Source organism: Kitasatospora sp. NPDC059803, from assembly GCF_042732255.1.
Classification (GTDB): Bacteria; Actinomycetota; Actinomycetes; order Streptomycetales; family Streptomycetaceae; genus Kitasatospora.
The window spans coordinates 1-42,360 of sequence record NZ_JBHWIJ010000043.1 but is presented as its reverse complement, the minus strand read 5'-3'; the positions used below and the strand labels follow the sequence as shown (position 1 = coordinate 42,360).

40 protein-coding genes and 1 pseudogene are annotated in these 42,360 nt (G+C 72.5%); 23 read left to right on the top strand and 18 right to left on the bottom strand.

From position 1 onward, the window contains the following. Window positions 1-468: 468 nt before the first annotated feature. The 4 genes from ACFV6I_RS10315 to ACFV6I_RS10300 form a co-directional block, all read right to left on the bottom strand. Window positions 469-1,113: a restriction endonuclease gene (locus ACFV6I_RS10315; protein ID WP_380424341.1), complete on the bottom strand. Its 645-nt coding sequence runs from the start codon at window positions 1,111-1,113 to the stop codon at window positions 469-471. 200 nt (window positions 1,114-1,313) lie between these two features. After that, the gene (locus ACFV6I_RS10310; RefSeq protein ID WP_380424343.1) at window positions 1,314-1,718 is read right to left on the bottom strand and encodes an arsenate reductase ArsC; all 405 of its coding nucleotides are present in this window, start codon (window positions 1,716-1,718) and stop codon (window positions 1,314-1,316) included. A gap of 4 nt (window positions 1,719-1,722) precedes the next feature. After that, window positions 1,723-2,727, bottom strand: coding sequence for an ACR3 family arsenite efflux transporter (arsB, locus tag ACFV6I_RS10305; RefSeq protein WP_380424339.1), 1,005 nt, complete (start codon window positions 2,725-2,727; stop codon window positions 1,723-1,725). A 155-nt stretch (window positions 2,728-2,882) separates the two neighbouring features. Continuing rightward, window positions 2,883-3,281 carry an ArsR/SmtB family transcription factor gene (locus ACFV6I_RS10300; protein WP_380424337.1) on the bottom strand — a complete coding sequence of 133 codons (399 nt, stop codon included), beginning with the start codon at window positions 3,279-3,281 and terminating at the stop codon, window positions 2,883-2,885. Window positions 3,282-3,347: 66 nt separating this feature from the next. Between ACFV6I_RS10300 and ACFV6I_RS10295 the strand changes: the two are divergent. After that, window positions 3,348-3,455: pseudogene (locus ACFV6I_RS10295) on the top strand (glyoxalase/bleomycin resistance/dioxygenase family protein); the annotation flags it as partial. Window positions 3,456-3,513: 58 nt separating this feature from the next. Here ACFV6I_RS10295 and ACFV6I_RS10290 read toward each other — a convergent pair. Continuing rightward, complete coding sequence (locus ACFV6I_RS10290) at window positions 3,514-4,773, bottom strand: MFS transporter (protein ID WP_380424335.1); 1,260 nt, start codon at window positions 4,771-4,773, stop codon at window positions 3,514-3,516. A gap of 77 nt (window positions 4,774-4,850) precedes the next feature. On the opposite strand from ACFV6I_RS10290, the gene ACFV6I_RS10285 reads away from it, so the two are divergent. From ACFV6I_RS10285 to ACFV6I_RS10275, 3 genes are all read left to right on the top strand, one after another. Then, window positions 4,851-5,213, top strand: a complete 363-nt coding sequence (locus ACFV6I_RS10285) for a MerR family transcriptional regulator (RefSeq protein ID WP_363584314.1) — start codon at window positions 4,851-4,853, stop codon at window positions 5,211-5,213. A gap of 109 nt (window positions 5,214-5,322) precedes the next feature. After that, window positions 5,323-6,129 carry an alpha/beta fold hydrolase gene (locus tag ACFV6I_RS10280; protein ID WP_380424333.1) on the top strand — a complete coding sequence of 269 codons (807 nt, stop codon included), beginning with the start codon at window positions 5,323-5,325 and terminating at the stop codon, window positions 6,127-6,129. Window positions 6,130-6,533: 404 nt separating this feature from the next. Continuing rightward, on the top strand, window positions 6,534-6,986 hold the full coding sequence (locus tag ACFV6I_RS10275; protein WP_380424332.1) for a hypothetical protein: 453 nt from the start codon (window positions 6,534-6,536) through the stop codon (window positions 6,984-6,986). 390 nt (window positions 6,987-7,376) lie between these two features. Here ACFV6I_RS10275 and ACFV6I_RS10270 read toward each other — a convergent pair whose 3' ends face one another. Next, window positions 7,377-8,726: an LGFP repeat-containing protein gene (locus ACFV6I_RS10270; RefSeq protein ID WP_380424330.1), complete on the bottom strand. Its 1,350-nt coding sequence runs from the start codon at window positions 8,724-8,726 to the stop codon at window positions 7,377-7,379. A gap of 176 nt (window positions 8,727-8,902) precedes the next feature. Here ACFV6I_RS10270 and ACFV6I_RS10265 point away from each other — a divergent pair, with 176 nt between their 5' ends. From ACFV6I_RS10265 to ACFV6I_RS10255, 3 genes are all read left to right on the top strand, one after another. Further along, window positions 8,903-9,325 (top strand): hypothetical protein, encoded by a 423-nt coding sequence (locus ACFV6I_RS10265; protein ID WP_380424328.1) that lies wholly within the window; start codon window positions 8,903-8,905, stop codon window positions 9,323-9,325. A gap of 48 nt (window positions 9,326-9,373) precedes the next feature. Next, window positions 9,374-9,808: a hypothetical protein gene (locus ACFV6I_RS10260; protein WP_380424326.1), complete on the top strand. Its 435-nt coding sequence runs from the start codon at window positions 9,374-9,376 to the stop codon at window positions 9,806-9,808. 330 nt (window positions 9,809-10,138) lie between these two features. Further along, complete coding sequence (locus tag ACFV6I_RS10255; protein ID WP_380424324.1) at window positions 10,139-11,122, top strand: alpha/beta fold hydrolase; 984 nt, start codon at window positions 10,139-10,141, stop codon at window positions 11,120-11,122. A gap of 91 nt (window positions 11,123-11,213) precedes the next feature. Here the strand turns inward: ACFV6I_RS10255 and ACFV6I_RS10250 are convergent, their stop codons facing one another. Both ACFV6I_RS10250 and ACFV6I_RS10245 read right to left on the bottom strand, forming a co-directional pair. After that, the gene (locus ACFV6I_RS10250; RefSeq protein ID WP_380424322.1) at window positions 11,214-11,960 is read right to left on the bottom strand and encodes an SDR family NAD(P)-dependent oxidoreductase; all 747 of its coding nucleotides are present in this window, start codon (window positions 11,958-11,960) and stop codon (window positions 11,214-11,216) included. Window positions 11,961-12,077: 117 nt separating this feature from the next. Next, on the bottom strand, window positions 12,078-12,383 hold the full coding sequence (locus ACFV6I_RS10245) for a GNAT family N-acetyltransferase (protein ID WP_380370862.1): 306 nt from the start codon (window positions 12,381-12,383) through the stop codon (window positions 12,078-12,080). 201 nt (window positions 12,384-12,584) lie between these two features. Between ACFV6I_RS10245 and ACFV6I_RS10240 the strand changes: the two genes are divergently transcribed. Continuing rightward, window positions 12,585-13,355, top strand: a complete 771-nt coding sequence (locus ACFV6I_RS10240; protein ID WP_380424320.1) for a maleylpyruvate isomerase N-terminal domain-containing protein — start codon at window positions 12,585-12,587, stop codon at window positions 13,353-13,355. A gap of 15 nt (window positions 13,356-13,370) precedes the next feature. Here ACFV6I_RS10240 and ACFV6I_RS10235 read toward each other — a convergent pair whose 3' ends face one another. Then, window positions 13,371-14,447 carry a mechanosensitive ion channel family protein gene (locus ACFV6I_RS10235; protein ID WP_380424318.1) on the bottom strand — a complete coding sequence of 359 codons (1,077 nt, stop codon included), beginning with the start codon at window positions 14,445-14,447 and terminating at the stop codon, window positions 13,371-13,373. Window positions 14,448-14,745: 298 nt separating this feature from the next. Here ACFV6I_RS10235 and ACFV6I_RS10230 point away from each other — a divergent pair, with 298 nt between their 5' ends. Both ACFV6I_RS10230 and ACFV6I_RS10225 read left to right on the top strand, forming a co-directional pair. Next, entirely contained in the window at window positions 14,746-15,198 is a 453-nt protein-coding gene (locus tag ACFV6I_RS10230) for an SRPBCC family protein (protein WP_063352504.1), read from the top strand. 129 nt (window positions 15,199-15,327) lie between these two features. Then, entirely contained in the window at window positions 15,328-15,696 is a 369-nt protein-coding gene (locus tag ACFV6I_RS10225; protein ID WP_380424316.1) for a PRC-barrel domain containing protein, read from the top strand. Between the two features lie 340 nt (window positions 15,697-16,036). Here ACFV6I_RS10225 and ACFV6I_RS10220 read toward each other — a convergent pair whose 3' ends face one another. Beyond that, window positions 16,037-16,510, bottom strand: a complete 474-nt coding sequence (locus ACFV6I_RS10220) for a nucleoside deaminase (protein WP_063352502.1) — start codon at window positions 16,508-16,510, stop codon at window positions 16,037-16,039. 182 nt (window positions 16,511-16,692) lie between these two features. Beyond that, entirely contained in the window at window positions 16,693-17,091 is a 399-nt protein-coding gene (locus tag ACFV6I_RS10215) for a VOC family protein (RefSeq protein WP_380424314.1), read from the bottom strand. A gap of 96 nt (window positions 17,092-17,187) precedes the next feature. Here ACFV6I_RS10215 and ACFV6I_RS10210 point away from each other — a divergent pair, with 96 nt between their 5' ends. Continuing rightward, a complete protein-coding gene (locus tag ACFV6I_RS10210; RefSeq protein ID WP_380424312.1) occupies window positions 17,188-18,276 on the top strand; it encodes a helix-turn-helix transcriptional regulator in 1,089 nt (362 codons plus the stop codon). 128 nt (window positions 18,277-18,404) lie between these two features. Further along, a complete protein-coding gene (locus ACFV6I_RS10205; RefSeq protein ID WP_380424310.1) occupies window positions 18,405-19,319 on the top strand; it encodes an NAD(P)H-binding protein in 915 nt (304 codons plus the stop codon). A 27-nt stretch (window positions 19,320-19,346) separates the two neighbouring features. Here the strand turns inward: ACFV6I_RS10205 and ACFV6I_RS10200 are convergent, their stop codons facing one another. Next, complete coding sequence (locus tag ACFV6I_RS10200; protein ID WP_380424308.1) at window positions 19,347-20,333, bottom strand: LuxR C-terminal-related transcriptional regulator; 987 nt, start codon at window positions 20,331-20,333, stop codon at window positions 19,347-19,349. Between the two features lie 293 nt (window positions 20,334-20,626). Between ACFV6I_RS10200 and ACFV6I_RS10195 the strand changes: the two genes are divergently transcribed. Genes ACFV6I_RS10195 through ACFV6I_RS10185 form a run of 3 tightly spaced genes read left to right on the top strand, consistent with a single transcriptional unit; the run spans window position 20,627 to window position 23,180 of the window. Beyond that, a complete protein-coding gene (locus tag ACFV6I_RS10195) occupies window positions 20,627-20,884 on the top strand; it encodes a hypothetical protein (RefSeq protein WP_380338485.1) in 258 nt (85 codons plus the stop codon). Between the two features lie 5 nt (window positions 20,885-20,889). Then, window positions 20,890-21,165, top strand: a complete 276-nt coding sequence (locus ACFV6I_RS10190) for a hypothetical protein (RefSeq protein ID WP_363377010.1) — start codon at window positions 20,890-20,892, stop codon at window positions 21,163-21,165. 35 nt (window positions 21,166-21,200) lie between these two features. Continuing rightward, a complete protein-coding gene (locus tag ACFV6I_RS10185) occupies window positions 21,201-23,180 on the top strand; it encodes a hypothetical protein (RefSeq protein ID WP_380424306.1) in 1,980 nt (659 codons plus the stop codon). Between the two features lie 223 nt (window positions 23,181-23,403). Here ACFV6I_RS10185 and ACFV6I_RS10180 read toward each other — a convergent pair whose 3' ends face one another. Next, window positions 23,404-23,577: a CsbD family protein gene (locus tag ACFV6I_RS10180; protein ID WP_063352486.1), complete on the bottom strand. Its 174-nt coding sequence runs from the start codon at window positions 23,575-23,577 to the stop codon at window positions 23,404-23,406. 140 nt (window positions 23,578-23,717) lie between these two features. Next, on the bottom strand, window positions 23,718-24,557 hold the full coding sequence (locus tag ACFV6I_RS10175; protein ID WP_380424304.1) for an SDR family oxidoreductase: 840 nt from the start codon (window positions 24,555-24,557) through the stop codon (window positions 23,718-23,720). A 110-nt stretch (window positions 24,558-24,667) separates the two neighbouring features. On the opposite strand from ACFV6I_RS10175, the gene ACFV6I_RS10170 reads away from it, so the two are divergent. After that, on the top strand, window positions 24,668-25,039 hold the full coding sequence (locus ACFV6I_RS10170) for a winged helix-turn-helix transcriptional regulator (protein ID WP_380424302.1): 372 nt from the start codon (window positions 24,668-24,670) through the stop codon (window positions 25,037-25,039). 179 nt (window positions 25,040-25,218) lie between these two features. Beyond that, window positions 25,219-26,757, top strand: coding sequence for a bifunctional phosphatase PAP2/diacylglycerol kinase family protein (locus ACFV6I_RS10165; protein ID WP_380424300.1), 1,539 nt, complete (start codon window positions 25,219-25,221; stop codon window positions 26,755-26,757). A 12-nt stretch (window positions 26,758-26,769) separates the two neighbouring features. On the opposite strand, the gene ACFV6I_RS10160 is transcribed toward ACFV6I_RS10165, so the two are convergent. The 3 genes from ACFV6I_RS10160 to ACFV6I_RS10150 all read right to left on the bottom strand — a co-directional run bounded on the left by ACFV6I_RS10160 (window position 26,770) and on the right by ACFV6I_RS10150 (window position 33,973). Beyond that, window positions 26,770-27,786: a YihY/virulence factor BrkB family protein gene (locus ACFV6I_RS10160; protein ID WP_380338472.1), complete on the bottom strand. Its 1,017-nt coding sequence runs from the start codon at window positions 27,784-27,786 to the stop codon at window positions 26,770-26,772. A gap of 112 nt (window positions 27,787-27,898) precedes the next feature. Next, on the bottom strand, window positions 27,899-30,508 hold the full coding sequence (locus ACFV6I_RS10155) for a SpoIIE family protein phosphatase (RefSeq protein WP_380424298.1): 2,610 nt from the start codon (window positions 30,506-30,508) through the stop codon (window positions 27,899-27,901). Between the two features lie 12 nt (window positions 30,509-30,520). Continuing rightward, on the bottom strand, window positions 30,521-33,973 hold the full coding sequence (locus ACFV6I_RS10150; RefSeq protein WP_380424296.1) for a HAMP domain-containing protein: 3,453 nt from the start codon (window positions 33,971-33,973) through the stop codon (window positions 30,521-30,523). Between the two features lie 348 nt (window positions 33,974-34,321). Between ACFV6I_RS10150 and ACFV6I_RS10145 the strand changes: the two genes are divergently transcribed. The 5 genes from ACFV6I_RS10145 (at window position 34,322) to ACFV6I_RS10125 (ending at window position 38,686) form a co-directional block, all read left to right on the top strand. Then, a complete protein-coding gene (locus ACFV6I_RS10145) occupies window positions 34,322-35,266 on the top strand; it encodes an RNA polymerase sigma factor SigF (RefSeq protein WP_380424294.1) in 945 nt (314 codons plus the stop codon). A 93-nt stretch (window positions 35,267-35,359) separates the two neighbouring features. Further along, complete coding sequence (locus ACFV6I_RS10140; RefSeq protein WP_380424292.1) at window positions 35,360-35,776, top strand: STAS domain-containing protein; 417 nt, start codon at window positions 35,360-35,362, stop codon at window positions 35,774-35,776. 145 nt (window positions 35,777-35,921) lie between these two features. Continuing rightward, window positions 35,922-36,401, top strand: coding sequence for an ATP-binding protein (locus ACFV6I_RS10135; RefSeq protein ID WP_380370818.1), 480 nt, complete (start codon window positions 35,922-35,924; stop codon window positions 36,399-36,401). Window positions 36,402-36,620: 219 nt separating this feature from the next. Then, complete coding sequence (gene ctaD / locus ACFV6I_RS10130) at window positions 36,621-38,300, top strand: cytochrome c oxidase subunit I (protein WP_380424290.1); 1,680 nt, start codon at window positions 36,621-36,623, stop codon at window positions 38,298-38,300. Further along, window positions 38,297-38,686, top strand: coding sequence for a cytochrome c oxidase subunit 4 (locus tag ACFV6I_RS10125; protein WP_380338451.1), 390 nt, complete (start codon window positions 38,297-38,299; stop codon window positions 38,684-38,686). Before ctaD ends, ACFV6I_RS10125 begins: the two co-directional genes overlap by 4 nt. A 45-nt stretch (window positions 38,687-38,731) precedes the next feature. Here the strand turns inward: ACFV6I_RS10125 and ACFV6I_RS10120 are convergent, their stop codons facing one another. After that, the gene (locus tag ACFV6I_RS10120) at window positions 38,732-40,354 is read right to left on the bottom strand and encodes a cytochrome bc complex cytochrome b subunit (RefSeq protein ID WP_380424288.1); all 1,623 of its coding nucleotides are present in this window, start codon (window positions 40,352-40,354) and stop codon (window positions 38,732-38,734) included. 322 nt (window positions 40,355-40,676) lie between these two features. Here ACFV6I_RS10120 and ACFV6I_RS10115 point away from each other — a divergent pair, with 322 nt between their 5' ends. After that, window positions 40,677-42,266, top strand: coding sequence for a threonine/serine exporter family protein (locus ACFV6I_RS10115; protein ID WP_380424286.1), 1,590 nt, complete (start codon window positions 40,677-40,679; stop codon window positions 42,264-42,266). Window positions 42,267-42,360 lie beyond the last annotated feature (94 nt).

The window sequence follows — 42,360 nt, the reverse complement described above, 5'->3', positions numbered from 1 at the left end:
GCGAGCAGACCGCGAGCGGTGTAGGACAGCCGCCGGTACTGCAGCATGGTGTTGGGCAGCACGGTGAAATCGCGCACGTGGGCGCTACGATGGACACGCATCGGGAGGTCTGTCTCCTGTTGCCGGACCCCGGAGCGTTGGCGCGCTGCCGGGGTCACCTATTTGTGGTTAGGGCACGGAACGTAGCACGCACACCGATCGAAGGTCGACACGGTCGGCGAGCGCTCACGTTCACACGTCAGTCGGTCAAGAACGGCCTCTCCCTGATCGTTGATGGTCAGTCAGATTCCCTGAAGCTGCCGACAGAAAGCGATGGCCTGCACCGCCTGGTGCAGGCCATCGGCCATCGCCCACATGCACAATCCCGGCCCGAACCGCATGAACCAACAGGTCAGAGCACACACCGATCTGCCCTCCGGCCTTCTGCAACAAGCTTCAGGGCCGGTGCGGGCCCGGGGGTTCGGGCGGTCAGGCCCAGGGGGGTTTGCCGGTTCCCTCGGCCCACAGGGCCAGGGCCCGGCGGTCGATGGCGTGGATGCCGACGTTCGCGCAGAACGCGGCGGCGGCCTTGGTGAACGAGCTGGTCGTCACCACGGCCGCCAGGTCGCAGCGGTGGACGTCGCGGTAGGTACCGTTGACCTTTTGGACGTCCTGGGAGCCGACGGAGGTCCGTGGCCCGTACCGCTTGGCCTGGATGAGGAGCCGCTGTCCGGACGGGGTGGTGGCCAGGACGTCCGCCGCGAGGTCGCCGGCCCCGCCGACCACCGTCACCTTCGTGCACCCGTCCCGCCTGCACAGGTCCGCCAGCGCGTGCTCGAACGCCTTCGGACTCATGGTCAGGAACGGGCCGATGTGCCGCAGCTGCGCCGTGCGCGCAGCCAGCTCCCGCCGCCGGGCCAGTTGCCGCAGGCGCAGCACGACGGCGCACACCACCAGGCCGACGGCCAGCAGCGCGGCGACCAGGAGCAGGTGGTGGGCCAGCCACGTCAGCACGAACGACACCACGACGACCGCGACCAGCGCCGCGATGCCCAGCGTCAGCGCGTTGTCCCGGGCCTGTTGTGCGCGGCGGGCGGCAGTGGACCGGCGTCGTCGTACGGGCCTACGGGCCACGGCGTTCCCCCCTCGGACCATGGTGTGGACGCGAGCGTAGAAGCAGTCGCCGCCCGGCCGCCGACGGTCCCGGCGAATTCGGACGGCTGCGGGCCCGAGTTGTCCGGATCTCGGTGGCCGGTGGCCGGTGGCTGGCGGCCGAACGCCCGGTGTCGGGGTGCGCCCGGCGTGTAGGGCTGCCCCGGGCTACCGATGGGCTCTCACGCGCGAGGCTGGATGGCGAGGTCGGTGAGCAGGCCGCGGATCCGGGTCTCGATCTGGTCGCGGATCGGGCGGACGGCATTCACACCCTGGCCGGCCGGGTCGTCCAACTTCCAGTCGAGGTAGCGCTTGCCGGGGAAGTACGGGCAGGCGTCGCCGCAGCCCATGGTGATCACCACGTCGGAGGCCTGCACGGCCTCGGCGGTGAGGACCTTCGGCACCTCGGCGGAGAGGTCGATGCCGACCTCGGCCATGGCCTCGACCACGGCGGGGTTCACGGTGTCGGCGGGGGCGGAGCCGGCGGAGCGGACCTCGACCCGGCTGCCTCCGAGGTGGGTGAGGAAGGCGGCGGCCATCTTGGAGCGTCCGGCGTTGTGGACGCAGACGAAGAGCACGGACGGCATGGGCTCAGGCACGGGCGGAACCTCCGGGAGTGGCGGGCTGCGGGAAGAGGCGGCGGGCGGCGAGGGCGACGTGGACGAGGCCGATGAGGACGGGCACCTCGATGAGGGGGCCGACGACTCCGGCGAGGGCCTGGCCGCTGGTGGCGCCGAAGGTGGCGATGGCGACGGCGATGGCCAGTTCGAAGTTGTTGCCCGCGGCGGTGAACGCGAGTGTGGTGGCCCGCGGGTGGTCCAGGCCCACCGCGCGGCCGAGGAACAGGGAGCCGGTCCACATGAGCGCGAAGTAGACCAGCAGGGGCAGCGCGATCCGGGCGACGTCCCACGGCCGGGAGGTGACGGCCTCGCCCTGGAGGGCGAACAGGATGACGATCGTGAACAGCAGTCCGTACAGGGCGAAGGGGCCGATGCGCGGGAGGAGCGTGCCCTCGTACCAGGTGCGGCCCTTGGCCTTCTCGCCCAGGCGGCGGGTGAGGTAGCCGGCGGCGAGGGGGATGCCGAGGAAGATCAGCACGCTGTGGGCGATCTCCCACACCGACACGTCGAGGGCGGTCTGTTCCAGGCCGAGCCAGCCGGGCAGGACGGACAGGTAGAACCAGCCCAGCGCACCGAAGGTGACGACCTGGAAGACGGAGTTGAGGGCGACGAGGACGGCGGCGGCCTCCCGGTCGCCGCAGGCCAGATCGTTCCAGATGATCACCATGGCGATGCAGCGGGCGAGGCCGACGATGATCAGCCCGGTGCGGTACTCCGGCAGGTCGGGCAGGAGGAGCCAGGCGAGGGCGAACATCAGCGCCGGGCCGACGATCCAGTTCAGCAGCAGGGAGGGGACGAGGAGGCGGCGGTCGCGGGTGACGGTGTCGAGACGGTCGTAGCGGACCTTGGCGAGCACCGGGTACATCATCACCAGCAGGCCGAGCGCGATCGGCAGCGAGACGCCGGAGACGGTCACCTTCGCCAGTGCGCCCCCGAGGCCGGGCACCAGGCGGCCCAGTCCGATGCCGAGGCCCATCGCGGCCAGGATCCACAGCGCGAGGTAGCGGTCCGTGAACGACAGCCGGGCCGCGACTGGAGCGTTTGGCCTGGTTGGCCTGGTTGGCCTGGTTGGCCTGGTTGGTGCGGTTGGCGGGGTTGGCGTGTTCGGCGTGTTCGGCGCGTTTTGGGTGCTCACGAGGCGGTCCCGGCGGGTGCGGGCAGGGGCTCGGCCGCCGGGCGGGTCAGGATGCCGGCGAGGCGGTCGGTCATCTCGGGGACCAGCCGGTAGTACACCCAGGTGCCCCGGCGCTCGCAGTCGATCAGCCCGGCCTGCCGCAACAGCTTCAGGTGGTGGGAGATCGTCGGCTGGGACAGGTCGAAGGCCGGGGTCAGGTCACACACGCACACCTCGCCCCCGGCCCGGGAGGCGATCATCGACAGCAGCCGCAGCCGCACCGGATCGCCCAACGCCTTGAACACCCGTGCTAGTTCCACGGCCTGGTCCTCGTCCAGTGGGGCGGTCAGCAGCCCGGGGCAGCATCCGTCCGCGTCGTCGTCCTGGCCGAGCACTCGAAGTTCCTGATTCGACATACGTCTATGTTGACGAACTTCGATCCAGGGCGCAAGGTTGCATCGGCAGATATCAATCCAGCCTGTGAGGACACCCGCATCGACCATCTCGGCGTCGAAGTCGCCACCACCGACCAGGTCACTGCGGCCACCGCCCGCCTCGCGGACGCCGGCCTCGCCACCAACCAGCAGCACTCCCGTCACCACGGCCTCGGGGATTGCCGCAGCAGAGCCGAGCGGACGGCCGGACCGTTCAGCCGGTGGGGCGGCTGGTGGGGTGGCCGGTGGGGCGGGGGAAGCCGTGGCGGTGGGCGGCGGCGGTGACGGTCAGGGCGGCGGCGAGCAGGGCCAGGGCGGACCAGGGCAGCGTGCTCGGGCCGCCGTGGTCGAGGAGGATGCCGCCGGTGAGCGCGGCGCCGGCGATGCCGAGGTTCCAGCAGGTGACGAGCAGGGACTGGGCGATGTCCCCGGCCGGGCCGGCCGCGTCGGCCACCGCCGTCTGCAGGAGGGTGGCGGCGCCGCCGAAGGCGAGACCCCAGACCGCGGCGCTGCCGTAGACGGGCCAGGAGGTGCCGGTGAGCAGGGCGGCGGCGACGGTCAGGGCCGCGGCGGAGAGCAGGGCGCAGGCGGCGATCGTCAGGGTGCGCAGGTGGCGGTCGATCAGCGCCCCGGTACCGAGGATGCTCACCAGGGAGGACAGTCCGAGGACGAGCAGGACGGTGTCGGTCCGGCCGCCGAGCCCCAGGGGTGCGAGGAGCGCCGCGACGTACGTGTAGAGCAGGTTGTGGGCGAGGACGAAGGCCGCCGTGACGGTGAGGACGGCCGCCACCCCCGGGATTCGCAGCACCTGCCGGACGGGGGTGCGGGCGTGGCCGGGCCGCCCCGGGACGGCCGGGAGCGCGACGAGCATCCAGGCGGTGAGTGCCACGGCGACGGCGCTCATCAGTCCGAAGGTGGTGCGCCAGCCCACCAGCGCCGCGACCAGGGTGCCGGCGGGCACGCCCACCGACAGGGCGACCGTCGAGCCGCCCATGGCGACGGCCATCGCCCTCCCGCGCTGCTCCGGCGCGACGATGCTGCGGGCGTACCCGGCCAGCAGGGCCCAGAGCAGGCCTGCGACCAGGCCCGCGGCGAAGCGCGCCGCCATGGTGAGGGGATAGTTCGTCGAGACCGCGGTGACGGCGTTGGCCGCGGCGAAGCCGCCGACGGACAGCAGCAGCAGGCGCTTGCGCGGCCAGCCGGCGGTAGCGGCGGTCAGCGGTATGGCGGCCGCGATGGAACCGGCCGCGTAGAGCGTGACGGACTGCCCGGCGCCGGACTGGCTGACGCCGAGGTCCGCACTCATCGCGGGCAGCACGCCGGCGGGCAGGGCCTCGGTCATGATGGTGACGAATCCGGCGGTGCTCAGGGCCAGCAGGCTGGGCCAGGGAAGCCGGATGGCGGGCCGGTTCGGGGGCTGGGGAAGCCGGGTGGCGGGCGGGTTCGAGGGGCTGGGGGAGTGAAGTTCGGGCATGGGCCCGATCGTCTATCCTTGACATTCATGTCAAGGTCCAGCCCGGAACGGCACCGGTCGGGCGTGAGGGTGGTCACATGCGTATCGGCGAACTCGCCCGGCTGACGGACACTCCTCCGCGCCTGCTGCGCTACTACGAGCAGCAGGGTCTGATCACCGCGCACCGCGAGGCGAACGGCTACCGCGCCTACGACGACTACCTCGTCGACCGGGTCCTGCAAATCCGCGGACTCCTGGACGCCGGACTGCCCACGCGGATCATCAGGCAGATCCTGCCCTGCCTGGACAGCCCGCGGACGATCCACTTCGCCGACGCCACACCGGAGATGATCGGCACCCTGGAGTCCGAGACGGAGCGGATGACCCGTCGGATCCAGTGCCTGACCCGTAACCGCGATGCCATCCGGGAGTACCTCACCGAGGTCAAGAGCCGGGCCTGAGGCGTGAGCCCGAGGTGTGCGTCTGAGGTGTGTGCCCGAGGTGTGAGCCGACGTCGGGATGCCTGTCGGCTTGACCTTGCCATTGGTGTGATGGTTGGACCCTTCCGTCATGACCGACTCCGCCATCCGGCACCTCGAATTCGGCGACGGCACACCGCTCGTCATGATCCACGGCTACACCGTCGACCACCGGGTCCTGCTCCCCGTCGAACCCGCCTTCGCCGACCGCCCCGGGTGGCGGCGGCTCTACCTCGACCTCCCCGGCCACGGCACCAGCCCCCGGCTGCCGGGGACGACGTCGGCGGCAGCCCTGGCCGACGCCGTCTTCGACTGGATCCACACCGAACTGGGTGAGCAGCCCTTCGCCGTGCTCGGGCAGTCGTTCGGCGGACAGCTGGCCCGGGCGGTGACGGCGAGGTTCGGGGCGCAGGTCCTGGGATCGGCGCTGCTCGTACCGGTCGTGCACTGGGGCCCCGACCGGGCCCTGCCCGGCGTGACCGTGGCCGAGCGCGACGACGAGCTCCTCGACCGGCTCCCGCCCGCCGACCGCGAGCTCTTCGGCCTCGTCATGGCCCGTCACACCACGCGCAACTGGAAGCTCTTCGAACAGTACGTCCGGCCGGGATGGCGCGCGCACGACCCGGCGGCCGCCGCCGAACTAGAAGCCGACTTCCTGCTGCCGCACTGGCCCGAACACCGCGCGCCCGCCCACCACGGTCGGCACCTGCTGGTCACCACCCGGCAGGACGCCCTGGTGGGCTGGCGCGACCAACTCGCCCTGCTCGACCACTACCCCCGGATGGCGGCGACGGTGCTCGACGGCGTCGGCCACAACCCGCAGGTCGAGTGCGCCGAGACCGTCCAGGGCCTCATCGGCGCCTGGCTCGACGAACTGCCCCGACCCGCCCGCCAGTGAAGGGGGCGGCGCTGTGGTCGCACCGGACCGTCCGCCCGAACGCTGACCTCGTCGCCAGCTCGGCCACCACGGTCACCCCTGCGAGTGGGGGCTGGCCGCTCTACGACAACCCCACGGCGGTCGAGGACATCGACGGACCATAGGGTCATCGTGAATCCGGCCCTGCCACCGATGAGTTGGACGGTCGGAGGAGAATGAGTCGCATGACGTGCTTCCTCGCGAAACTCCGTGCTGTACTCACCATGGAGAAGGTCGAAGCCGTGCAGCGCTGAGCGGCCGGCCGGGACGCGCGGTGCCCCATCTTTCCTGCCGGGGAGGGAGGCGTACCGTCGTGCTTCCGCCAGCGTTTCCCGATTGACCAACCCGCTTGGTTCGCCAGGGCCGGCTGTTTCGGAGTGGATCAGATGAGGGTTCTTCGCCGGGTATTCGCCGTGGCCGCCGCCGTGCTGGTGCTGGCTGTGACGGACTTCGTCGTCACTGCCGTCCATGACCGATCCGCGGCCGGGGACCGTCGCGTCCGGGCGCAGGCCGAGGCCGGGGCGGATGCCCATCGGTACGCGGCCGGGCTGGTACCGGCCTTCACCGCCGGTCCGCAGACGGCCATGTCGCTGGAGGCGCTCGCGGCGCGCACCGCGGTGCACGTCGTCACGCTGGCCGGGGACGGGGGCTCCGTTGTGGTGGGTGTGATGGCTGACGTGGTGTACCCGACGGGGTGGGGGGCTTCGGAAGTCGGGAGCGCCTGCCTGCGAGTCGTCCTCGCCCGGGCCGGCGAATCGATCTCCGAACAGGCATCCGACATTCCGTGCTCGGAGCTTCCCCCTGGCGGGTCCCTCACCGAGGCCTTCATCGTGCGCTGACCGAGGCCTGCCGGCCCCCGTCCGGGCAGGCCGGGCTCGGGTGTTGGCAGGGTGGGGCGGTATCGAGGCGCGGTATCGAGGCTGCCTGGTGTCCTGTCGCACCGGACCTTGAGCGGTCTCATCTCACCGTGAGCGCTCATCGGGGTGGCCGAGAACGCGAGAAGGCCCGACCGGTGCGGCGCTTTCCAGGGGGCCTCACTACTCGTGAAGTTCCGGCCAGTGGGACAACATGTCTCACCGGCCGGAACTTCACGAGTACAGGGCCTCCAAGGCGACGAGTCCCTCGCCCGGCCACCTCCGCAGCGCCGGAATCGGCGCCCACTCCGTCAGGCCGTACGTCGTGCCGGTGGACTGAGCGGGAGACCGGACGGACCGGCCCTGCCGCGTTGATCAGTTGCAGGTCATGTTGACGGGTGCGTGGTCCGGGTCGTTCCGGTGGCACAGGTGCTGCGGGGCCTTCAGGTCCGTGATGGACCCCTGCCACACGGCGCCTTGCCACAGAGCCTGCGGGGAACCGGAGTTCTCCAGCAGGCGGGGGTAGCGCAGGACCTCCCAGGACGGGTACTTGTCCTTGTTCGTGTCGACGTCGAAGCCGGTGAAGTTCTTGTTCTTGTCGTCGTAGCGGTGCGGGTAGATGTGGAACGTCGCGTTGATCCGGCCGAGGTCCGCGTACTGCGAGCCCGGGACGTCCACGAACGAGTTGACCGCCGACACGTCCACCCGGATGCCGCCGTCACCGTAGGGCTCCGCCCAGTACTCGTTCTGCGGGGTCCGGTCGTCCTGGACCACCTTGGCGTGCTCCGTGCGCACCAGAGGCTTGGCATTGCGGCACGTCAGGTCCCCGACGCAGGACCGGTCGACGTAGATCCCGACCTGGCCCGTGGCGGTGTCCCAGGCGATGGCCACCTTGGAGCTGGCTTCGGGTTCGGTGCTCCACAGGCGGTGGTTGCCCAGGGCGTGGTTGATCGGGTTGCCGTCGTCGCCGATGTAGCCGCGCACCACGACGATGCCCCGGTCGGGGCCCTTGGGCAGCAGCGTGGCGCTCTCCTTCAGATCGCCCGGGGCCGGGCTGCCCTGGAAGAACTGGGTGTTCGCGCGGGGAATCAGCGGGTTCGCGGTCTCGTTAGGCGACCACCGGATGGGCCCGTGCTCGAACATCTGGGTGACGCCCTCCTGCTGGAGTTCATCGGTGACGGGGTAGCCGTACACCCCGCCTTCCCAGCCCGCCTGTCCCCAGCGCTGGCCGATGAGGCCCCAGACGGGGTGGACGCCGTTGGAGCGCGTGGGATGCCAGTAGAGCGAGCCGCCCTGGAACACCTGGCGCTTCCCGGCGCCGTCAGGGAGGGACAGTTCGTCGCTGGTGGGGTAGCCGAGGGAGCCCTTCTCCCAGCCCATGGCGGCCCACTTGTCGCGGATGAGGCCCCAGATGGCGTGGGCGTCGGTGGAGGGGCTCCAGTAGATCGAGCCGCCGTCGAACTCACTGAACCGGCCCACCCCGTCGGGAGCGGTCTGCTCGTTGTCCTTGGGGCAGCCGAGCGTGGTCCGGTACTCCCGGTACTTTTCCAGGATGCGGCCCTGGACCGTCTTGCCACAGATCTGCTCCGGGTCCTGCCCGGCGGCGGAGGCCGTCGCCGGGAGGAGGGTGGAGCCGGCGAGAAGGGCGGTGAGCAGGAGCGAGATCTTCGCTCCCCGTCGGCGGGTTCGTCCGCGGGGCGTTGAGTGTTCGCTGATGATGTCCACCGAATGATTCTCGCGTGCATGTCAACAGGCGGACAGTGTCCGGCGAGCCAAGGAGTGGGCAGGTCTGCGACAGAAGCACACAGGTAGGCCCGGTCGAGAGGTTCGCCGCGAAGGGGCACCGGTCACTACTGTTCTCGGTGCTCGAATGTCATGTGAATTGGTCGATCAGGTATTCGATGGAGGATCGTGTGACGAGGGGACGGCGCGTCCTGTTCTGCGTGCTGGGTGGGGTTCTCGGTGTTCTCGGCGTGGGCGTGGTCGTGTGGCTGACGTTCCGGCCTTCCTGGCCTGACGTGTCCGACCCGGTCGGACGGTGGAGCGGCGGTACGGCGGTGCTCGAGTTCCTCCCGGACGGACGGATCGGGTCCGCGACGGTGCCGGCCTACGTGTGCGACAGCAGGGAGGCCGATCCGGCGCAGCTGACGGAACTGGAGGGGAGTTGGAAGAAGTCCTACCTCGACGACGCCGGTCAGGGGGTGTATGTGACGGCGACCCGTAAGGACGGGGGAGGCGACTGCAGGATCTGGCTGACGGCCGAGGAGAACGAGAAGGACCTGTGGCTGCTGGCGAGCAAGGGGTTCGTCATGGAGAAGGGCTGAGATGGCCGTGGTGACTTCGAGTGCGACGGCGTGGAGCGAGGGGGAGCAGTGGCTGGTCGATGGAAGTACCTGAAGTCCCGGGAGGGCGCTGTCCTGTTGGCGGGTGTCCTGCTGATCGCGGGTCTGGCGGGGTATCTGAAGGCCAGGTCGGGTGGGCCGGATCCGAAGGACTACGTGGGGCGTTGGGCGTCGCGGGACGAGGTGATCGAACTGCGGGAGGGGGGCCGGCTCGGTGAGGTGCGGCTCGACGGGTACTTCTGCGCGAAGGATCCCGTCGGGCAGGGGGCGGCGTTGGGGGAGTACCAGGGGAGTTGGCGGGCGGGGAGTGTGGACGACGCGGGGTCGGGGGTCTTCGTGGTGCTGCGGGACTACTACTCCGGGGGCGACTGCGAGATCTATCTGCAGGAGGAGCGAACGGGCACGGTGGCCAGCCTGGGCGGCCAGCCGCGGGGGAGCGCGCAGCGGGTCTTCTCCAGGGGGTAGGGGCGTCGGAGAACGGTTGCACCCATGACCGGGTGGTCGTCCACGACGGCCCGGCCGGTTGGGGGCATCGACGAACCGGCGGCGATGTCACGGTAGAACCCCGGACCCTGACAGTGCCCGGGCGGAGAGACCGATCGGAGCATTGTCACGGGCGGGCCGCGGGTCGGTTTGCTGAAATGGCAACAGGCCTCGCCCTCCGCGGTACGCGCGCAGCATGATCGGCACTGCGTCGGCACTGCATCGGCATCACGCCGCCGAACAGCGGGTCGTCGAATGTCGGTTCGCCGAACCGAACTTGGCGTACGCCGGATCGAGATTCCAGGAGGACACATGTCACCGTCGCGGACCACGGGCCCCACTCACCGGCTGGTTCCCTCGCCCGCCGGCCGGATCCACCTGGTGGAGCAGGGCACCGGGCCGCTGGTCCTGCTGCTGCACGGGTTCCCGGAGTCCTGGTACTCCTGGCGCCACCAGTTGCCGGTGCTGGCCGCTGCCGGATACCGCGCGGTCGCCATCGATGTCCGCGGGTACGGGCGCTCCTCCAGGCCCGAGGAGGTGACCGCGTACCGGATGTTCGACCTGGTCGAGGACAACGTCGCGGTGGTCCACGCCCTGGGTGAACGGTCCGCGGTGATCGTCGGCCACGACTGGGGCTCGACCATCGCCGCCAACTCCGCCCTGATCCGACCGGACGTCTTCCGTGCCGTGGGGCTGCTGAGCGTTCCCTACCTCCCGAGGGGCGGCCCGAGGCCCAGCGAGGTCTTCGCGCAACTGGGCGGCGACGAGGAGTTCTACGTCTCCTACTTCCAGGAGCCGGGCCGGGCCGAGGCCGAGATCGAACCGGACGTGCGCGGCTGGCTCGCGGGCTTCTACGCCGCGTTGTCCGCCGACACCATGCCGGCGGCCGGCGCACCCGACCCGCACTTCGTCAGCCGTGGCGGGACACTTCGTGACCGGTTCCCCGCCGGACGGCGGCCCGGCTGGCTCGGCGCGGAGGAACTCGACGTCTACGCCGGAGAGTTCGAGCGAACCGGCATGAGCGGAGCGCTGGGCCGCTACCGGAACATGGACCGGGACTGGGAGGACCTCGCCGACTTCGACGGTGCCCCCGTCACCCAGCCGTCCCTGTTCATCGGCGGAAGCCGGGACGCCTCCACCACCTGGCTGGCCGACGCGATCGCGGCCTACCCCGCGACCCTGCCCGGCCTGCTCTCCAGCCACATCCTCGACGGCTGCGGGCACTGGGTCCAACAGGAACGCCCCACCGAGGTCAACCGGATCCTGACCGACTGGCTCGCGTCCCTCCCCTCCTGAGCCGGGAGCGGGGGAGCAGGGTGCTGCGCGGGCTCGACGGTCGGGTCGAACTCGCGGCCCATCAGCGCCGTGGTGTTCCGGAGCGCCGCGCTCACCAGGCCACGGTTCGGCCGAGGTAGTCGACGTAGTGCAGGCCCGGGCTGCTCCGGAGGGCGTCGAGCGTCCTGACCACGTTCGGGATGCTCTCGTCGATGCCGAGCAGGGCGTCCGAGCCGCCCATGTCGGTGCGCACCCAGCCGGGGGCCATGAGGACCAGGGGCCGGGGTTCGCCGCTGTGCCGGGCCGCGTAGCTGCGCATGAACGTGTTGAGTGCGGCCTTGCTGCCGCGGTACACCTCGTGGCCGCCGCGCTCGTTGTTGGCCACGCTGCCCTGGCCCGAGGACATCACCGCGATCGTGCCCGCTGGCTGGACGAGGTCCTGGAGGGCCTCGATGACGCGCAGCGGGCTCAGCGCGTTGGTGACCATGACGCGGACGAACTCCTCGGTGGAGGTCTGTGCCACCGTGCCCTCGGGCTGGTTCGTGACGCCGGCGTTCACGAAGAGCAGGTCGAACGTCCGGCCGGCCAGGCGACCGCTCAGCGCCGCGACCTGCTCGGGCTCGGTGATGTCGACGGTCTCGATCTCGACCTGCCCGGCGTGGGCGTCGGCATCGGCGAGCTCGTGCAGCCCGGTCCGGCCCGAGCCGCGCACGGTGGCCACGACCTGCCAGCCGGCCCGCGCCCATTCCTGGGCGAGGGCGAGGCCGAGGCCCCGGGACGCGCCGATCAGGAGCACGCGCCTGCCGGGGGCCGGGGCCGGGGACGGCGCGGAGTGGCTTTCCGAGGTGTTCGTCGACATGACAGCGATTGTGCGAGGCATCACTGCGCCCGGCAAGCCGCCTCCCCGGTAGGGAAGTTGGCAATCCGGGGCCGGGTGGCCTCCCGCTTGTCGCCGTGGCGCCGGCCGACGTGCGGCTCAGAGGCCGAAGCGGGCGCGGTGGGAGGCGGGGACCAGGTCGGTGTATTCGGGGTGCTTGGTGATCCAGCTGCGGATGAAGGGGCAGTAGGGGAGTACGGCGAGTGCCTGCTCGCGGGCCGTGTCCAGTGCCGCGCGTGCCAGGCGGCCGGCCAGGCCGCGGCCCTCGAAGCGGGGGTCGATCTCGGTGTGGATGAAGGCGATCTCGTCGCCGGAGCGGTGGTACTCGGCGAAGCCGGCGAGTTCGCCGCCGTCCTGGATCTCGAAGCGCGACTTCTCGGTGTTGTCGGTGACGAGCTGGTCCATGGTTCCTCCGCAAGGTGGGGGACGGCCCTGGAGGGCCGGTGGCGGGGTGGCGCGGCATCGCCACTATAGTTGAAGAATCAACATTTGTCGTCCGGTCGCCGACGAGGGCTCACGGCCCGCCGGTCCGGCCGGTGACCGTCCGGCAGTCGAACTGTCGGGCGGCAGGTTTGCCCGGCGCGGCTGCCGGGATACCCATGGCGCATGATTCCCGCTGCGGTCAGTGACGTCCTGCCGGAACTCGTCCCGTTCGTGCGGGCGGTCCAGGAACGCAGGCCCGACGACGGGACGTGGTGCGAGGCGTGGACGGTGCGGGACGTCCTCGCCCACCAGACCGGCAACGCCGAGGAACTCGCCCGCGTCCTGCGCGCCTTCCACGCGGGCGAGCCCGTGGAGACCCGCGGCTTCGAGCGGGAGGAGCCGTACCGGCGGATGTCCGACGCACAGCTGTGGGAGGCCTTCGCCGCCCGCTGCGCCGAACTGGCCGAGGTCGCCGCGGCCGCGGAGAGCGAGCTGCCCCCGGACACCGAGGTGCGGTGGACCGGCCGGACCGTGACGGTGCCGTTCTTCGCCGAGCACCTGCGCGAGGAGCTGATCCTCCATCGGTGGGACCTCACCGGAGACGACCGTACGGCCCGGGAGGCGCTCGCCGAGCCGTGGATGACGTCGCACAGTGTGCGGCTGGTCGGCCGGCCGCTGCTGGCCCGGGGCGTGGCGGGCCTCGACCTCGGGCCCGGGGGGCGCGTCGAGGCCCGCCTGCGCGTCCCCGGGACGGACGACGTCCTGGTGACCGCGGACGCCGGTGGCGCGTCCATCGCCCTGGCCCCGCCCGAGGGCCCGGCCACCATCGAGAGCGACGCCGCGGTGCGCGTCCTGCTGTTGTGGGGGCGGCGTCCGGCGGACCCGGGCCGCTGGCACAGCACGGTCGGTCCGGAGGAGCTGCGACGGGTGCGTGCTCTGCTGAGCGGCTACTGAGGGGCTACTGGGTGACTACTGAGCGGGTGGCGGGTAGGGGGCGCGCGGGGTGTCCGGCTCGGTCCGGGGCGCCGGGGTGACGGACACCCGGGGGAGCGCCTCGGGGTGGTGTTCGCAGATGTGCGTCACCAGGTGCTCGCGGAGCTGGCAGCGGAGGGAGAACGCGTCGTCGGCGTTGGCGGCGGTCGCCAGGAGCCGGACCACGATGGTGGTGGGCGTGGTGTCGACGACCTGTAGGGCGCTGCCCTGGCCGTCCCAGAGGGGGCTGTCGGCGAGGAACGCGTCGAACTCCTTGCGCAGCAGGGGGACCGGGGCCCGGTGGTCGAGGTGGAGGAAGGCGGTGCCGGTGATCCGGCTGGAGCGGCGCGACCAGTTCTCGAACGGGCGGCCGGCGAAGTAGGACATCGGCATCACCAGGCGGCGCTGGTCCCAGGTGGCGATCACCACCGCGGTGAGGGTGATCTCCTCCACGGTGCCCCACTCGCCGGACACCACGACCACGTCGCCGATCCGGACCAGGTCGCCGAAGGCCAGCTGCACCCCGGCGAAGAGGTTGGCCAGCAGGCTCTGCGCGGCGATGCCCGCGACCACACCGACCAGGCCCGCCGAGGCGAGCAGACTGGTCCCGATGCCGCGTACGGAGGGGAAGGTCATCAGCATCGCGCCCAGGGCGGCGATCGCGATGATCGCCTGGCAGATCCGGCCGAGCAGACCCGCCTGGGTGCGGGCGCGGCCGGCCGAGGAGGGGTCGCGGCGGTGGACGGCGAGGCGGACGGCGCCTTCGACGACGAGCCCGACCGCCCGGGCGCCGAGCCATCCACCGGAGGCGATCGCCAGCAGGACCAGGAGGTGGTGCAGCTGCTCCCGGGTCTCCGGCGAACCACCGACCCACGGCTGGACGGCGAGGGACAGGGAGGTGGCGAGCACGGTGACCAGGGGGCGCCGGCAGCTGCGCAGCATCCCCGGCATGACGCTGCCGGGCCGGTGCGGGGCGAATCTGCGGACCAGCCGTTCGGCGGTCCGGTCCAGGACGTAGGTGGTCAGGGCCACCCCCGTACCTGCCAGGAGCAGACGGAACAGGCTCCACCACACGCTCGCTCTCCTCCCGCGACGGCCGCAGCGCGGCGCTGTGGGCCGGCCTTCCCCGGGCCCGCTTCCCGGACCCCGTTTTCCCGTTCGGCGGGATTCACACCTGCCGGAGGTGAGGTGAGGGTCCGGCAACGGCGATGGGCCGTTCGGGTGAGGGGGATGAGGCGGGGGAGACGGGTGAGGAGGACGGGCCGAGGGTCCGCGTCGAGGGTTCAGGCGGGGTGCATATCGGCCCGGGAACGGGGCAGCCGGGGCTTGAAGGCCCGCCGGCCGGGCGGGCACCGACATGTCAGGAGGAGCGATGCACCGGATCGAGGAGTCCGTCGAGGTGGCGGCGCCGCTCGGCACGGTCTACGAGAGCTGGGTCAGGTGTGAGGAGTTCCCGCAGTTCATGCGGGGTGTGGTCAGGGTCGACCGGTCGGGCCAGGACACCAGCTGGGTGGTCCGGACCGCCGCCGGCCCGCGCGAGTTCAGGGCCGTGACCACGGAGCTGGTGGAGAACGACCGTGTGGCGTGGGACAGCGGCCCTGGCCCGGTGCGGCACCAGGGTGTGGTCACCTTCCACGCCGTGGGCGACGCCGCCACCCGGGTGATGTTCCAGCTGGAGGTCGAACCGCACGGGCTCTGGGAGCACCTCGCGGAGGCGCTCGGCTTCGTCGACCGCCGGGTGATCGACGACCTGACCGACTTCAAGCGCCACGTCGAGGAGGGCGGCGGACCGGTCGAGGCCACGGTCGACGACACAGTGGCATGAACCTCCGGATCGGGGGCAGCCGAAGCGTACCGACAGCCCGATCCGACAGCCCGATCAGGCAGTCAGACCTGACAGCCGGACCTGACAGCCGGACCCGACAGCCAGACCCGACGACGGAAGGAGACGGTCGTGAGTGATCGCGTCAACATCTGGGAGTTCCGGGACACCGCCGGTCACACGGCGGGCACCGACCTCATCGGCTTCCACGTCGAGGCCACCGACGGAGCGATCGGCAAGATCGACAAGCTGTCCGAGGCCGTCGGCGCCCAGCACCTGGTCGTCGACACCGGTCCGTGGATCCTCGGCAGGCGGGTGATCCTGCCCGCCGGCACCGTGATCCGGATCGAGATCGGCGAGCAGAAGGTGTACGTCGACCGGTCCAAGGACGACATCAGGAACGGTCCCGGCCTCGACGACGGCGCGGCCGACGTGTCGGCCGACGTCCGCGACCGCTACGGGCTCTACTACGACCCGTTCTACGGCGGTCGGATCTTCTGACGAAAGGGAGCAGCAGCCATGCCGTACGGTTCCACGCAGCTCCAGCCTCAGCCGCAGTCCCGGTTCCAGCCGCAGTCCCAGTCCGTCGGACCCGTCAGTCCGCCGAAGCCGGCCGACCCGTCCGCCCCGCCCCTGGTGCCGGACCCTCCGCTGCCGCCCGGTGTGCCCGAGCCGCCGCCGGATCCGGTGTTTCCGGGCCCCGCTACGCCGTCACCCGCGCCGCCCGGGCCTGAGCCCGAGCCTGAGCCCGGCGTGCCCCGCCCGCCCGAGCCGCCGGACTGAGCAGCCCTGAGCAGCCCTGAGCAGTCCGACCGAGGAGTCCAAGAGGCGGGCCGGAGCGTTACCCCCAGTACCCCGTGTGCACCGCGGCGGCCTCCTCGAAGAGGTGCGGGCCGGACGCCTCCACGGTGCTGCCGCCGGCGGCGAAGACCTGGCGGCACGGCAGGTCGAGCACCGGTTCCTCCGGGTCCACCCCGGCGATGGCGTTCAGCTCCGCCCCGGCGAGCGCGTAGACGACCTTGCGGATGCCGCTCCAGTAGATCGCCCCGGCGCACATCGCGCACGGTTCGGTACTCGTGTACAGGACGGCGTCGACGAGCTGCGTCGGGGCCAGGGTGCGCGAGGCCTCCCGCACCAGATTGGTCTCCGCGTGGGCGGTGACATCGCGGTCGGTGAGCACCGAGTTCTCGGCCGTGAGCAGGACGTTCCCGGCGGGGTCGGTCAGCAGCGCTCCGAAGGGGTGGTTGCCGTGCGCCCGGGCGTCGGCCGCGATCTCGATGGCCGCGAGCAGGTGCTCGCGGGTGCGGTCGGTCATGACGTGCTCCTCAGGGGATCGGCGGTGGGGCGGGCCCATGGTGTCGCGGTCGTGCGGGGTGGTGGTTCCAGGTTGCCGCACCCGCCCTCCGCCCGCGACCACCCCCGGCGGCGGCCCGGGCCCGCGGGCCGGTGCGGAGCCCGCCGCCGGGACCGGCCCCCACCCGGGCGGCCGGGCTGTCGTCAGTGGGCGAACTTCTCGACGGCCGCCGGTGTGACGGGGGTGAAGAAGTTGACGAGGTTGCCGTCGGGGTCACGGAGCAGGAGCGACCGGTTGCCCCAGGGCATCGTGGTGGGCTCGGTCACGAAGTCGGTGACGAAGCCGGTCAGGTTCCGGTACACGTCGTCCACGTCGGCGACGAGGAATTCGAAGATCACGCTGTTGTTGTCGGCCGGACGGGCGGAGCCGGGCGCGAACAGTGCCACCGTCCGGGTGCTGCCGATCGCGAGGGTCCCGCCGGCGGTCCGCAGTTCGGCGAAGTCCTCGGTGGACCAGTGCGCCTGTACCCCGGTGGCCCGCTCGTAGAAGCCGACGAGGCGTGCGATGTCGCCCGTGATGATCCGGATCGAAACGAAGTCCATGGTGCGCTCTCCTCAGGTCGGTGAAGCCGTTGCACCCCGGACGGTAGAGGAAATAGTGGACAGAATCGGTCCGGTATCAGCGCTAGGCTCGTGGACATGGGCCGACCTACCAGCCGCGTGCTCACCCTCCTGGAACTCCTGCAGTCGGGCGGCATCAGGACAGTGGCCGAACTCGCCGACCGGCTCGGCGTCGACGGGCGCACCGTGCGGCGGTACGTGGACCACCTGGTCGACCTCGACATCCCCGTCGAGGCGGTCCGCGGCCGCTACGGCGGGTACCGGCTCGCCCCCGGGTACCGCCTGCCTCCGCTCATGCTCAACGACGACGAGGCGCTCGCCGTGCTGCTCGGCCTCGTCGTCGGCCGCAGGGCGGGGCTGCTGCCGGCGACCGGGGCGGCGGGCGGGACGGCGACCGGGACCGCGGGCGAGACGGCGGCGACCGCGACCGGAACGGCGGGCGAGACGGCGGCGGCCAAGATCCGCCGGGTACTGCCCGAGCGCCTCGCCCGTCGGCTCGACGCCGTCCTGGAATCCCTCGCCTTCACGGCCGAGCCCGGCGAGGCGGCCACCCCGGAGACGGGCGTCCTGCTCGCCGTCGCCGACGCGGTGCGCCACCGCCGCCCGCTCTCGATCAGGTACACCGCCCGGGACGGCCGGCGGAGCGAACGCACGCTGCACCCGTACGGGATCGTCACCCACGCGGGGCGGTGGTACGTCACGGGCACCGATCCCGAGGTCGATCCCGAGATCGGCCAGGACCGGACCTTCCGGCTCGATCGCATCGCGGACGCGCGGCCCCTGCCGGGCTCGTTCGAGCCGCCCGCCGGGCTTGATCCGGCCCGGCGCGTCCTGTCCGGGCTCGCCAAGGCCGCGTACCGGTACGAGGTGACCCTGCGGATCCACGGGACGGTCGAGCAGATCCGCGCCCGGCTCCCCGCCAGCGTAGCGAGCATCGAGGAGCCCGCACCGGCGCCCAAGGAAGGAACGGATCCGCACACCGAGCGGTGGCTGCACGTCGAACTGCGGGCGGAGCGGCTCGACTGGCTGCCCCCCGTACTGGCCTCGCTCGACCGGCCGTTCGTCATCGAGCGACCGGACGAACTCCGCGGCCTCGTCATCGCGCTCGCCGACCGGCTCGCCGCCTCCGCCCGCCAGGCCTGCGACCCGGACCGGACCGGACGCTGATGCGCCCGACGTGTCCCCACGGACGTCGATGCGCCCGTCCTGGCGTCAAGGACCCGCGGAACCTTCCCGGCGCGGGAGCGTTGGCAGTGCACCGGAGGTCCCGGTCAGGTAGGTAGGAGGCAATCGCCGTGCTCGTAGAACCTGTCCTTGTCACCGGCGCCGGCGGAGGGGTCGGCGGAGTCGGGCGAAGGATCCTGGAGCGGTTGCGGGCGCACAACGTGCCCGTCAGGGCTCTTGTGCACCACGACGACGAGCGGGCCTCGGACCTGAGGACGATGGGCGGCGTGGAGGTGCTGGTCGGTGACCTCACCCGTGGTGCGGACGTGGTCGAGGCGCTGGCCGGCTGCCGCCGGGCCTACTTCGGGATGAGCGTGTCGTCCGCCTACCTGGAGGCCGCGGCGACGGTGGCGGCCGCCGCCCGGGAGAGCGCCGGCCTGGAACTGCTGGTCAGCATCTCGCAGATGACCGTCTCGCAGATGGACCTCACCAGCGACGCCGAGTCCCGGCAGCAGCGGCTGCACTACCTAGCCGAACACGTCCTCGACTGGTCCGGGGCGCCGGTCGTCCACGTCCGGCCCACCGTGTTCATGGAGAATCCGCTCTTCACCGAGGTGGCGGCCGCTTCGATCCGGCGGGACGGCACGATCCGCCTCCCCTTCGGCTCGGCCCGGACCTCACCGGTCGCGGCCGCCGACGTGGCCGAGGTCGTCACCGCACTCCTGCTCGATCCTGCTCCCCGGGCCCGCCGCGTCTACGAGCTGACCGGGGCTCGATCCCGCGACATGACGGCCATCGCGGCCGAGTTCTCGGCCGCCCTGGGCCGCGACGTGACGTACGTCGACGTGCCCTACCAGGAGTGGCTGGAGCACGACCTCAAGAGCCAGGGCCTGCCGGACCACGTGTTCGACCACATCGCCACGATGGCCAGGCTGCACGGCGAGAACCGGTACGACCGGGCGACGGACGACGTCGCCGACCTTCTCGGTCGCCCCCCACGGGGGTTCGACACCGTGATCAAGGACCTGCTCGCCCGGCAGCCGTAGCCGGCCGGGTGCCGGGGGAGCGGTCGCTCAGAGCCAGCCGCGCTGCGCCGCCTTGAGGCCGGCCTCGAAGCGGCTCGACGCGTCGAGGCGTTCCATCAGCCCGGCCATCTGGCGGCGGACGCTGCGTGCCGACAGGCCCAGGCTCCGGCCGGCGGTCTCGTCGGTGAGGCCGGACGCGAGCAGCCGCAGGAGCTCCTGCTCGGTGGCGCTGAGGCCGGTCCCGGTGTCCTTGCGCCGGTCGGCGCCGAGCGGGACGGCGGCCTGCCAGGTCCGCTCGAAGAGGGCGACCAGGGAGGCGACGATCCCGGGCTCGCGCGTGCACAGGGCGCCGAGCCGGGTGTGGGCCGGGTCGATCGGGACCACGGCGACCTGGCGGTCGAAGATGAGCATCCGGGGCGGCAGCGTCGGGCAGGTGCGGACCAGCCCGCTCTCCTCGGTCATCCAGCGGGCGTAGGCGAGCGTCGCCGGATCGTGCCGCACGCTGTCCTGGTAGAGCGTCAGCAGCGCCACCCCGCGCCGCATGGCCGCCTCGTCCAGCGGCCGGGAGGCGTCCAGGCTGGCCCGGGACTGCGCTCCGCCGGGCATCACGGACAGGCACTCCCCGGTGACCTCCTGGGCGAGGATCTCCAGCTTGGCCTGGATCGCGTCCAGGCCCACCAGGCGTTCGGCGGTCTCGGCCGGGGTGTTCGGCCGCAGGTCGGCGTACTCGGCGATCGCCCGGGCGGCCGCGGCCTTGCCGATCTCCAGCTCCTGTTGGCGGCGCAGCAGTTCCTGCTCCTGGCGGTGCAGGATCAGCTCCAGGCCGAGCGCCGGGCTCACCGGCAGCAGAACCCCGGGTGCCTCCCGGGAGGCGCGGAGCAGCTGTAGATCGGCCAGCCGGTCGAGGGCCTCCCGTACGGCGGGCTCGGGCAGGCCCAGCTGGTCGCACAACTCCCTGACGCCGCCCTGCGGATCGGCGAGCATGGCCCGGTACACGGCCTCCGAGACACGGTCCAACCCCAGCATGTCCAGCATGCGCGCAGCCCCCCGGTGCGACGTCGAACGTGCCGTGCCGCCGTGCGACACATCGGGATCATCCCAGCCCGGCTTCGACTCCACAAGCAGCCCTGCCCCGGACGGGGCCCGGCAGGGCGTCGGGTCCTGAAGCGGCCAGGCCGGTTGCTGACGGGGCTCTCGCCTTCCGGGGCGCGGGCGGTGCCAGCAGGATGGTGGTCACCGGGAGAGCGGCGGGGCAACCGCCGCACAGCCTCCCGAACATCTGACTGTCGATCAGATCTCCTGCCACTCAAGCCGCCTGGGGTGCCGCCATGTCCAAGACCGCCCGCCTGCTCGCCACCGCCGTCGCAGCCGTCGCCCTGTCGGGGATCCTGGCGCCCGCGGCCTCCGCCACCGCCGCGACCACGGCGCCGGCGGGCATCGGCTGGGACGGTCCCACCGTCGTCCCCGCGGTCGTGGCCGGCGGGGCCGCGGACGGCATCGGCTGGGACGGCATCGGCTGGGACGGCTCCACCGTCGTGCCGCCGGTTGCGGCCGGCCCGTCCGCCAGCGGCATCGGCTGGGACTGATCGCCGTGCTCGCCGTCCGGGCCACCGTCGTGGACATCAGCGGTGCGCCCACCACGACCGCCGAGGCGCGGATCGTCGAGGACATCCTGTGGGCGCACGCCACCCCGGAGCATGGGCTCGAACACGTCCGCGCCGTACCGGACCGGGACGGCATCGCCCTGGTGCTCTTCGTCCGCGCGGACGGCCCGGCCACCGCGCACGCCCTCGCCGAGAACCTGCTGGCCCGGGCCCTCACCGCAGCAACGGCCGGCCGGTACGCCGCCGCCGTCCACCCGCACTGACCATCGCTCGCCTACCCATGTCCAAGGGGACCCCCATGCCCAGCACGCCCCGTCCCGCCCGTGCCCTGCGCCGCGTCTGCGTGCTCGCCGCGACCGCCGTGGCCGCCGGTCTTCTCACGGCCTCCCCCGCCTCCGCGGACGGCACCTACTACCCGGACGGCAACAAGGCGCCGACCTCCACCGGCACCCTCGGCACCGGTGTCGGGAACAAGCTCACCGGCGCCCAGATGGTCCAGCGCGCCCGGGACTGGGTCGCCCACGGGGTCACCTACAACGAGGGTCAGTCGTTCTCCGACAGCGCGGTCGGCGGCCCGTACCGCACCGACTGCGGCGGCCTCGTCGACATGGCCTGGCAACTCCCCGGCAGCCCGCCGGTCACGTACCCCGCACCCGGTATCGACGACCCGAAGTACAGCACCAAGCTCGGCAGTTGGTCCCAGCTCCAGCCCGGCGACGCCCTCGCCGTCGCCGGCAAGCACATCAACCTGTTCGCAGGCTGGACCAACCAGGCCGCCGGCGACTTCACGTACATCGCCGAGGACAACAGCAGCGTCCCGACCAAGGAGTACTCGGCCAACACCCACTGGTCCTCCATCGATGGTTACCCCACCTCCTCCTTCGAGCTGCTGCGCTCCAAGAACCTCGCTCCCGCCATCCCCGCCGACTTCAACGTCCTGCTGTGGGGCTTCAATTCGGGCCAGACCGTGTCCGGCACGCTGAACCTCACGGCACACCCGACGCAGAGCGGCGTCATCAACTGGCTCGACTACGTGGTCACCGGCCCGAACGGCTACTACAACCGCTTCCGCGCCACCAGCGGCGGCGCCACCAACTACCAAGTTCCCTTCGACACCGCCCCCTTGGCGGCAGGCACGTTCAACATCTCGATGATCGCCAACGAGATCGACGGCCAGGAGCACACCTACCAGGGCGGCGCCTTCACCATCGCGCCGCAGGCCCCGAACGCCCGGGGCACCGCCGACTCGACGGTGCTCACCAGCAACGGCACCATCGCCCTGTACCGGGTCGGTGCGGACGGCAACGTGTACGGCACCAACCAGAACACCCCCGGCGGTCCTTTCGTTCCGTGGGCGCAGCTTTCGACGGGTGGCGGGTTCGTCGGCAAGCCGGCCGCGCTCCAGACACCCAGCGGCCTCATGGTGGTCTACGCCCGGACTGCGGCCGGCACCATTCAGGGCACGAACCAGAGCACGCCGGGTGGTCCGTTCGGGTCGTGGGTCACGGTTGCGGATGCGGGTGATCCGACGGGTGTGGCGAGTGACCCGAGTGTGGTGTTCACTCAGTCCGGCACCATCGCGGTCTATGTGACGTCGGTCAACGGCAATGTCGTCGGTGCCAGTCAGGGCACGCCGGGTGGTCCTTTCTCTCCCTGGCAGCAGCTTTCGACCGGTGGTGGGTTCGTCGGCAAGCCGGCTGCGCTTCAGGTGCCCAACGGCACGATGGTGCTCTACGCCCGTACTACGGGCGGCACCATCCAGGGCAGCAACCAGAACACCCCGGGTGGTCCGTTCGGGTCGTGGGTCACGGCTGCGGATGCGGGTGATCCGACGGGTGTGGCGAGTGACCCGAGTGTGGTGTTCACTCAGTCCGGCACCATCGCGGTCTATGTGACGTCCGTGAACGGCAATGTCGTCGGTGCCAGTCAGGGCACGCCGGGTGGTCCTTTCTCTCCCTGGCAGCAGCTTTCGACGGGTGGTGGGTTCGTCGGCAAGCCGGCTGCGCTTCAGGTGCCCAACGGCACGATGGTGCTCTACGCCCGGACCACCGCCGGCACCATCCAGGGCAGCAACCAGAACACCCCGGGCGGACCGTTCGGATCGTGGGTCACGATCGCGGACGCGGGTGACCCCACAGGTGTGGCCAGCGACCCGAGCGTGGTGTTCAGCCAGTTCAACACCATCGCCATCTATGTGACCTCCGCCAACGGCAACGTCGCCGGCAGCAGCCAGGCCACCCCTGGCGGTCCTTTCTCTCCCTGGGGCCAGATCGGCTGATCACACCCCAGCCGCACACCCGCCGCGTGTGCAGGTCGCCACCGTCAGGCCCGAACCCCGAGAGGGTTCGGGCCGACCGGCGCGTGGCGGCCGGGCGCTCTCGCCGGTCACGCGGGACTGCGGCGTCTCCACGGGTTCCTGGGTCCCTCGGGCCGGGGGCGGGGACCGTTGAGCCGGCCGGGCGGGCGGGGCGGCCGCGCGGGCGCGGCCGCCGTGCGCCGGGTCAGTCCTTTCCGACGTCCTTGATCTTCTCGCCGGCCTGCTTCAGGTCGCTCTTGATCTGTTTGCCCCGGCCCTCGGCCTCGACGACCCGGTCGCCGGTGGCCCGTCCGGCGGCTTCCTTGGCCTTGCCGTGGACCTTCTCGGCCGCGTTGTGCAGCTTGTCCTTGGCACTCATCGGATCACTCCTCTCGGTAGTGGGGGCTCGGTCCGCCCCGGACGGCGTCTGCCCGGGATCGGCGGTTCCACACCCGGAACATCCGGAGTCGGCCGTCGGCCGTGAGCCGGTGTGGTGCGGACGGGGCCGGTTGGGCGGGCTCAGCGGAAGGCGGCGACGTTGCGGGCGGCCCAGGCGGCGAAGGGGCGCGGGGCGGTGCCGAGGACCTGCTGGACGTCCGGGCTGACGCGCAGCTCGGCCGGGTTCGGGGAGCCGAGGATGTCCAGGGTGTCCTGGGCGAGCTCCACCGGCATGCCCTGGGCCATGGCGGCGCCGGCCTCGTCGCGGGTGAGGTCGTGGAACCGTACCGGAGAGCCCAGGGCGGCCGCGATGGCCTGCGCCTGCTGGCGGGGGGTGATCACCTCCGGGCCGGTCAGCTCGTACACGCCGCCGTTGTGCCGGTCCTCCAGCAGGCAGGCCGCCGCGACGTCGGCGATGTCCGCCGGGTCGACGATCGGCACCCCGACGTCGCCGAAGGGCGCGGCGACGACCCGCTGCGCGCGGACGGACTCGGCCCACCACAGGGCGTTGGAGGCGAAGCCGCCCGGCCGCAGGATGCTCCAGTCCACGCCGGACCCCCGCAGGACGTCCTCCAGTTCGCGCATCGCGATCCGCGTCGGGCCGAAGGGCCTGGTCGCCACGCCCTGCGAGGAGAGCAGGACAATCCGGCGGACCCCGCCGGCCACGGCCTGGCCGATGAGGTCGGCCGGGTTGGCCCCGGCGGCGTGCAGGTCGCCGGACAGCAGCAGGAAGAGCGCCTTCGCCCCGGCCAGCGCGGGTTCGAGGCCGGCCGGCCCGGCCAGGTCGGCCGCCCCGTGGCGGACACCGTCCGGCACCGCCGCCGCGTGTCGCGACACCGCCGTCACCTGCTGGCCCGCCTCGGCCAGCGCCCGCGTCAGCGGCCGGCCCACATTGCCGGTAGCCCCGGTCACCACGATCATGGTCAACTCCTCGTTCGACGTCCGCCGTGGCCGCTGTGGCCTCGGTGGTCCTCACGCTAGGAGCCGGGGCTAACCCTTGGTAAGGACATACCTTGACGTAAGCTCAGGACATGGTGGTAGGTGTGCAGCACAGGCAGGGCGAGGCCGGGAAGCGGTATGAGGTGTTTCACACCGACTGCCCCGCGCGGGATGTGGTCGACCACGTGACCAGCAGGTGGGGCATCTGGGTGTTGATCTCCTTGCGGAGCAACGACCTCCGGTTCTACGAGCTGCGCGAGAGCATCCACGGCATCAGCGAGAAGATGCTCGCCCAGACCCTGCGCGCGCTGGTCCAGGACGGCCTGGTCTGGCGGAAGGTCGAGCCGACGACACCGCCCCAGGTCACCTACGGGCTGACCGAGTTCGGTCAGGACCTCGGCGAGCCGCTGGCCGAGCTGTTCAACCGGATCACCCGAGGGCTGCCGCCGCGCGACGCGGGGTAGCGGCGCGGGGTAGCAGCGCGGGGTAGCGGCGCGGGGTAGCGGCGTGGGGTAGCGGCCACACCGAGCCGCCCTGCTGGGGGAGTTCCGGATCCTGTACGCGGCCCCGTCACGGCCGGCCGCCGCGACACACCCCCGGCCTCCTCCCCGGTGTTGTCGCCCGCGCGCCGTAGGTTCGTCGGATGAAGCGACTGAAGACCACACGACTGGACGCCATAGACCGAGCCCTCTTCGACCGCATCGCCGCCGCGCCGCTGCACGGCACCCGCCCCTGGCTGCGGGCGCTGAGCCGGGCCGCCGACCACGGAGTGCTGTGGATGGGAACCGCCGCCGTCCTCGGCGCGGTCGGCGGACGCCGCGGGCGCCGCGCGGCCCTGCGAGGCCTCGGCTCGCTCGCCATCGCCTCGGCCACCGCCAACACCGTCGCCAAGCACGCCACCCGCCGGCCCCGCCCGGTGCTGGACGCCGTCCCGGCCGTGCGTCGGCTGCTGCGCCAGCCCGTCACCACCTCCTTCCCCTCCGGTCACTCCGCGTCCGCGGCCGCCTTCGCCGCCGGTGTGGCGATCGAGTCCCCGCTGCTGGGCGCGGCCGTCGCGCCGGTCGCGGCGGCGGTGGCCCTCTCACGCGTCTACACCGGCGCGCACTACCCGGGCGACGTCCTGGCCGGTGCGGCCCTGGGTACGGCGGCGGCCGCCGCGACCCTGCACTGGTGGCCGCGCTCGTCCGACGTGCCGCCGCCCGCCGCCCCGGCCGCCTGCCCGGCCCCGGCCCTGCCGCAGGGGAGGGGGCTGTCGGTGGTGGTCAACTCGGGCTCCGGCAGCGGCTCTCCGCTCGCTCCCGCCGCCGAGGACGTGGCCGGGACGCTGCGCGCCCTGCTGCCCGAGGCGGACGTCCGGGTGTGCGGGCCGCAGGACGACCTGGCGAAGACATTGACGGAGGCCGCCGACCGGGCCGCCAGGGCCGGCGGCGCGCTCGGGGTGTGCGGCGGCGACGGCAGCGTCAACCTGGCCGCGGCGCTGGCCGTCGAGCGCGCGCTGCCGCTGGCGGTCTTCCCCGGCGGCACCCTCAACCACTTCGCCCTCGACCTCGGTGCCACCACCCACGAGGCCACCGCCGAGGCCGTCCAGGCCGGCACCGCCGTCGGCGTGGACCTGGGCCTGGCCACCGACGACGCCGGCGCCCGGACCTTCGTGAACACCTTCAGCCTCGGCATCTACCCCGAACTCGTCCACCAGCGGGAGAAGTTGGAGAAGCGCATCGGCAAGTGGCCGGCCCTCGCGGTGGCCGTCGCCAAGCTGCTGCCGACCGCCGAACCCGTCACCGTCCACGCCGACGGCCGCCCGCACCGGCTGTGGCTGCTGTTCGCCGGCAACGGGGCGTACGAACCGGCGGGCTTCGCCCCCACCCACCGCGCCGCCCTGGCCGACGGACAGCTCGACGTCCGGGTCGTCGACGGCGGCCGGCCCTTCGCCCGCACCCGCCTGGCCGCCGCCTTCCTGTCCGGCACCCTGGACCGGTCCCGGGTCTACCGGGCCGCCCGGCTGCGCGCCCTGGACCTGGACTCCCTCGGCGACGCCGCCCGCATCGCCGTCGACGGCGAGAGCGTCCCCGCGCGCGGGGCCCTGCGGCTGTCCAAGGCCCCGGCCGGGCTCACCGTGTACCGGCCCGCGACCGCCGCCCCGGCGAGCGAGCTGCACCGTCCGGGCCGGGACGGGCGGTAGCCGCAGGGGGTGTCACCGGGCGCCGGGGGAGGACGGGCCGTGCGGGCCGTCCTCCCCGGCCCCGCCGGGCCGCTCCCCGTCGTGGAAGGAGACCTCGACGTGCTGTTCGGGGCGGCGTTCCTCCTGACGGGCGACGGAGGACAGCACCTTCTCGTCGGCGGCGGTGAGCGGCGGCTGCAGGAGGCTGCGGGGCCACAGCCGACGGGCGAGCACCGCGTTGGCCTCGGCGGCGTACACGGTGATCTGCGCGGCCAGGTAGAGCCAGGAGAGCAGGCCGATCACGGTCGCGAAGAAGCCGTAGACCTGGCCCGCGTGGCGCAGTTCGTGGGTCACCAGGAGCGAACCGAAGGCCTGGAGGACGGTGAACAGCGGCCCGGCGACGACGCAGCCGGGCAGCAGGGCCCGGGTCGGGATCTCGCGCGGGGTGAGCACCCGGAAGCAGGCCAGGCACAGGGCGGTGTTCAGCAGCGCCGAGACCAGCAGGCCCCCGACCCGGGCGGGCACCCCGCCCAGGGCGCTGCCGACCAGCGAGGCGGCCGCCGTACCCAGCACCAGGCCGGCGGCCAGGACCGTGAACAGCAGCAGGCCGCGTGCCAGCCGGGGCCAGTAGCCGGGCCGCTGCACCCCGGGCACGTTCCAGACCTCGGCCATGGCGTGCTGGAGGACCTGCGTGATGCCGAGCGCCCCGTACAGCAGGCCGAGCGCGCCGATGGCCAGCGCCAGGCCGCTGCCCTGGAGGGAGTGGACGTTCTGGCGCAGCTGGTCGCCGATGATCGGGAAGTCGGCGAGCGCCGAGTTCAGCACCGACTGCTGGGCCCCGGGGTGGCCGTGCAGGACGAAGCCGAGGACGGTGCTGAGCAGGAGCAGCAGCGGGATCAGGGCGACGAAGCCGTAGTAGGTGATCAGGGCGGACAGCAGCCCGCCCCGGTCGTCCCCGTACTTGCGCACGACGCCGATGACGACGGCGGGCACCCGGCGGTGCTGCTGGAAGCGGTCCACGGCGCGCAGGGCCCGTTCGATCGGGTTCATGCCTGGGCGTCTGCCCCGGCCCGCGCCCGCGACACCCGCCGGTTCCGCCCCCCGTGGCGGCTCGGCTGCCCCGGTTCGCCGCGGACATGCGCCGGTCGTGGCCGTCCGACCGCTACCGCACCATCACTCCGACCAGGCAGGTGTCGTCGTCGGTGTCGGCGTTGCTGTAGCGCAGCAGGTGGTCCAGGAGCTCTTCGAGGTTGGCCGAGCCGGTGGTCGAGCCGGTGTCCGAGCCGGTGGTCGACCCGGTGCGGGACTCCTCGGCGAGGGCCGTCAGGCTGGTCAGCGACGCCTGGAGGGATTCGTCGCGGCGCTCGATGAGTCCGTCGGTGTACATCACCAGCGTGTCGCCGGCCTCCAGGACGAGCTCGCCCTGCTCGTAGTCGGCGTGGCCGATCGCGCCGAGGAGGATGCCGCCCAGCTGGGGCAGGATGTCCGCCCGCCCGCCACGCAGCAGGACCGGCGGCGGGTGCCCGGCGCGGGCCCACCGCAACCGGCGGGTCGCGGGTTCGTAGAGGCCGCACACCGCGGTGGCCGTGACGTTGTCGGTCAGGTGGTGGGTGACGCTGTTGAGCCAGCTCAGCAGCTGGGCCGGCCCGGCGCCGGTGGCGGCCAGGCCGCGCAGGGCGTTGCGCAGCGCGACCATGCCGGTGGCGGCCTCGATGCCGTGTCCGGAGACGTCGCCCACGCACAGCAGGACGTCTCCCGAGGGCAGGGCGAGGGTGTCGTACCAGTCCCCGCCGACCAGGTGGTCCTTCTCCGCCGGGCGGTAGCGCACGGCGACGCTCAGATCGTGCAGGTCCAGCGGGCCCCGGGTGGGCGGCATGATGGCGTGCTGGAGCTGGAGGGCGAGGCGGCTGCGCTCGGCCGCCTGCTGCTCGCTCTGCGCGAGCTGGTCGCGGGTGGCGGCGAGTGCGACCTCCGTCCAGTGCTGGGCGGAGATGTCCTGGTAGGCGCCGCGGACGGTGCCGAGCCCGCTGCCGGGGTCGTTGCCGAGCCCGCTGCCGGGATCGCGGACGGGCTCCGCGACGACGCGGATGTGGCGGGTGACGCCGTCCGGCCGCTGGAGGCGGAAGGCGGTGGAGGCCGGGCGCTGGTGGTGCAGGAGGGTGCGCAGGAACCGGTCGATGGCGTGGCGGTCGTCCGGGTGGGCGTGGTCGGGGAGCTGGTCGAGGGCCAGGGGCGCGGCGGTGGGCGGCAGCCCGTGCAGTTCGAACACCGTCTCGTTCCAGGCGATCTGCCGGGTCCGCAGGTTCTCCTCGAAACCGCCGATCCGGCCGAGCCGCTGGGCGTGCTGCAGCAGGCGGGCGACGCGCGGGGTGCCGTCGTCGAGGCGCCAGACGACCGCGAGGTGGCTGCCGTGCCGGCTGATGCTCACCTGCGCCCGGGTGGTCAGCGGTACTCCGTCGACCAGGGCGGCGAGGCGCATGTCCTGGGCGCGGAAGGGTTCCCCGGTGGCGAAGACGTGTTCGACCTTGTCGGCCAGGCCGCCCGGTTCGGCCGCCAGCGGGTACGCCTCCAGCAGGCGGGTGCCGGTGAGTACGCCGGTGGGCCGGCCGGCGAAGTCGACGAAGGCCGGGTTGAGGTGGCGGATCACGAACCGGGGTGGGAACTCGTCGCTGTCCGGCGCCGCCCGCAGGATCATGCACGGGTCGAGCAGGCCGTCCGTGAGCTGCCGCAGTTCGCCGAACTGCGCGTCGGCCGGGTCGCAGGCGGCGGGTTCCTGCCCGCTCCAGGACTCCAGCGTGGTGGCGGCCAGCTCGGCGAGCGCCTCGAACTGGCGTTGGAGCGGCTGGGAGCGCTCGGGCAGCGTGTCGGGCCAGCAGATCTCCAGGACGCCGATGAGCCGCCCGCCGACGCCGGCCGGGACGGCGAGCCGGCCGCCGTGGATCTCGTGCTGGCCGATCGAGGGCAGCGAGGCGCCGGCGAGCGTCGGGTAGCCGACCGCCGCGCGCTCGTCCAGGGCACGGCGGGCCGGGGTCGGCACGCCCGGCGGGACGTGGCGCCAGCGGCGTGCCTCCTCCTCGGGGAAACCGGCGCTGCCCGCCAGTGACAGGGAGAGGTCCGGGTGGGCGGCCCAGATGGCGACGGCGACCGCGCCGAGCGGTCGCAGCGCGTGCTCCAGCATGGAACGCGCCGCCGCCGCGGCGTCACCGCTCGCGAGCACGTCCGCCTCGGCACTGCGCAGCCGCACGGCCACCGCTTCGGTGGGGGGAACCGAGGCGTCGGCGACGAACTCGCGGGCGAGGGCGGAGATCTCGTCCGCCGCGGCCTGGTTGACCAGGTCGGCGGCGAGCGCCAGGACCGTCACCCCGGCCTGCTCCGCGAGGCTCTCCAGCTGCCCGGCGGCCTCGGTGGGCCCGCACCGCAGGCGTTCCACCAGCACGCCGACGCCCATCTCGACGACGGCGCGGCCCGCCGCCTGGGCCTGGGCCCGTTCCAGTTCCAGCCTGAGCCGCTCCACCGTGGTGGCGAGCCGGTCGACCGCCGCGGACTCGCCTTCGGCGCGCGCCCGGGCCGCTGCCTGCGCCTCCGCAGCGCGCCGCTGCGCCCCGACCCTCGGCGTGTCGGCGGCCGGACCGGTCGGTGAGGCCGCTGCGGGACGGTCCGTGGCGCGCGGCTCCTGCGGACGGTCCGTGGCGCGCGGCTCCTGCGGATGGTGCACGGCTGTCGGCTCCTGAGCTCTGGACTGTCGGGGTGGGTGCGAGGGGACGCGGGGCATGGGGCAGGGCGACTACCGGGTGAGGTGGTCCCTGATCCTGCCGATCACCTCGTCGGCGTCCACCGGCTTGGTGATGTAGTCGCTGGCTCCCGAGGCCAGGCTCTTCTCCCGGTCGCCGATCATCGCCTTGGCGGTGACCGCGATGATCGGCAGCCCCTCGTGCTCGGGCATGGCGCGGATCGCCGCGGTGGCGGTGTAGCCGTCCATCTCGGGCATCATCACGTCCATCAGGATCACGTCGATCCCGGGGTGCGCGCGGAGGGCTTCGAGCGCGGCGAGCCCGTTCTCGGCCTGGAGGACCCGCATGCCGCGCAGCTCCAGGATGCTGGTGATCGCGAAGAGGTTGCGGTCGTCGTCGTCGACCACCAGCGCGGTGCGGCCGGAGAGCACCGGGTCGCCTCCGCGGCCCCGGGCGGGGTTCCCGTCCGTGCGGCGCGCCGGGGGCAGGACGCGCCCGGGCCCGTCGGCGCTCATGTGGAGGGCGATGCGTTCGCGCAGCTCGTCGAGGCTGGAGATGAGCTCAAGCGGCCGTTCCCCCTCCCGGCGGACGGCGTGCTCGTCGCCGGTGGTGACGCCCCGGCTGTTGTGGGCCAGCACCGGGACGGTGTGCAGGGCCGGGTCGCGTTCCATCTCCGCCAGGAGCGTGGCCGCCGCGCTGTCCGGCAGGTCGAGCTCCAGGACGACGCAGTGGTACGGGGCGGTGGCGAGCGCAGTGGCGGCCTCCGGGGCGCCGACCGTGGTGACTATCTCGACCCGGCGCTGCGCGCCGGCGGAGCGGGCGAGGTCGGCGACGGCGTTCTCCGCCACCAGGGACAGCAGGCCGTTGGGGCGGCCTTCGACCACGAGCAGGCGCCGCGGCCGGCCGGCGGCGGGAGGCGAGGGGGCCCGCTCCGGCGCCTCGGACGGGCCGGTGCCCCCGGCGCCCAGCGCCTTGCGGGCCCCGTCGGCGCCGGTCTCGGCCAGGTCGGGGCGGGTCGCGGGGACGTAGAGGGTGAAGGTGCTGCCCCGGCCCAGGGTGCTCTCCACCGTGATCGCGCCGCCGAGCAGGTAGGCGATCTCGCGGCTGATGGACAGCCCGAGGCCGGTGCCGCCGTACTTGCGGCTGGTGGTGCCGTCGGCCTGCTGGAAGGCGCCGAAGACGCTCTCCACGTGCTGGGGGGCGATGCCGACTCCGGTGTCGCTCACGTGGAAGGCGAGCACCGGGCCGCCGCGCCGGACGGCGTCGGGCAGGTCGGTCTCGTCGGCGGGCTCGATGCGCAGTTCGACCCGGCCCTGCTCGGTGAACTTGACGGCGTTGGACAGCAGATTGCGCAGCACCTGGCGCAACCGGTAGTCGTCGGTGAGGAGTTCGGCGGGGATCTGCTGGACCGTCCGCACCGTGAAGGCGAGGTTCTTCTGGCTGGTCAGCGGGCGGAAGGTGGCTTCGACGTAGTCGAGCAGCGCGCGCAGCGGCACCGCCTCGATGTTGAGGTCCATCTTTCCGGCCTCGACCTTGGACAGGTCGAGGATGTCGTTGATCAACTGGAGCAGGTCGGAGCCCGCGGAGTGGATGATCCCGGCGTACTCGACCTGCTTGGCGGTCAGGTTGCGGGTGGGGTTCTGGGCGAGCAGCTGGGCGAGGATGAGCAGGCTGTTGAGCGGCGTGCGCAGTTCGTGGCTCATGTTGGCCAGGAACTCCGACTTGTACTTCGAGGCGAGGGACAGCTGGTGGGCGCGCTCCTCCAGTTCCTGGCGGGCCTGTTCGATCTCCAGGTTCTTGGTCTCGATGTCGCGGTTCTGTGCCGCCAGCAGGTCGGCCTTCTCCTCCAGCTCGGCGTTGGAGGCCTGTAATTCGTCCCGGCGTGCCTGCAACTCCTGTGAGCGGACCTGGAGTTCGGCGGTGAGCCGCTGGGACTCGCCGAGCAGCTCGTCGGTGCGGGCGTTGGCGATGATGGTGTTGACGTTGACGCCGATGGTCTCCATGAGCTGGTCGAGGAAGTCCAGGTGGACCTGGGTGAACGGCTGGACGGAGGCCAGTTCGATGACGCCGAGGACCTGGTCCTCGACCACGATGGGCAGCACCACCAGGGACAGCGCCCCGGTGCGGCCGAGGCCGGAGGAGGCGGCCAGGTAGTCCGGCGGCAGGGCGTCGACGGTGATGGCGCGCCGGCTGCGCGCGGCCTGGCCGACGAACGACTCGCCGAGGCGGAAGCGGGTGGGGCGCTCGCCGTCGGGGAAGGCGTAGGAGCCGACCAGCTGGAGCACCGTCCCGACGGGGCTGTCCTCGGCGAGGTAGAAGACGCCGCACTGCGCGCCGACGAGGGGGGCGAGTTCGTCCATGACGGACTCGGCGACGACCCCGAGGTCGCGCCGGCCCTGCATCAGGGCCGAGAAGCTGGCGAGGTTGGTCTTGAGCCAGTCCTGCTCCTCGTTGGCGCGGGTGGTCTCGCGCAGCGACCCGACCATGGCGTTGATGTTGTCCTTGAGGTCGGCGACCTCGCCGGAGGCGTCCACGCTGATCGAGCGGGTGAGGTCGCCGGCGGCGACGGCGCTGGTGACCTCGGCGATGGCGCGGACCTGCCGGGTGAGGTTGCCGGCCAGCTCGTTGACGTTCTCGGTGAGGCGCTTCCAGGTGCCGGAGACGCCCTCCACCTCGGCCTGGCCGCCGAGCCGGCCCTCGGTGCCGACCTCCCGGGCGACCCTGGTCACCTCGTCGGCGAAGGAGGACAGCTGGTCGACCATCGTGTTGATGGTCTCCTTCAGTTCCAGGATCTCGCCGCGCGCGGTGACGGTGATCTTCTGCGACAGGTCCCCGCGTGCGACCGCCGTGGCCACCTGGGCGATCGCGCGGACCTGGCCGGTGAGGTTGCCGGCCATGAAGTTCACCGAGTCCGTGAGGTCGCGCCACGTCCCCGAGACGCCCTTCACGTCGGCCTGGCCGCCCAGGATGCCCTCGGTGCCGACCTCCCGCGCCACCCGGGTCACCTCGCCGGCGAACGAGGACAACTGGTCGACCATCGTGTTGACGGTGTTCTTCAGCTCCAGGATCTCGCCCCGGGCATCGACGGTGATCTTCTGCGACAGGTCCCCCTTGGCCACCGCGGTGGCGACCTGGGCGATGTCCCGCACCTGGGTGGTGAGATTGCCCGCCATCGCGTTGACCGAGTCGGTCAGGTCCTCCCAGGTGCCCGACACCCCGGGCACCTGGGCCTGGCCGCCGAGCCGGCCCTCGGTGCCGACCTCCCGGGCGACCCTGGTCACCTCCGAGGTGAACCGCGACAGTTGGTCGACCATGCCGTTGAACACCGTGGCGATCTCGCCCAGCAGCCCGTCCGCGTCGCCCGGCAGCTTGGTGCTGAAATCGCCGTCGCGCACCGCCGTCAACCCGGCCAGCAGCAGCCGCAGTTCCGGCTCGCCCACCTGCGCGGCGCCCGCCCCCTCGTCCGGGCGGTGCTGTGAGTCGCGGGACGTGGTCGGGCCAGCCATCGAACGTCGCCTCCGTGGAACGCCGGGCCGACTGGCCCGAATCCGGTCGTGGGCACCCCGAAGGACGGGCCGGGGGACCTGGCCGTCGTTCCAGGTGTTGTACCGCCTTCGGAGGCTACCCCAGCCCGCACACCGCCGGACAACGGTTGCCCCCCGGCCGTGCGCCCCGCCCGCCGCCCGCCGCCCGTCGCCCGGACGCGCGTCCGCGCCCCGGACAGGCCGCCGCCCACCTCGGAGCCGTTGCGGGCTTCACGAAACCTCCATGGGGGGCGGCTGCATCGATCCGCCGACACGGGGTACCGGGGGGCAGACCGCGCCGACACGAGAGAGCACGAGAGAGGGAGTCCGATGGCCACGACCACTGGGGAACTGCCCGCCTCCGCCCACCCGTCGACGGGAGGTCCGTCCCGCACGGCCGCTCCTGCCGGAGAGCCCCGGGACCTGCCTTCGCCGGAACTCGCCGACGCCGGAGGGCTTCGGGACCTGCTCCCGCCGGAGCTCGCCGACGCCGGTGACCTGCGGGAGATCGCGCCGGCCGACGCGCGCGAGCTCAACAAGGTGCTGCTGCGCCGGCTCCGCACGCTGGAGGAGGGGACGAAGGAGTACTCGTACGTCCGCGCCACCCTGGTCGAGACGAACCTGTCCCTGGTGAGGTTCGCGGTCCGCCGCTTCAACTCGCACCGCGAGCCGCAGGAGGACCTGCTCCAGGTCGGCGCGGTCGGCCTGATCAAGGCCATCGACCGCTTCGACCCCGACCTCGGCGCCGAGTTCACCACCTTCGCCATACCGACCGTCCTCGGCGAGATCCGGCGCCACTTCCGCGACACCACGTGGGCCGTCCACGTGCCACGCCGCCTCCAGGAACTGCGCATCCTCCTGGCCAAGGCGCAGGAACGCCTGTCGCAGGACCTGGACCGGGCCCCCACGGTCGCCGAACTCGCCGAGCACCTCGCACTCTCCCCCGAGGAGGTCGTCGAAGGGCTGACCGCCGCGAACGCGCACACCGCCGGCTCCCTGGACCTCGGCGGCAGCAACGACGACGACGCCCCCGGCCCGCTGGGCGACCGGCTCGGCGAGGACGACCGGGACCTCGCCCTCGTCGACGACCTGGTGACGCTCAAGCCGCTCATCGCCGACCTGCCGGAGCGGCAGCGACTCATCCTGTCCATGCGCTTCTGCGAGGACATGACGCAGTCGCAGATCGGCGCCCGCCTCGGGCTGTCCCAGATGCACGTCTCCCGGCTGCTCAGCCGCACCCTGCGGCACCTGCGCGACGGGCTGGAGGACGGCTGAGGACGCGTCGCCGCACGAGCCCCGGGCAGGACCAAGCCGGGCGCACACCCCCGTGTTTGGCAGTCCGGCACAACCTCCGTATGGTCGGAAGGCATGGACATGGAGGAGACGACGATGATGCCATTCGACGACGTTCGGGCGGCCGCCGCGCCGGCAGCGTCCCCGCGCCCCGCGGAGCTGGTGGTCGAGACCCGTGCCACGGCCTCCGGCGCGGTGGTGTGCGCCCTCGTGGGCGACCTCGACATCGAGACGCTCGCCTCGGCCGCCAACCTGCTCACCAGCGTGATCGCGCAGCGCCGCGGCGCGGTGGTGATCGACCTCGCCGGGGTGGGCTTCTGCGACTCCTCCGGCCTGAACCTCCTGCTCAAGACCCGCCTCGCGGCGGCGGAGGAGGGGCTGGAGCTGCACCTGGCCGCCGTGGCGCCCACCGTCATGCGGGTCCTCGAACTGACCGGCGCGCAGGCGGTGTTCTCCATCCACGACTCGGTCGACGAGGCCCTGGCGGCCTGACCGCCCCGACTCGGGCCGCCAGGGCCTCGGCCCGAGGCCGGCCGACCGCCCCGGCCCCGGTTCGACACCGGCGCGGGGCATAATCCGAGAACTGCCGGGAAACCGACCGTGCGAGACCGCCGTCGATCCGAAAGGGTGTCCTCACATGACGATGAGCCGGGGAACCCTGGACGGCGACCCGCACCAGCCGGGCCCGGCGCTGCCCGTCGGCGGCCAGCGCAGGCGGCTGACCCTGTCCGGCATCCCCAAACCGGTCGCCCACGCCAGGACCTTCACCGCCCGCGCCCTCGACGACTGGTACGCGTCCGCCGCCGGGCCCGGCGCCGGCGAAGGCACCCTCGCGGACGTCGTCCTGCTGGTGGCGGAACTCGTCGCCAACGCCATGCTCCACGGCGACGGCCCGTTGGAACTGGTCCTGGACGCCACCGGGATCCGCCTGCGGGCCGAGGTCAGCGACCGCAGCCCGACCCTGCCCACCCCGCGTCGCCCGCACAACCCGGCCCTGCCCGGCGGCCACGGCCTGTTCATCGTGGAGCGGACCGCCGACCGGTGGGGCGCCGAACCGCACAGCCACGGGAAGACGATCTGGGCCGAGTTCGACGCCGCACGGCTGATCCGTAGCTGACCCGCGGCTGACCCGCGGCTGACCCGCGGCGGCGCCTCGCCGGATCGCACCGGTGCGCCGACTTCGTCATCCGCGCCCGGCCGGGGCCGCCACGCCGACTCCGGTTCAGGGGCCCTTGGGGCGGTGGGTGATTGCATGGCGACACAGCGTGTGTCCCGGCGAGCGTCTCCGCGTTTTTCTCCTGCGGGTGCGGGCGGCCCCGACAGGAGGAGGAAGCGGATGGCGCAGACCCGGCGGCGGGCCGCCGCCCGCCCGGCGCCCGGCGTGGCCCGTCGGCGTCAAGGCTCGGCGGTGCTGCGGTGGTTGAGCACGACCGACCACAAGGCCATCGGCAACCTGTACCTGACGACGGCGTTCGGGTTCTTCCTGTTCGCCGGGCTGCTGGCGATGCTCATGCGCGCGGAGCTCATGCGGCCGGGACTGCAGGTGGTGAGCAACGAGCAGTACAACCAGTTGTTCACCATCCACGGGACGATCATGATGCTGCTGTTCGCCACACCGACGTTCGCCGGTTTCGCGAACGCCGTGATGCCGCTGCAGATCGGTTCCCCGGACGTGGCGTTCCCCCGGCTGAACGCGTTCACGTACTGGGTGTACCTGTTCGGCGGCCTGATGGTGGTCGGGGGCTTCCTGACCACCGACGGCGCCGCGTCGTTCGGCTGGTTCGCCTACGCCCCGCTGAACGGGCCGGTCCACAGCCCGGGAACGGGCGCCGACCTGTGGGCCGTCGGGCTGATCGTGGCGGGTCTGAGCACGATCCTGGGAGCCGTCAACTTCATCACCACCATCGTCTGCCTGCGGGCACCGGGCATGACGCTGTTCCGGATGCCGGTCTTCACCTGGAACGTGCTGTTCACCTCGATCCTCGCGCTGCTCGCCTTCACCCCGCTGACCGCGGCGCTGTTCGCGCTGGAGGCGGACCGCAAGCTGGGCGCCCACGTCTTCGACCCGGCCAACGGCGGGGCGATGCTGTGGCAGCACCTGTTCTGGTTCTTCGGCCACCCCGAGGTGTACATCGTGGCGCTGCCGTTCTTCGGCATCATCTCCGAGGTCATTCCGGTGTTCAGCCGCAAACCGGTCTTCGGCTACTACGGACTGATCGGTGCCACGATCGCGATCACCGCGCTGTCCGCGGTCGTGTGGGCCCACCACATGTTTGCCACCGGCCAGGTGCTGCTGCCGTTCTTCTCCCTGGCCTCGCTGCTCATCGCGGTGCCGACCGGGGTGAAGTTCTTCAACTGGATCGGCACCCTGTGGAACGGCTCGCTCTCCTTCGAGACGCCCATGCTGTTCGCCCTCGGCTTCCTGGTGACCTTCCTCCTCGGCGGGCTGACCGGCGTCCTGCTGGCCGCGCCCCCGATCGACTTCCACGTCACCGACAGCTACTTCGTGGTCGCCCACCTGCACTACGTCCTCTTCGGGACGGTCGTGTTCGCGATGTTCGCCGGCTTCTACTTCTGGTGGCCCAAGATCACCGGCCGGCTGCTGGACGAACGCCTCGGAAGGATCCACTTCTGGATGCTGCTGCCCGCGTTCCAGATCACCTTCCTCGTGCAGCACTGGCTCGGCGCCCAGGGCATGCCGCGCCGCTACGCCGACTACCTGCCCTCGGACGGCTTCACCACCCTGAACACCGTCTCCTCGATCGGCGCGTTCCTGCTGGGCGCGTCGACCCTGCCCTTCCTGTACAACGTGTGGCGCACCGCCAGGTACGGAGTCCCGGTCACCGAGGACGACCCGTGGGGCTACGGGCGCTCCCTGGAATGGGCGACCTCCTGCCCGCCGCCGCGCCACAACTTCCACGCCCTGCCCCGCATCCGCTCCGAAGGCCCGGCCTTCGACCTGCACCACCCGGAGTATTCGCGCATGGCGCTCGAAGGCGAGGAGAACGCGCGGTGAAGACCGAGTCCTACCTGTTCGCGGGCGTCGCGCTGTTCTTCGCCGTCGCCGCTTCGATCTACGGCTGGTTCGCCCGGGAGCCGGCCGGCAAAGCGGCGCTGGTCGTGGCCTTCATGATGTCCACGCTGATCGCGTTCTTCTTCCGGACCCAGTACTCCCGCCGCGGCCGCCGGCCGCAGGACCGCACCGACGCCGAGATCGTCACCGGCGTCGGGCCGCTGGAGTTCTTCGCACCGCGCAGCTACTACCCGCTGCTCACCGCCGCGGGCGTCGCGGTCACCGGGCTGGGGCTGGTGTACGCCTTGTGGCTCTTCCTCATCGGGGCGGGTGTGACGGGCGCCGGCGTCCTGGGCTTCGTCTTCCAGCACGCCCAGCGCGGGCAGTGAGTCCGGCCGGTCGGCGACCGGCGGTCAGTGGTCGGTCATCGGGGGTCACCGCTCGGCGCGTCCCGCGTCGGCGGGCGCGAGCGGCTCCGGCTGCGGCTCGTCCATCGCCGTCTCCACGTTGTCCCGGTAGTACCAGGAGCTCAGGGCGGCCCGCAGCCGTGCGCGCCGCGAGGCGCCCTCGCCCGGCGCCGGCAGGGGAAGCGGCGCGTCGCGCAGGGCCAGCGTGTAGCGCAGGCCGGTGGGAAGCGGCTGGTGCTCGCCGTGGAAGGCACCCTCGACGGCCTCGTGCACGAACCCGGTCTCGTCTCCCTCCGCCACCCGCTCCAGGTCCCGCTCCTGCAAGGCCAGGCACAGGCGCCGGGTGATCCAGAAGGCCACCGCCGGCCCGACGAACAGGCCCACCCGCAGGAACCAGTTCAGGCCCTCCACCGGCACGTCCAGTGCCCGGGCGACGACGTCCTGGCCGCCGGCGACCAGCAGCACGACGTAGAAGCACGTCCCGGCGACAGCCAGTGCCGTCCGGGTCTGCCGGTTGCGGGGGCGGTCGCACAGGTGCTGCTCGCCGCTCCCCGGGGTGATCCAGCGCTCGAAGAACGGATAGCCGTACAGGGCGGTGAAGAACAGCAGCGGGAACAGCACGGCCGGAATCAGCGGGTTCCAGGCGACGGTGTGGCCCCACAGCCGCGTCTCGGCCCCGGGCATCAGCCGCAGCGCGCCCTCGATGAACCCCATGTACCAGTCCGGCTGCGCGTCGGTGGAGTCCTGGTCGGGGCGGTAGGGCCCGTACAGCCAGATCGGGTTGACCTGGGCGAGGGCGGCGGCCAGCGCCAGCACCCCGAAGACCATCGCCATCAGGCCCGCCGTCTGGACGCTGAAGTGCGGGAAGAGGGGCTTTCCGACGACGTTGCGGTTGGTGCGTCCGGGCCCGGCCCACTGGGTGTGCTTGAGGTGGAAGACCAGGATCAGGTGCGCGGTGATCAGGCCGAGCAGGAGACCAGGCAGCAGCAGGATGTGCGCGCTGTACAACCGGGGGACGATGTCGTGCCCGGGAAGCTCCCCGCCGAAGAGGAAGAAGCTCAGGTAGGTGCCGACCAGCGGGACCGACAGGATGAAGCCCTGGGCCGTGCGCAGACCGGTGCCGGAGAGCAGGTCGTCGGGCAGCGAGTAGCCGGCGAAACCCTCCAGCAGGGCGAGTTGGAACAGCGTCAGTCCCACCAGCCAGTTGACCTCCCTGGGGCGGCGGAACGCGCCGGTGAGGAAGATGCGCAGCAGGTGCGCGCAGATCGCGGCGGTGAACACCAGTGCCGCCCAGTGGTGGATCTGGCGGATCAGCAGGCCGCCGCGCACGTCGAAACTGATCGACAGCGTCGAGGCGTACGCCTGGGACATCCGCACCCCGCGAAGCGGCGGGTACGTTCCGGCGTACACGATCTCGGTCATGGACGGCGTGAAGAAGAACGTCAGGAAGACGCCGGTCAACAGCAGCAGCACGAAGGTGTAGAGCGCCAACTCGCCGAGCAGGAAGGACCAGTGGTCGGGAAAGACCTTCCGGAGCAGGCCCTTGGCCCCGTCGAACAGCGGCAGCCGCCGGTCCAGCGCGACCGCCGTGTTCCGGGCGGCCCGCTCCGCCCGCCGCCCGGCCCGCGCCCTCCACCTCGACAGCCGCACGTCGCTCCTCCCGTCCGCTCCGATCGTGTGTCCCGATAGCCATATCCCGTGGCGGCAGGACGGCCGGACGGGGCTCGCCCACCACTACGGGCTTCACCCGGACGGCCGCGGCTCGGCGCTCCTTCGCCCTCCCAGGTTCCGGCGTCGGCCCGCTGACCTGCGAATTCTCCCCGAGCCCTGGTCTGGAGGCAGCGGGCCGACCCACGGACGGCGGGCGTGAACGGACCCCCGCGCTCCGGTCGGGACGTTCACGAAATGATGGCTGCGGGTAGTCGAGTGGGTGCGAAAGGTCATCAGGTGGGGGGTGCGGCAGGGAGCGACGATGCCGGAACACGAGCAGTTCGGCGTGCGGGCCGAGGCGGACGGGCCGGCGAGCCGGACCGGAAGAGTCCCGCCCCAGGCGAGTCCGGAGGAGGCCCCCGGGGCCGCCCCCGCCTCCGGGGAAGGTCGAGTTCAGGGGGAGGGCCGGGCGCCCGGCCGGCCGGCGCCGCCCGGGGCGGAGAGCGGACCCGTCGATGCCGAGGGCACGGCGGCCTGGCCGGACCTGATGCTGCCGCTGCTGCGCACCCCGACCACCGACCGCCCGCTGGTGACCGGCGAACCCGGCGCGGACGACCCGGGGCCGGCCGCGGTGGCCGCCGTCCTGGACCTCGCACTGCTGGTGGGTGAGCTGATGCTGGCCTGCGGCGAGGCCGCCGAGGACGTCGAGGCCGCCATGCTCGCCGTCGCGCAGGCCTACCGGGCCCAGCCCTGCGACCCCCAGGTCACCTTCACCCGGGTGGCGATCTCGTACCAGCCGGGCCCCTCGGAGCCGCCCGTGACGGTCGAGCGGTCCGTGCGCCACCCGGCCGGGGACTACGCGCGGCTGGCCGTGCTCTTCCGGCTGGTCACCGAGATCACGACCGGCGGACTCGTCGTCGACGACGCCCACCACCGGCTGAGGGCCGTGCGCCAGCACTGCCGCCACTACCCCGCGTGGCTCCTGGTCCTGTCCTCCGGCCTGCTGGCCGGCGCCGCGACGCTGCTGGTCGGCGGCCGGGCCGACGCCCGGGCCTGGCTGGTGTTCGTCAGCGCCGTCGCCGCGGCACTGGCCGGCGACCGGCTCTCGGCGCTGGTCGGACGCCACGACCTCCCGGAGTTCTACCGGATCGCGACGGCCGCGACCCCGGCGGCGGCGATCGGCATCCTGCTCTCCTTCAACGGGCTGAACCTGGGCGGATCGGTGGTGATCACCGGAGGGCTGTACACGCTCCTGCCCGGATGGCCCATGGTGGCGGCGGCGCAGGACGGCCTCGCGGGTTTCTACCTCACCGCGGCCGCACGCCTGATGGAAACGCTGTACATGATGGCCGGCGTGGTGGTCGGAGTGATGACCGTGCTCTACATCGGCGTCAACAACGGCGCCGACCTGGCGACCCGGCCCGCCCCGGTCGCCGCGTCGAACCCGCCGCTCCAACTGATGGCGGCGCTCCTGCTCACCCTGACCTTCGCGGTGCTGCTCAACACCGAGCCGGGCACGCTGCCGGCCGTCCTGCTCAACAGCGGGGTCGGCTGGACGACGTACGGCGTGCTGGTCAACGCCGGCGGCGAGCCCATCATGGCCACCGGCCTCGCCGCCGGGCTGGTGGGCCTGTCCGGCCAGCTCATGGCCCGCTACCGGGGAAGCTCCTCGCTGCCGTACGTCACCGCGGCCCTGGGGCCGCTGCTGCCCGGCTCGTTGCTGTACTTCGGGCTGCTCGCCTTCGTCCGGGGCGAGCCCGAGATCGGGCTCGTCGGCGTCGGGCGCGCCACGGCCACGGCGATGGCGGTGGCGATCGGCGTGAACCTGGGCCGCGAGGTCGCCCGGCTGTTCCTCCCCGCCCCGGGCGTGGTCCCGGCGCCCGGCCGCAGCGCCGGGCGGCACCGCCGCTGAGGGCCGGCCGCCACCGTCGTTGAGGGCGAGCCGCCTCCGCCGCTGAGGGCGGCGGGCGGCGGGCGGCGCGGGGTGGGGGGGGGGGGGGGGGCGC

Bases quoted from the DNA above. Each gene is read 5' to 3' on its own strand.
- ACFV6I_RS10310 (WP_380424343.1), bottom strand. From the start codon at position 1,718: ATGCCGTCCGTGCTCTTCGTCTGCGTCCACAACGCCGGACGCTCCAAG.
- arsB (WP_380424339.1), bottom strand. From the start codon at position 2,727: ATGGGCCTCGGCATCGGACTGGGCCGCCTGGTGCCCGGCCTCGGGGGC.
- ACFV6I_RS10300 (WP_380424337.1), bottom strand. From the start codon at position 3,281: ATGTCGAATCAGGAACTTCGAGTGCTCGGCCAGGACGACGACGCGGAC.
- ACFV6I_RS10290 (WP_380424335.1), bottom strand. From the start codon at position 4,773: ATGCCCGAACTTCACTCCCCCAGCCCCTCGAACCCGCCCGCCACCCGG.
- ACFV6I_RS10285 (WP_363584314.1), top strand. From the start codon at position 4,851: ATGCGTATCGGCGAACTCGCCCGGCTGACGGACACTCCTCCGCGCCTG.
- ACFV6I_RS10280 (WP_380424333.1), top strand. From the start codon at position 5,323: ATGACCGACTCCGCCATCCGGCACCTCGAATTCGGCGACGGCACACCG.
- ACFV6I_RS10275 (WP_380424332.1), top strand. From the start codon at position 6,534: ATGAGGGTTCTTCGCCGGGTATTCGCCGTGGCCGCCGCCGTGCTGGTG.
- ACFV6I_RS10265 (WP_380424328.1), top strand. From the start codon at position 8,903: ATGGAGGATCGTGTGACGAGGGGACGGCGCGTCCTGTTCTGCGTGCTG.
- ACFV6I_RS10255 (WP_380424324.1), top strand. From the start codon at position 10,139: ATGTCACCGTCGCGGACCACGGGCCCCACTCACCGGCTGGTTCCCTCG.
- ACFV6I_RS10250 (WP_380424322.1), bottom strand. From the start codon at position 11,960: ATGTCGACGAACACCTCGGAAAGCCACTCCGCGCCGTCCCCGGCCCCG.
- ACFV6I_RS10245 (WP_380370862.1), bottom strand. From the start codon at position 12,383: ATGGACCAGCTCGTCACCGACAACACCGAGAAGTCGCGCTTCGAGATC.
- ACFV6I_RS10240 (WP_380424320.1), top strand. From the start codon at position 12,585: ATGATTCCCGCTGCGGTCAGTGACGTCCTGCCGGAACTCGTCCCGTTC.
- ACFV6I_RS10230 (WP_063352504.1), top strand. From the start codon at position 14,746: ATGCACCGGATCGAGGAGTCCGTCGAGGTGGCGGCGCCGCTCGGCACG.
- ACFV6I_RS10220 (WP_063352502.1), bottom strand. From the start codon at position 16,510: ATGACCGACCGCACCCGCGAGCACCTGCTCGCGGCCATCGAGATCGCG.
- ACFV6I_RS10215 (WP_380424314.1), bottom strand. From the start codon at position 17,091: ATGGACTTCGTTTCGATCCGGATCATCACGGGCGACATCGCACGCCTC.
- ACFV6I_RS10210 (WP_380424312.1), top strand. From the start codon at position 17,188: ATGGGCCGACCTACCAGCCGCGTGCTCACCCTCCTGGAACTCCTGCAG.
- ACFV6I_RS10200 (WP_380424308.1), bottom strand. From the start codon at position 20,333: ATGCTGGACATGCTGGGGTTGGACCGTGTCTCGGAGGCCGTGTACCGG.
- ACFV6I_RS10195 (WP_380338485.1), top strand. From the start codon at position 20,627: ATGTCCAAGACCGCCCGCCTGCTCGCCACCGCCGTCGCAGCCGTCGCC.
- ACFV6I_RS10185 (WP_380424306.1), top strand. From the start codon at position 21,201: ATGCCCAGCACGCCCCGTCCCGCCCGTGCCCTGCGCCGCGTCTGCGTG.
- ACFV6I_RS10180 (WP_063352486.1), bottom strand. From the start codon at position 23,577: ATGAGTGCCAAGGACAAGCTGCACAACGCGGCCGAGAAGGTCCACGGC.
- ACFV6I_RS10175 (WP_380424304.1), bottom strand. From the start codon at position 24,557: ATGATCGTGGTGACCGGGGCTACCGGCAATGTGGGCCGGCCGCTGACG.
- ACFV6I_RS10170 (WP_380424302.1), top strand. From the start codon at position 24,668: ATGGTGGTAGGTGTGCAGCACAGGCAGGGCGAGGCCGGGAAGCGGTAT.
- ACFV6I_RS10165 (WP_380424300.1), top strand. From the start codon at position 25,219: ATGAAGCGACTGAAGACCACACGACTGGACGCCATAGACCGAGCCCTC.
- ACFV6I_RS10160 (WP_380338472.1), bottom strand. From the start codon at position 27,786: ATGAACCCGATCGAACGGGCCCTGCGCGCCGTGGACCGCTTCCAGCAG.
- ACFV6I_RS10155 (WP_380424298.1), bottom strand. From the start codon at position 30,508: ATGCCCCGCGTCCCCTCGCACCCACCCCGACAGTCCAGAGCTCAGGAG.
- ACFV6I_RS10150 (WP_380424296.1), bottom strand. From the start codon at position 33,973: ATGGCTGGCCCGACCACGTCCCGCGACTCACAGCACCGCCCGGACGAG.
- ACFV6I_RS10145 (WP_380424294.1), top strand. From the start codon at position 34,322: ATGGCCACGACCACTGGGGAACTGCCCGCCTCCGCCCACCCGTCGACG.
- ACFV6I_RS10140 (WP_380424292.1), top strand. From the start codon at position 35,360: ATGGACATGGAGGAGACGACGATGATGCCATTCGACGACGTTCGGGCG.
- ACFV6I_RS10135 (WP_380370818.1), top strand. From the start codon at position 35,922: ATGACGATGAGCCGGGGAACCCTGGACGGCGACCCGCACCAGCCGGGC.
- ctaD (WP_380424290.1), top strand. From the start codon at position 36,621: ATGGCGCAGACCCGGCGGCGGGCCGCCGCCCGCCCGGCGCCCGGCGTG.
- ACFV6I_RS10115 (WP_380424286.1), top strand. From the start codon at position 40,677: ATGCCGGAACACGAGCAGTTCGGCGTGCGGGCCGAGGCGGACGGGCCG.